The 57,110-nt window shown below is 64.1% G+C and carries 46 protein-coding genes and 4 tRNA genes (1 of these 50 running past the window's edge); 17 read left to right on the top strand and 33 right to left on the bottom strand.

Annotated elements, in window-relative coordinates:
- On the bottom strand, positions 1 to 946 hold the 5' portion of the coding sequence (locus AC1DXS_RS11295; RefSeq protein WP_477737600.1) for a LysR substrate-binding domain-containing protein. 26 nt of this gene lie to the left of the window's left edge; only the first 946 of its 972 coding nucleotides appear in the window; its start codon is at positions 944 to 946; its stop codon lies beyond the left edge, outside the window.
- Between the two features lie 135 nt (positions 947 to 1,081).
- Between AC1DXS_RS11295 and ilvD the strand changes: the two genes are divergently transcribed.
- Positions 1,082 to 2,782: a dihydroxy-acid dehydratase gene (gene ilvD, locus AC1DXS_RS11290; RefSeq protein WP_477737599.1), complete on the top strand. Its 1,701-nt coding sequence runs from the start codon at positions 1,082 to 1,084 to the stop codon at positions 2,780 to 2,782.
- Between the two features lie 143 nt (positions 2,783 to 2,925).
- On the opposite strand, the gene AC1DXS_RS11285 is transcribed toward ilvD, so the two are convergent.
- A complete protein-coding gene (locus tag AC1DXS_RS11285; RefSeq protein WP_477737598.1) occupies positions 2,926 to 3,174 on the bottom strand; it encodes a TIGR04438 family Trp-rich protein in 249 nt (82 codons plus the stop codon).
- Between the two features lie 127 nt (positions 3,175 to 3,301).
- On the opposite strand from AC1DXS_RS11285, the gene AC1DXS_RS11280 reads away from it, so the two are divergent.
- Positions 3,302 to 3,616, top strand: a complete 315-nt coding sequence (locus tag AC1DXS_RS11280) for a c-type cytochrome (RefSeq protein ID WP_477737597.1) — start codon at positions 3,302 to 3,304, stop codon at positions 3,614 to 3,616.
- Positions 3,617 to 3,677: 61 nt separating this feature from the next.
- Here the strand turns inward: AC1DXS_RS11280 and acs are convergent, their stop codons facing one another.
- Complete coding sequence (gene acs / locus AC1DXS_RS11275) at positions 3,678 to 5,675, bottom strand: acetate--CoA ligase (protein ID WP_477737596.1); 1,998 nt, start codon at positions 5,673 to 5,675, stop codon at positions 3,678 to 3,680.
- 149 nt (positions 5,676 to 5,824) lie between these two features.
- Between acs and AC1DXS_RS11270 the strand changes: the two genes are divergently transcribed.
- Positions 5,825 to 6,439, top strand: coding sequence for a YqhA family protein (locus tag AC1DXS_RS11270; protein WP_477737595.1), 615 nt, complete (start codon positions 5,825 to 5,827; stop codon positions 6,437 to 6,439).
- A 3-nt stretch (positions 6,440 to 6,442) separates the two neighbouring features.
- On the opposite strand, the gene nhaA is transcribed toward AC1DXS_RS11270, so the two are convergent.
- Both nhaA and fumC read right to left on the bottom strand, forming a co-directional pair.
- Entirely contained in the window at positions 6,443 to 7,636 is a 1,194-nt protein-coding gene (gene nhaA / locus AC1DXS_RS11265; protein ID WP_477737594.1) for a Na+/H+ antiporter NhaA, read from the bottom strand.
- A 59-nt stretch (positions 7,637 to 7,695) separates the two neighbouring features.
- Positions 7,696 to 9,087, bottom strand: coding sequence for a class II fumarate hydratase (fumC, locus tag AC1DXS_RS11260; protein ID WP_477737593.1), 1,392 nt, complete (start codon positions 9,085 to 9,087; stop codon positions 7,696 to 7,698).
- A 403-nt stretch (positions 9,088 to 9,490) separates the two neighbouring features.
- Here fumC and AC1DXS_RS11255 point away from each other — a divergent pair, with 403 nt between their 5' ends.
- A complete protein-coding gene (locus AC1DXS_RS11255) occupies positions 9,491 to 11,041 on the top strand; it encodes a fumarate hydratase (RefSeq protein ID WP_477737592.1) in 1,551 nt (516 codons plus the stop codon).
- The gene (gene murI, locus AC1DXS_RS11250; protein ID WP_477737591.1) at positions 11,038 to 11,835 is read left to right on the top strand and encodes a glutamate racemase; all 798 of its coding nucleotides are present in this window, start codon (positions 11,038 to 11,040) and stop codon (positions 11,833 to 11,835) included. Before AC1DXS_RS11255 ends, murI begins: the two co-directional genes overlap by 4 nt.
- Positions 11,836 to 11,877: 42 nt before the next feature.
- On the opposite strand, the gene AC1DXS_RS11245 is transcribed toward murI, so the two are convergent.
- Entirely contained in the window at positions 11,878 to 12,867 is a 990-nt protein-coding gene (locus AC1DXS_RS11245) for a Bug family tripartite tricarboxylate transporter substrate binding protein (protein WP_477737590.1), read from the bottom strand.
- Positions 12,868 to 13,113: 246 nt separating this feature from the next.
- Positions 13,114 to 14,010, bottom strand: a complete 897-nt coding sequence (locus AC1DXS_RS11240; protein ID WP_477737589.1) for a LysR substrate-binding domain-containing protein — start codon at positions 14,008 to 14,010, stop codon at positions 13,114 to 13,116.
- 144 nt (positions 14,011 to 14,154) lie between these two features.
- Between AC1DXS_RS11240 and AC1DXS_RS11235 the strand changes: the two genes are divergently transcribed.
- From AC1DXS_RS11235 to AC1DXS_RS11215, 5 genes are all read left to right on the top strand, one after another.
- Positions 14,155 to 14,745 carry a cysteine dioxygenase family protein gene (locus tag AC1DXS_RS11235; protein WP_477737588.1) on the top strand — a complete coding sequence of 197 codons (591 nt, stop codon included), beginning with the start codon at positions 14,155 to 14,157 and terminating at the stop codon, positions 14,743 to 14,745.
- Positions 14,746 to 14,803: 58 nt separating this feature from the next.
- Complete coding sequence (locus AC1DXS_RS11230) at positions 14,804 to 16,420, top strand: rhodanese-like domain-containing protein (RefSeq protein WP_477737587.1); 1,617 nt, start codon at positions 14,804 to 14,806, stop codon at positions 16,418 to 16,420.
- A 71-nt stretch (positions 16,421 to 16,491) separates the two neighbouring features.
- On the top strand, positions 16,492 to 17,487 hold the full coding sequence (locus AC1DXS_RS11225) for a Bug family tripartite tricarboxylate transporter substrate binding protein (protein ID WP_477737586.1): 996 nt from the start codon (positions 16,492 to 16,494) through the stop codon (positions 17,485 to 17,487).
- A gap of 26 nt (positions 17,488 to 17,513) precedes the next feature.
- A complete protein-coding gene (metC, locus tag AC1DXS_RS11220; RefSeq protein WP_477737585.1) occupies positions 17,514 to 18,719 on the top strand; it encodes a cystathionine beta-lyase in 1,206 nt (401 codons plus the stop codon).
- Between the two features lie 80 nt (positions 18,720 to 18,799).
- Complete coding sequence (locus AC1DXS_RS11215; protein WP_477737584.1) at positions 18,800 to 19,810, top strand: YeiH family protein; 1,011 nt, start codon at positions 18,800 to 18,802, stop codon at positions 19,808 to 19,810.
- A gap of 11 nt (positions 19,811 to 19,821) precedes the next feature.
- Here the strand turns inward: AC1DXS_RS11215 and oppF are convergent, their stop codons facing one another.
- The 5 genes from oppF to AC1DXS_RS11190 form a co-directional block, all read right to left on the bottom strand.
- The gene (gene oppF, locus AC1DXS_RS11210) at positions 19,822 to 20,820 is read right to left on the bottom strand and encodes a murein tripeptide/oligopeptide ABC transporter ATP binding protein OppF (RefSeq protein WP_477737583.1); all 999 of its coding nucleotides are present in this window, start codon (positions 20,818 to 20,820) and stop codon (positions 19,822 to 19,824) included.
- The gene (locus AC1DXS_RS11205; RefSeq protein ID WP_477737582.1) at positions 20,813 to 21,817 is read right to left on the bottom strand and encodes an oligopeptide/dipeptide ABC transporter ATP-binding protein; all 1,005 of its coding nucleotides are present in this window, start codon (positions 21,815 to 21,817) and stop codon (positions 20,813 to 20,815) included. The genes oppF and AC1DXS_RS11205 overlap by 8 nt, the downstream gene beginning before the upstream one ends.
- 8 nt (positions 21,818 to 21,825) lie before the next feature.
- Positions 21,826 to 22,755, bottom strand: a complete 930-nt coding sequence (locus AC1DXS_RS11200) for an ABC transporter permease subunit (RefSeq protein WP_477737581.1) — start codon at positions 22,753 to 22,755, stop codon at positions 21,826 to 21,828.
- An 11-nt stretch (positions 22,756 to 22,766) separates the two neighbouring features.
- The gene (oppB, locus tag AC1DXS_RS11195; RefSeq protein WP_477737580.1) at positions 22,767 to 23,687 is read right to left on the bottom strand and encodes an oligopeptide ABC transporter permease OppB; all 921 of its coding nucleotides are present in this window, start codon (positions 23,685 to 23,687) and stop codon (positions 22,767 to 22,769) included.
- Between the two features lie 160 nt (positions 23,688 to 23,847).
- The gene (locus tag AC1DXS_RS11190) at positions 23,848 to 25,461 is read right to left on the bottom strand and encodes a peptide ABC transporter substrate-binding protein (RefSeq protein ID WP_477737579.1); all 1,614 of its coding nucleotides are present in this window, start codon (positions 25,459 to 25,461) and stop codon (positions 23,848 to 23,850) included.
- A gap of 479 nt (positions 25,462 to 25,940) precedes the next feature.
- On the opposite strand from AC1DXS_RS11190, the gene AC1DXS_RS11185 reads away from it, so the two are divergent.
- The gene (locus tag AC1DXS_RS11185) at positions 25,941 to 26,564 is read left to right on the top strand and encodes an alternative oxidase (RefSeq protein ID WP_477737578.1); all 624 of its coding nucleotides are present in this window, start codon (positions 25,941 to 25,943) and stop codon (positions 26,562 to 26,564) included.
- A 36-nt stretch (positions 26,565 to 26,600) separates the two neighbouring features.
- On the opposite strand, the gene AC1DXS_RS11180 is transcribed toward AC1DXS_RS11185, so the two are convergent.
- The 3 genes from AC1DXS_RS11180 to AC1DXS_RS11170 are packed head-to-tail and all read right to left on the bottom strand — an operon-like array spanning position 26,601 to position 32,557.
- The gene (locus tag AC1DXS_RS11180; RefSeq protein ID WP_477737577.1) at positions 26,601 to 28,091 is read right to left on the bottom strand and encodes an efflux transporter outer membrane subunit; all 1,491 of its coding nucleotides are present in this window, start codon (positions 28,089 to 28,091) and stop codon (positions 26,601 to 26,603) included.
- Positions 28,084 to 31,263, bottom strand: coding sequence for an efflux RND transporter permease subunit (locus tag AC1DXS_RS11175; protein ID WP_477737576.1), 3,180 nt, complete (start codon positions 31,261 to 31,263; stop codon positions 28,084 to 28,086). The genes AC1DXS_RS11180 and AC1DXS_RS11175 overlap by 8 nt, the downstream gene beginning before the upstream one ends.
- 13 nt (positions 31,264 to 31,276) lie before the next feature.
- Entirely contained in the window at positions 31,277 to 32,557 is a 1,281-nt protein-coding gene (locus AC1DXS_RS11170; RefSeq protein ID WP_477737575.1) for an efflux RND transporter periplasmic adaptor subunit, read from the bottom strand.
- Between the two features lie 183 nt (positions 32,558 to 32,740).
- Between AC1DXS_RS11170 and AC1DXS_RS11165 the strand changes: the two genes are divergently transcribed.
- The gene (locus AC1DXS_RS11165; protein WP_477737574.1) at positions 32,741 to 33,424 is read left to right on the top strand and encodes a TetR family transcriptional regulator; all 684 of its coding nucleotides are present in this window, start codon (positions 32,741 to 32,743) and stop codon (positions 33,422 to 33,424) included.
- Here the strand turns inward: AC1DXS_RS11165 and AC1DXS_RS11160 are convergent.
- From AC1DXS_RS11160 to AC1DXS_RS11110, 11 genes are all read right to left on the bottom strand, one after another.
- On the bottom strand, positions 33,421 to 34,053 hold the full coding sequence (locus AC1DXS_RS11160; protein WP_477737573.1) for a DUF6806 family protein: 633 nt from the start codon (positions 34,051 to 34,053) through the stop codon (positions 33,421 to 33,423). The two genes, AC1DXS_RS11165 and AC1DXS_RS11160, sit on opposite strands and share 4 nt — an antisense overlap.
- A gap of 61 nt (positions 34,054 to 34,114) precedes the next feature.
- Positions 34,115 to 34,207, bottom strand: a tRNA-Leu gene (locus tag AC1DXS_RS11155).
- Positions 34,208 to 34,310: 103 nt separating this feature from the next.
- Positions 34,311 to 34,384: transfer RNA gene (locus AC1DXS_RS11150), tRNA-Cys, on the bottom strand.
- A 97-nt stretch (positions 34,385 to 34,481) separates the two neighbouring features.
- A tRNA-Gly gene (locus AC1DXS_RS11145) sits at positions 34,482 to 34,557 on the bottom strand.
- 70 nt (positions 34,558 to 34,627) lie between these two features.
- Positions 34,628 to 37,057 (bottom strand): endopeptidase La, encoded by a 2,430-nt coding sequence (gene lon, locus AC1DXS_RS11140; RefSeq protein ID WP_477737572.1) that lies wholly within the window; start codon positions 37,055 to 37,057, stop codon positions 34,628 to 34,630.
- A gap of 115 nt (positions 37,058 to 37,172) precedes the next feature.
- Complete coding sequence (clpX, locus tag AC1DXS_RS11135) at positions 37,173 to 38,438, bottom strand: ATP-dependent Clp protease ATP-binding subunit ClpX (RefSeq protein WP_477737571.1); 1,266 nt, start codon at positions 38,436 to 38,438, stop codon at positions 37,173 to 37,175.
- A gap of 160 nt (positions 38,439 to 38,598) precedes the next feature.
- On the bottom strand, positions 38,599 to 39,255 hold the full coding sequence (clpP, locus tag AC1DXS_RS11130) for an ATP-dependent Clp endopeptidase proteolytic subunit ClpP (protein WP_305790672.1): 657 nt from the start codon (positions 39,253 to 39,255) through the stop codon (positions 38,599 to 38,601).
- Between the two features lie 174 nt (positions 39,256 to 39,429).
- The gene (tig, locus tag AC1DXS_RS11125) at positions 39,430 to 40,740 is read right to left on the bottom strand and encodes a trigger factor (RefSeq protein WP_477737570.1); all 1,311 of its coding nucleotides are present in this window, start codon (positions 40,738 to 40,740) and stop codon (positions 39,430 to 39,432) included.
- A gap of 125 nt (positions 40,741 to 40,865) precedes the next feature.
- Positions 40,866 to 40,952, bottom strand: a tRNA-Leu gene (locus tag AC1DXS_RS11120).
- A gap of 117 nt (positions 40,953 to 41,069) precedes the next feature.
- Complete coding sequence (locus AC1DXS_RS11115; RefSeq protein WP_477737569.1) at positions 41,070 to 44,315, bottom strand: efflux RND transporter permease subunit; 3,246 nt, start codon at positions 44,313 to 44,315, stop codon at positions 41,070 to 41,072.
- 7 nt (positions 44,316 to 44,322) lie between these two features.
- Entirely contained in the window at positions 44,323 to 45,483 is a 1,161-nt protein-coding gene (locus AC1DXS_RS11110; RefSeq protein WP_477737568.1) for an efflux RND transporter periplasmic adaptor subunit, read from the bottom strand.
- A gap of 121 nt (positions 45,484 to 45,604) precedes the next feature.
- Here AC1DXS_RS11110 and hpnC point away from each other — a divergent pair, with 121 nt between their 5' ends.
- The 3 genes from hpnC to hpnE are packed head-to-tail and all read left to right on the top strand — an operon-like array spanning position 45,605 to position 48,633.
- On the top strand, positions 45,605 to 46,468 hold the full coding sequence (hpnC, locus tag AC1DXS_RS11105) for a squalene synthase HpnC (protein WP_477737567.1): 864 nt from the start codon (positions 45,605 to 45,607) through the stop codon (positions 46,466 to 46,468).
- Positions 46,469 to 46,509: 41 nt separating this feature from the next.
- On the top strand, positions 46,510 to 47,352 hold the full coding sequence (gene hpnD / locus AC1DXS_RS11100; RefSeq protein ID WP_477737566.1) for a presqualene diphosphate synthase HpnD: 843 nt from the start codon (positions 46,510 to 46,512) through the stop codon (positions 47,350 to 47,352).
- Positions 47,353 to 48,633, top strand: coding sequence for a hydroxysqualene dehydroxylase HpnE (gene hpnE, locus AC1DXS_RS11095; RefSeq protein WP_477737565.1), 1,281 nt, complete (start codon positions 47,353 to 47,355; stop codon positions 48,631 to 48,633).
- Between the two features lie 10 nt (positions 48,634 to 48,643).
- Here the strand turns inward: hpnE and AC1DXS_RS11090 are convergent, their stop codons facing one another.
- Both AC1DXS_RS11090 and AC1DXS_RS11085 read right to left on the bottom strand, forming a co-directional pair.
- Positions 48,644 to 49,276, bottom strand: coding sequence for a glutathione S-transferase family protein (locus tag AC1DXS_RS11090; RefSeq protein WP_477737564.1), 633 nt, complete (start codon positions 49,274 to 49,276; stop codon positions 48,644 to 48,646).
- 37 nt (positions 49,277 to 49,313) lie between these two features.
- Positions 49,314 to 50,009 (bottom strand): HAD family hydrolase, encoded by a 696-nt coding sequence (locus AC1DXS_RS11085; RefSeq protein ID WP_477737563.1) that lies wholly within the window; start codon positions 50,007 to 50,009, stop codon positions 49,314 to 49,316.
- 33 nt (positions 50,010 to 50,042) lie between these two features.
- Between AC1DXS_RS11085 and hemH the strand changes: the two genes are divergently transcribed.
- Complete coding sequence (hemH, locus tag AC1DXS_RS11080) at positions 50,043 to 51,185, top strand: ferrochelatase (protein WP_477737562.1); 1,143 nt, start codon at positions 50,043 to 50,045, stop codon at positions 51,183 to 51,185.
- 24 nt (positions 51,186 to 51,209) lie between these two features.
- On the opposite strand, the gene AC1DXS_RS11075 is transcribed toward hemH, so the two are convergent.
- The 5 genes from AC1DXS_RS11075 to AC1DXS_RS11055 form a co-directional block, all read right to left on the bottom strand.
- On the bottom strand, positions 51,210 to 52,187 hold the full coding sequence (locus tag AC1DXS_RS11075) for a Bug family tripartite tricarboxylate transporter substrate binding protein (RefSeq protein WP_477737561.1): 978 nt from the start codon (positions 52,185 to 52,187) through the stop codon (positions 51,210 to 51,212).
- Positions 52,188 to 52,336: 149 nt separating this feature from the next.
- Positions 52,337 to 53,362 carry a tripartite tricarboxylate transporter substrate binding protein gene (locus AC1DXS_RS11070; protein ID WP_477737560.1) on the bottom strand — a complete coding sequence of 342 codons (1,026 nt, stop codon included), beginning with the start codon at positions 53,360 to 53,362 and terminating at the stop codon, positions 52,337 to 52,339.
- 24 nt (positions 53,363 to 53,386) lie between these two features.
- On the bottom strand, positions 53,387 to 54,889 hold the full coding sequence (locus AC1DXS_RS11065; protein ID WP_477737559.1) for a tripartite tricarboxylate transporter permease: 1,503 nt from the start codon (positions 54,887 to 54,889) through the stop codon (positions 53,387 to 53,389).
- 1 nt (position 54,890) lies between these two features.
- Positions 54,891 to 55,415, bottom strand: coding sequence for a tripartite tricarboxylate transporter TctB family protein (locus tag AC1DXS_RS11060; protein WP_477737558.1), 525 nt, complete (start codon positions 55,413 to 55,415; stop codon positions 54,891 to 54,893).
- Positions 55,416 to 55,563: 148 nt separating this feature from the next.
- On the bottom strand, positions 55,564 to 56,523 hold the full coding sequence (locus AC1DXS_RS11055; RefSeq protein ID WP_477737557.1) for a Bug family tripartite tricarboxylate transporter substrate binding protein: 960 nt from the start codon (positions 56,521 to 56,523) through the stop codon (positions 55,564 to 55,566).
- A gap of 122 nt (positions 56,524 to 56,645) precedes the next feature.
- Between AC1DXS_RS11055 and AC1DXS_RS11050 the strand changes: the two genes are divergently transcribed.
- Positions 56,646 to 57,110, top strand: a 465-nt coding sequence (locus AC1DXS_RS11050; protein WP_477737643.1) for a response regulator transcription factor, incomplete at its 3' end; no start/stop codon positions are given.

The following is a 57,110-nucleotide window of genomic DNA, read 5'->3' as shown; positions in this document are numbered from 1 at the left end:
GCGCGAGCGCCGGGTTGGCGCTGGCGCCCGGCCACACCAGGCTGGTCTCACAGCCAGGCACCGTGACCGAAGCCCCTCGCGCGCCGCCACGCGCTGAAGGCTTGCCGGCAGGCAGGCTGCGGTACACCACGCCTGGCCGCTGAAATTGGCGCACGCTTTCGGGCACCCAGGCCACGCCGAGCCCCGCGGATACCAGGTTCACGATGGTCTGCATCTGAATCGCCTCCTGTGCAACTTGCGGCAGTTGCCCGGCAGCGTGGTACATCGCAAAAATCGCGTCGTAAAGCGAAGGCACGATGCGCCGGGGAAAAATCACCAGGGGTTGATCCAGCAAATCCAGGAGGGCAAGCGCCGCCTTGCTTGCCAGCGGATGCTGCTCGGGCAAAGCCACCACCAGTGGATCCTGGCTGATGCGCCGGCAGGCCAGGCCGGAGGGCGCAAAACCGGGTGAGTGCAACATAAAGCCCGCGTCGATCTCACCGCGCTCAAAGGCCTGCAGTTGCACGTCGCCTGTCGCCTCTATCAGCTCCAGTTGCACTTTGGGATACTGCTCACGAAAGGCGCGCACCCAGCGCGGCAACAACTCAAAACCCACTGTCGACACAAACGCCAGCCGCAGGCGCCCTGCTTCGCCGTCGGCGCTGGCCCGCGCATACGCCGGCAAAGCCTGGGCGCGCGCCAGCAGATCGCGCGCCTCGGCGACCAACGCCGCTCCCGCCACCGTCAGTTGCACGCTGCGCTTGGTGCGGTCAAACAGCCTGAGTCCCAGCAGCGATTCCAGTTGCGCAATGGCCTGCGTGAGTGGCGGCTGGGTCATGTTCAAACGCCGTGCAGCCCTGCCGAAGTGCAGCTCTTCGGCCACGGCCAGGAATTGGCGCCAGAGGCGCAACTCAATCAGGGGCGGCTTGCGCGAAGCCGCGCCTGCAGCGCTGAGGATATCCTTCATATGCAGTGCATATTAATACATCACAAATAATGGATTGGAAAGAATCAGTCAAAGCACGGATACTTTGCTCTTCCGATAACAGCGCCGGTCCCGCGTCCAGCAGGCCGAGGCAGCAACCCACCCACGAGACAGGCCATGAACACCAAAACCGTCAACATCGTCGCCAACCCCCGCAGCAAAAACATCACCGAGGGCAAATCGCGCGCGCCCAACCGCTCCATGTACTACGCCATGGGCTACGAGGCCGACGACTTCAAGAAACCCATGGTCGGCGTGGCCAACGGCCACAGCACCATCACCCCCTGCAACAGCGGCCTGCAAAAACTGGCCGACGCCGCGATTGCCGGTATCGAGGAAGCCGGCGGCAATGCCCAGGTCTTCGGCACGCCGACCATCTCCGACGGCATGGCCATGGGCACCGAAGGCATGAAGTACTCGCTGGTCAGCCGTGAGGTGATTTCTGACTGCATCGAAACCTGCGTGCAGGGCCAGTGGATGGACGGCGTGCTGGTGGTCGGCGGCTGCGACAAGAACATGCCGGGCGGCCTGATGGGCATGCTGCGCGCCAACGTGCCGGCGATCTACGTCTACGGCGGCACCATCCTGCCGGGCAGCTACAAGGGCAAAGACCTCAACATCGTCAGCGTGTTCGAAGCCGTGGGTGAAAACGCCGCCGGCCGCATGAGCGACGAAGACCTGCTGCAGATCGAGCGCCGCGCGATTCCCGGCACCGGCAGCTGCGGCGGCATGTACACGGCCAACACCATGTCCAGCGCTTTTGAGGCCCTGGGTATTTCGCTGCCCTACTCCAGCACCATGGCCAACCCGCACGACGAGAAGATGAACTCGGCCAAAGAATCGGCCAAGGTCCTGATCGAGGCCATCAAGAAAGACATCAAGCCGCGCGATATCGTCACCAAAAAGGCGATTGAGAACGCCGTCGCCGTGATCATGGCGACCGGCGGCTCCACCAACGCCGTGCTGCACTTCCTGGCCATCGCCCACACGGCTGGCGTCGAATGGACGATTGACGACTTCGAGCGCGTGCGCCAGCGCACGCCTGTGCTGTGCGACCTCAAGCCCTCGGGCAAATACCTCGCCGTGGACCTGCACCGCGCCGGCGGCATTCCCCAGGTCATGAAGACGCTGCTGGCCGCCGGCCTGCTGCATGGCGACTGCCTGACCATTTCCGGCCAGACCATCGCCGAGACGCTCAAGGACGTGCCCGCCGTGCCGCGCGCCGACCAGGACGTGATCCGCCCCATCGACAAGCCCATCTACGCGCAAGGCCACCTGGCCATCCTCAAGGGCAACCTCTCGCCCGAGGGCTGTGTCGCCAAGATCACCGGCCTGAAGAACCCGGTCATGACCGGCCCGGCGCGCGTGTTTGACGACGAACAATCGGCCCTGGCCGCGATTCTGGCCGGCAAAATCAAGGCCGGCGACGTGATGGTGCTGCGTTACCTCGGCCCCAAAGGCGGGCCCGGCATGCCTGAAATGCTGGCCCCCACCGGCGCGCTGATAGGCGCCGGGCTCGGCGAAAGCGTGGGCCTCATCACCGACGGGCGCTTCTCGGGCGGCACCTGGGGCATGGTGGTCGGCCACGTCGCGCCCGAAGCCGCGGCCGGCGGCAACATCGCCTTCATCCACGAAGGAGATTCCATTACCATCGACTCAAAGCAATTGCTGCTGCAGCTGAACATTGACGATGCCGAACTTGCCAAGCGCAAGGTCAGATGGAAAGCCCCGGCGCCGCGTTACACACGCGGCGTGCAAGCCAAGTTCGCCTTCAATGCCTCCAGCGCCAGCAAGGGCGCGGTGCTTGACGACTATTGATCGATTCGATTCCGGTCGCTGAAACAGCAAGAGCCCGTGAAGTTACACACTTCACGGGCTCTTTGCTTTGGGCCACCTCGCCTTTTGCGAAGTGCGGGTAAATTGGTGTCGTACGCGAATGAAGAACTTGCGGCGACTCAGGCCTACTTTTTCCTCTTTTTGGCCGAAAGCATGCCCATGGCGTCGCGCTGTTTGTCGATGCGGTCGTCCCTGCGCTTGGCCATCTTGTCGATTTCCCTGCGCTTGGTATAACCCGACGCGTCAGCCCAGGCCCACCAGGCAACGGCCATTGCAAAGGGAGACAGCACGATGAACCAACTCAAAGTTGCTACCGGCCCGATCTCGAGATATTTGAGGGCCAGGGCCACAATGCCAAGCAATAAAAAAAACATGAAACTTCTCCTGAATATGCCACCTGCGCCAAGGGGTATCCCCTTGAAACAAGGGTCAACCGGCACCACTACAATCACGTTGATTGACTGTAACCGAATCCACAACTTCCCCCCACGAGGACAATCCATGAAACGCATTCTTTCGGTAATCGCTTTTGTGACCGCGGGTTTTGCCGTGTCGACGCCAGCCCTGGCCGACCTGCAACTGGCCACCGCCAAGAACTGCATGGCTTGCCACGCCGTCGACAAGAAGCTCGTCGGCCCCTCCTACAAGGATGTCGCTGCCAAGTACGCCGGCCAGAAAGATGCCGCCGACAAGCTCGCCGCCAAGATCATCAAGGGTGGCTCCGGCGTCTGGGGCCCTGTGCCCATGCCCGCGAACGCACAGGTCAACCCTGAAGAAGCCAAGAAGCTGGCGGCCTGGGTCCTGGCAACCAAATAAGCGGCTCGCAAGCCCACAAAAAAGCCCGTCATCGACGGGCTTTTTTTATGTCAGTTTCACTTCACTGCTTTTCAGCCAGCTGATCGAGGATGGCGGGATTCTCAAGGGTAGAGGTGTCCTGCGTAATCGCCTCGCCCTTGGCGATGCCGCGCAGCAGGCGGCGCATGATCTTGCCGCTGCGTGTCTTGGGCAGGTTGTCGCCGAAGCGGATGTCCTTGGGTTTGGCGATGGGGCCGATTTCCTTGCCGACCCAGTCGCGCAACTCCTTGGCAATGGCCTTGGCTTCTTCGCCTGTGGGGCGCGCGCGCTTGAGCACCACAAAGGCCACGATGGCTTCGCCGGTCAGGTCGTCGGGGCGGCCCACCACGGCAGCTTCAGCCACCAGCGCCGAATGCGCCACCAGAGCCGACTCGATTTCCATGGTGCCCATGCGGTGGCCGGAGACGTTCAGCACGTCGTCGATGCGGCCGGTGATGCGGAAGTAGCCGTTGTCGGCATTGCGCACCGCGCCGTCGCCGGCCAGGTAGATCGTGCCGCCCATTTCTTCCGGGAAATAGCTTTTCTTGAAGCGCTCCGGGTCGTTCCAGATGGTGCGGATCATCGACGGCCAGGGGCGCTTGACGACCAGCATGCCGCCCGAGCCGTTGGGCAGGTCCTTGCCGGTTTCATCGACGATGGCGGTCATGATGCCGGGCAAGGGCAGCGTGCAGCTGCCGGGCACCAGCGGCGTGGCGCCAGGCAGCGGCGTGATCATGTGGCCGCCGGTTTCGGTTTGCCAGAAGGTGTCCACGATGGGGCAGCGCTCCCCGCCCACGTTTTTGTAGTACCACATCCAGGCCTCGGGATTGATGGGCTCGCCGACCGATCCCAGGATGCGCAGGCTGCTGAGGTCCGAGCGCGCCGGGTGCACTTTCTCGTCGCCCTCGGCGGCCTTGATCAGCGAACGGATCGCCGTGGGCGCGGTGTAGAAGATCGTGACTTTGTGCTTTTCGATCATCTGCCAGAAACGCCCGGCATTCGGGAAGGTGGGGATGCCTTCAAAGATGATCTGCGTCGCGCCGGCCGCCAGCGGGCCGTAAGCCACATAGGTGTGGCCGGTAATCCAGCCGATGTCGGCCGTGCACCAGAAGACGTCGGCGGGCTGGATGTCAAAGGTCCAGTCCATCGTGAGCTTGGCCCAGAGCAGATAGCCGCCGGTGCTGTGCTGCACGCCCTTGGGCTTGCCGGTCGAGCCCGAGGTGTAAAGAATGAAGAGCGGGTGCTCGGCGCCGACGAATTCGGGTTCGCACACCGGCGCCGCCTTGGCGGTGATCTCGTGCATCAGGCTGTCGCGCCCGGCCACCATGTTGCAGGCTGTGGCGGTGCGCTGGTAGACGATCACGTTCTTGATCGACTCGCAGCCGCCCATGGCGATGCCTTCATCGACGATGGCCTTGAGCGGCAGCTCCTTGCCGCCGCGCAGCTGGTAGTTGGCCGTGATGACGGCCACGGCGCCCGCGTCCTGGATGCGCTCCTGCAGGCTCTTGGCCGAGAAGCCGCCGAACACCACCGAATGCGTGGCGCCTATGCGCGCGCAAGCCTGCATGGCCACCACGCCCTCCACCGTCATCGGCATGTAGATGATGACGCGGTCGCCCTTCTTGATGCCCGCGCCCTTGAGCGCGCTGGCAAACTGGCTGACCTTGGCGTGCAGTTCCTTGTAGGTGACGTTGGTGACCTTGCCCTCGTCGCTTTCGAAAATGATGGCTTTCTTGTTTTCGACCGGCGTGCCCAGGTGGCGGTCCAGGCAGTTGTAGGAGGCGTTGAGCTCGCCGTCGGCAAACCATTTGTAGAAAGGCGCGGCGGACTCGTCCAGCGTCTTTGTAAAAGGCTTTTTCCAGCTGAGGTTTTCGCGCGCCAGGCGCGCCCAGAAGCCCTCAAAATCCTTTTCTGCTTCAGCGCACAAAGCCTGGTAGGCCGGCATGCCCGAAATGCGCGCCGCCTTCACGGTGGCAGCAGCAGGCGGAAAAATGCGGTTTTCAACCAGGGTCGATTCGATCGCGGAATTGGGGGCGCTCATTTGGCTGTGTCTCCTGTTTGTCACTGAATGCGTGGTACTGTTATCTGCCGCACTTACAAGCCACTGACTGGCTTGAAGCTTACAAAAGCTTGAATTCGGGGGTGCGGCCACCCTCTTACAATGCCGCAACCTTCCCAGCTTACGCCATCATGACTGAACCCACCCAGACCCCCGCCACCGGCAAAATTTCCCCGCTGCGCCCGCTGCCCAACCTGATTTTCGCCAGCCGCTGGCTGCAATTGCCGCTCTACCTGGGGCTGATCGCCGCGCAGGCGGTGTACGTCATGCATTTCCTGGTCGAGCTGTGGCACCTGATCGAAGCCGCCTTCGGCAGCCAGGCCGCCCTGCAGTCGCTGATCACGAGCATAGGCTACAAGACCGCCATACCCGTCGCGTCCCTCAACGAGACCGTCATCATGCTGGTGGTGCTGGCCCTGATCGACGTGGTCATGATCTCCAACCTGCTGATCATGGTCATCGTCGGCGGCTACGAAACCTTTGTGAGCCGCATGAACCTCGAAGGCCACCGCGACCAGCCGGAATGGCTGAGCCATGTGAACGCCTCGGTACTCAAGGTCAAGCTGGCCACGGCCATCATCGGCATCAGCTCCATCCACCTGCTGAAAACCTTTATCAACGCCGACAACTACACCGACAAGGTGCTGATCGCGCAGACGGTGATCCACATCACCTTCCTGCTGTCGGCCATTGCGATCGCCTATACCGACAAAATCATGTCGGGCATTGCCGCGCAAAAGCACTGAGCCTCAGGCCGGCGCTTTCGTTGCGCCTGCGCTGCGCACCAGCAGCAGCGCACCCAGCGCGCCGGACAGCAGCGAACCGCAGAGCACTCCCAGCTTGAGCTGCGTTTCATAGGCTGCACCCTGGCCGGCAAAAGCCAGCGCGCCTATGAAGAGGCTCATGGTAAAACCCACGCCGCAGAGCAGGCACACACCGAAGAACTGCCGCCAGCTGGCCCCTGCCGGCAGGCGCGCACCGGCAAAGCGGATCAGCAACCAGGACGCGCCGAACACGCCTATCGCCTTGCCCACCAGCAGGCCCAGCGTGATGCCCATGGGCACGCTTTGCAGCAAGGTCGCCGGCGTCACGCCCTGCAACGGCACGCCGGCGTTGACGAAAGCGAACATGGGCAGCACCGCAAACGCCACCCAGGGATGCAGCGCATGCTCGGCCGCCTTGAGCGGCGAGCCGCCCTTGCCGTCGGACAGCGGAATCGCCAGCGCGGTGACCACCCCGGCCAAGGTGGCGTGTATGCCCGACTTGTAGACAAACAGCCAGATCACCAGCCCCACCGCGACATAGGGCGATATCGCCATGACCTTCGCGCGGTTCAGGGCCAGCAGCACCAGCACGCCCGCGCCCGCGGCGGCCAGCGCCGGCAAGGAAAGCTTGTCGGTATAAAAGAAGGCAATGATGAGGATGGCGCCCAGGTCGTCAATGATGGCGACGGCCGTCAAAAACACCTTGAGCGAGGCCGGCACCCGGCTACCCAGCAGCACCAGAATGCCCAGCGCGAACGCGATGTCGGTCGCCGCCGGAATGGCCCAGCCGCGCAGCGCGACGGAATTACCGGCATTGATCGCCACATAGATGAGCGCCGGCGCCACCATGCCGCCCAGCGCTGCACCCACCGGCAGCAGGGCCTGGCTGCGCGAAGCCAGTTCGCCGTCCAGCAGTTCGCGCTTGATCTCCAGCCCCACCAGGAAAAAAAACACCGCCATCCACAGGTCGTTGACCCAGTGCAGCAGCGACTTGGACAGCAGCAGCGCTTCGGAGCCCAAGCGCAACTCGCCGGGCAACTCCACAAAGCGCATGTAGGCTTCGCTCCAAGGCGAGTTGCTGACGATCAGCGCCAGCACGGCCGCCAGCGCCAGCACCACGCCCGACAGCGACTGCGAGTTGATGAACTGGTTCAGTGTGCGGTGGACAAATTTGAGCATTGCCTATTGTCCCAGACACGCACGGCTCGGCGGTACCGAGTGTTCCGCCTGGACGGGGGTTAAACCATATTTCCAGGCACCACCCATTTATCAAACTGTTCTGCAGTGACATGGCCCGAGGCCAACGCCGCGTCGCGCAGGCTGCTGCCTTCCTTATGCGCTTTTTTAGCGATGAAGGCGGCCTTGTCGTAGCCGATGTGGGTGTTCAGCGCCGTCACCAGCATCAGTGATCGGTCCACCAGTTCGGTGATGCGTTCGCGGTTCGGCTCTATACCCACGGCGCAGTGGTCGTTGAAGCTCACCATGCCGTCGGCCAGCAAGCGCACGCTCTGCAGGAAGTTGTGCGCCACCATGGGGCGGAAGACATTGAGCTCGAAGTTACCCGAGGCGCCGCCGAAGTTGATGGCCACGTCGTTGCCGAACACCTGGGCCGCCAGCATCGTCACCGCTTCGCTTTGCGTCGGGTTGACCTTGCCCGGCATGATGGACGAGCCGGGCTCATTCTCGGGAATGCTGAGCTCGCCGATGCCGCTGCGCGGGCCGCTGGCCAGCCAGCGCACGTCGTTGGCGATTTTCATCATGCTGGCAGCCAGGGTTTTGAGCGCGCCGTGCGCATGCACCAGGCCGTCGACCGAGGCCAGCGCCTCGAACTTGTTGGGCGCCGTGACAAAAGGCAGGCCCGTGAGCGTGGCCAGCTCGGCCGCCACCTGCACGGCATAGCCCTTGGGCGCGTTCAGGCCGGTGCCGACGGCGGTGCCGCCCAAGGCCAGTTCGCACAGGTGCGGCAAGGCGGCGCGCACATGTTTTTCGCCATGGTCCAGCTGCGCGACATAGCCCGAAAACTCCTGGCCCAGCGTAAGGGGCGTGGCGTCCTGCAGGTGAGTGCGGCCAATCTTGACGATGCCGTCGAAATCTTTGGCCTTTTTCGCCAGCGTGGCGCGCAGCTTCGCGATGGCCGGCAGCAGCTTGTGAGTCAGCGCCTCCACCGCGGCCACATGCATGGCGGTCGGGAACACATCGTTGGACGACTGGCTGCGGTTCACGTCGTCGTTGGGGTGCACCAGGCGGCCTTCGCCGCGCTCGCCGCCCAGGATTTCACTGGCGCGGTTGGCCAGCACTTCATTGACATTCATATTGGTCTGCGTGCCCGAGCCGGTCTGCCAGACCACCAGGGGGAACTCGTCCGCGTGTTTGCCCGCGATCACCTCGTCGGCCGCCGCCACGATGGCATTTGTCTTTTTCTCGTCCTGCAAGCCCAACGCATGGTTGACCTTGGCGGAGGAACGCTTGACCTGGGCCAGCGCCTTGATGATCTCGCGCGGCTGCTGCTCGCCCGAGATGTCGAAGTTCTGCAGCGAACGCTGCGTCTGCGCGCCCCAGAGTTTGCCGGCCGGCACTTCGATGGGGCCAAAGGTATCGCGCTCGGTGCGCGTGCTGCTGCTTGTCGTCATGGAATATCCTGCGCTGTCAAAAAAAGGGGTAAGAACCTGTTCACGGTCTAAATGAGGCCGCGTTGGGATGCAATCGGGATGAGTGGGCCGACCGGTACCGCCGCATGGGCTCATGCCCATGCAAGGGCCCGGGTGGCTCAATCGCCCGATTTCACCCCAACCCGGAGGGCAAGTGCCTTCTCGGGCGGTCTGCGGCGTTGCGGCGCTAGCCCATAGGTGAACTATGGGCGTCGCACCGCGCCTTGCATCCCATCCCGAGAAGGTGCTTGCGCGGCCCCATTTAGACCGTGAACAGGTTCTAAGTATGACCGCAGACGAGAAGAATTCTCATCTGAGGGGTTTTGCGAAGACGGATAATTGCAAGGTTTGCCCGAAATCCCCAAAACGACGACCCCACCCCACCATGACCACGATCAAGCAAGCCGACCTCATCGAATCCGTAGCCGCCGCGTTGCAGTACATCAGCTACTACCACCCCACGGACTACATCGCCCACCTGGCGCGCGCCTATGAGCGCGAGCAAAGCCCGGCGGCCAAGGACGCGATCGCGCAGATCCTAACCAACAGCAAGATGAGCGCCACCGGCCAGCGCCCCATCTGCCAGGATACCGGCATCGTCAACGTGTTCCTCAAGGTCGGCATGGACGTGCGCTGGGAAGGCTTCACCGGCAGCCTTGACGACGCCATCAACGAAGGCGTGCGCCGCGGCTACAACCACCCCGACAACACCCTTCGCGCCTCGGTCGTCGCCGACCCGCAGTTCGAGCGCAAGAACACCAAGGACAACACGCCGGCCGTGATCTTCACCGAACTGGTGCCCGGCAACAAGGTCGACGTGACCGTCGCGGCCAAGGGCGGCGGCAGCGAAAACAAAAGCAAGATGGTGATGCTCAATCCCGGCGACTCGGTGGTCGATTGGGTGCTCAAGACTGTGCCCACCATGGGCGCCGGCTGGTGCCCGCCCGGCATGCTGGGCATAGGCATTGGCGGCACCGCAGAGAAAGCCGTGCTGATGGCCAAGGAAAGCCTGATGGACGACCTTGACATGTACGAGCTGCAGGCCAAATCGTCCTCGGGTACGGCGCTCACCAAAACCGAAGAGCTGCGCCTGGAACTGTTCGAGAAAGTCAACGCGCTGGGCATAGGTGCGCAAGGCCTGGGTGGCCTCACCACCGTGCTCGACATCAAGATCAAGATGTACCCCACGCACGCGGCCAGCAAGCCCGTGGCCATGATCCCCAATTGCGCCGCCACGCGCCACGCGCACTTTGTGATGGACGGCAGCGGCCCGGTCTACCTGGACCCGCCTTCGCTGGACCTGTGGCCCAACGTGAACTGGGCGCCCGACTACAACAAGAGCAAAAAGGTCGACCTCAACACGCTCACGCGGGAAGAAGTCGCCAGCTGGAAACCCGGCCAGACCCTGCTGCTGAGCGGCAAGATGCTGACCGGCCGCGACGCCGCGCACAAGCGTATCCAGGGCATGCTGGCCAAGGGAGAAAAGCTCCCGGTCGATTTCACCAACCGTGTCATTTACTACGTCGGCCCGGTCGATCCGGTGCGCGACGAAGCCGTGGGCCCCGCCGGCCCGACCACCGCCACCCGCATGGACGGCTTCACGGAAATGATGCTGGCTGAAACCGGCCTGATCTCCATGATCGGCAAGTCCGAGCGCGGCCCGGTCGCCATCGAGGCCATCAAGAAACACAAGAGCGCCTACCTGATGGCCGTCGGCGGCGCCGCCTACCTGGTCAGCAAGGCCATCAAGACCGCCAAGGTGATCGGCTTTGCCGACCTGGGCATGGAAGCGATTTACGAATTCGACGTGGTGGACATGCCGGTCACCGTCGCCGTCGATGCGGGCGGCACCAGCGCCCACATCACCGGCCCGGCCGAGTGGCAGAAAAAAATCGCCACCGGCGAATTCAAGAACATTCCCGTCGCTGCGGCGTGACGCAAAGCCAGGCTGGCGCCGACCGGCCGGTCGGCGTGTTCGACAGCGGCGTGGGCGGCCTCAGCATCCTCAAGGCGCTGCGAGCACAACTGCCTATAGAGTCCTTTGTCTATCTTGCCGATGCAGGCTTTGCGCCCTACGGTGAGCGCGGCGATGCTTTTGTGATTGAGCGCACTCGAGCGGTCGTGCGCAAACTGCGCGACGAACATGCCATCAAGGCGCTGGTGATCGCCTGCAACACCGCGACTGCGGCGGCAGTCCACCTTGTACGAACCGAACACCCCGACCTGCCGCTGGTCGGGGTGGAACCGGCACTCAAGCCGGCAGTCGCCTTGAGCAAGACACGGCGCATCGGCGTGATGGCAACGCGCGTCACGGTGACCAGCACCAAGCTGCGCGTATTGCATGACTCGCTCAAAGACCGGGCCGATTTCATCCTGCAGCCCTGCGATGGGCTGGCCGATGCGATACAGAACCATGATGTGGCCCGGGTCCGCGCGCTGTGCGAGCAATACACCCAGGCGATAGGCCCCTTCGGCGGCGGCGCAGGAGAAGTCGACACCCTGGTGCTGGGCTGTACGCACTACGCTTTTGCGTGGGACACATTGCAGGCCCTGGTGGGCCCGGATGTCGGCTTGATTGAAACCGGCGAGCCGGTGGCGCGGCAGACGCGCCGCCTGCTTGAGGCTGCCGGACAATTGCGGCCCGGCGATCTGCCCGGCCACACCACTTTGCTGACCACAGGCTCGCAGCAGGCGCTGCAAGCGGCAGCCCAGCGCTGGCTGGGCCTGTAGCGCCGGCGCTGTTGCCGGCGCTCACCGCCTTTCAGACGCCGCTTATTGCGGCTTCAGGCCGACGTTGCGCGCCAGGGTACGCCAGCGCTCGGATTCCGAACGCAGGAAGCTGCGCAGCTGGTCGCGCGAGGTACCCTTCATTTCCACACCCAGGGCGGACATCTTCTCGACCACCTTCAAGTCCGACATCGCGGACAGAAGTTCCAGGCGAAGGCGTTCAGTGACTTCGAGCGGCGTGGTCGCCGGTGCCACCAGCGCCCACCACTGGGCCACGTCCATGTTTTTCAGGCCCAGTTCCGTCATCGTCGGCAGCGAGCGCAGGATGGGAACATCGGAACGCTTGCGGCCCGTCACCGCCAGTGCCTTGACCTTGCCGGCAGCCATCAGGCTGGAGCCGGTCGCCAGAGTGGCGAAGTAAGAAGACACTTGGCCGGCGGCCAGGTCCACCATGGCCGGCGCGCCGCCGCGGTAGGGCACCATGTTGAACTTGACTTTGGTTTCCTGCGAAAACAGCTCGCCTACCAGGTGGCTGATGGAGCCCGTACCGCTGTTCGCCATGGCGGACGGCCCGCCCTTGGGGTTGGAAACGGATTTCAGAAAGCCCTTGAAGTCGGCGACTTCAGGGCCGGTGAACAGCACCATCGGCGAGGTGCCCACCAGTGTGACCGGCGTGAAATCGCGCAGGATGTCGTAGGGCAGGTTGGCGACAACCGCAGGCGCGTACACATGCGAGAGTTCGACGATCGCCAGGGTGTAACCATCGGGCGCCGACTTGGCGGCCTGGTCAATGCCGACGTGGCCGGCGCCGCCCGGCTTGTTGTCCACGATCACGGGCTGCTTCAAGCTGTCGCTCAGGCGCTGCGCCAGCACGCGGGTGATGGCATCGGTACTGCCGCCTGCCGCCCAGGGCACGATGATCTTGATGGGTTTGTCGGGATAGGCTGCCCAAGCAGGTGCGGCGCCGAGCGCCAGGGTGGCAGCGGAACCAGCAAGCAGCGTACGGCGCTTGATGGGGAATTTTGAAACGGACATTAACACTCACTCCTTGCATTGTTCTCATACACGTCCGATGACCCCGGCCATGCCGGGCATCATCAGCGTGAGGCAAGCGTACACCGTGCCGATGCAAGTCCCGCATTCGTTCGCGAGTTTGGTCGCTTCATGTGGCTTGCGTCCAACATTTGCTTACGGGTTCGTCGTTACGATCGCGCACGCTTGTTGTGCAAGTAAGTAAAAAGTAGAAGCTGTCGATTCATCCCAGGTTGAACATTGCCGCACTCACCCTGCCTTGCCTGCAGGTAGCGCTGGGTCCGCCGCGTTGCGAATCAAACCAAGGTTGGCCTTCAGCATGTCAAACACTTTGCGCGTGACCGGGTTGATGACATTCCTGCGAATGAACAGGTAGTAGTCAAGGTCGGGCAAGCGCGGCAGGCCGTCGTTCTCGCCGAGCACGCGCAGCTCGGGGCCCGCAGTTTCAATGCCGCGCGCGGTCACGCCGAGGCCGGCGCGAAGCGCGGCCTTGATGCCGATCAGGCTGGACGCGGTGTACTTGGGGGACCACGGGATGCCCGCCGCATCCAGTGCCTCGCGCGCCAGCCGGTGAAACACGCTGGGCCCGTCCACCAGGATCAGCGGCACCGGCTTGGCCCGGTCATGCACATAGCTGGCCGAACACAGCCACACCGTGGGCGATGTGCGCAGCACCACGCCTTCCAGGCCCGGGTCGTTGCGATTGGAAATGCTCATGTCGATTTCGCCGCGCTTGAGAGACTCCATCAGGAAGGGGCTGCGCCCCACGTGGATGTCGAGCTGCAGCAGCGGCGACACGCGCGCCACCTGCGCCAGCAGCGTGGGCAGCATGTTGTCGGCGACGTCGTGCGGCGCGCCTATGCGCAACACGCCCTCGAGGTTGCCCTGCTGCAGGCTGCGCAGCGCATCGTCATTGATGGCCAGCAGATGGCGCGCGTACTCGAGCAGCTTGTGCCCGTGCGAGGTGAGGCGCTTGCTGCGCCCGTGTTTTTCAAACAGCGGGTGGCCGATCTGGTCCTCCAGGCGCTGCATCTGCTGCGTCACCGCCGACTGCGTCTTCCCAAGTTGGACGGCGGCGCCGGCAAAGCTGTCGTGCTCGACGACGGCGACCAGCGACCTCAGCAACTCCAGATCAAGGGTTTTCATGCCGGGGTCTCCTCAGTACTGCGCTTGGCGGCTATTTTCATATTACAAATGCTAATGCGTTTATCTGGATTTCTGGGTTGTTTGAAAAATACGGCTTGACTATATTCGGAACATCAAACTGAAACCTTACTCAGGAAACGTCCCATGAATGCAGTAGCGACAGAACGCAGCCAGGTGGTTGGCGCCGCCATCCAAAACATTAAACTTATTGTTGGAAGCGGCGAAGCCAATCGCCAGTCCCTGGCCAAGGTGCTTGCCGTGCTGAACCAGCTGGCTGACCGCAAGGAACTGTGGAACGAGGCCGAATTCAACGCCCCTGTCAGCCCTGAACTGCAGGCGCGATACCTGATCGCCGAAGACGCGGACCAGAGCTTCGCGCTCTACCTCAACGTGATGCGCCCCGGCAAACGCATCGTGCCGCACAACCACACCACCTGGGCCTGCATCAGCGCCGTGGAAGGCACGGAGCTCAACCGCGTGTACGAGCGCCAGGATGACGGCTCCGTGCCGGGCAAGGCGCAGCTCAAGGAAGTCAGCTCCGTCGTGGTCGAGCCCGGCACGGGCATTGCACTGCTGCCGGAAGACATTCACTCGGTGGAGATTCCCGCAGGCCAGGTGATACGCCACCTGCACATGTACGGCCGCGCGCTCGAGACCCTGACCTCGCGCACCAGCTACGACATGGAAAAAGGCACGTACGAAACCATGGGCATTGGCGTGCAGACCCGCCGCTGAGCGCCCCCGGTATTTCACGCTCCTTCCCGAATCTCCCGAACCCACACACATTTATTCCATGACACGTTTTGTAGACGCGGCCACGCTCAAAGCCTGGCTGCACGACGGCGAAGAAATCGCCCTGTTCGATGTTCGCGAGCACGGCCAGTACGGCCAGTCGCATTTGTTTTACGGCATCCCCATGCCCTACAGCCGGCTCGAGCTGGACGCGCCGCGCCTGGCGCCGCGCAAGGGTGTGCGGCTGGTGGCCTATGACGACGACGGCAAGGGCGCAGCACCCCTGGCCGCGAGCCGCCTGGAAGCAATCGGCTATACCGACGTGCAGGTGCTGCAAGGCGGCACGGCCGGATGGAAGGCTGCCGGCTTCGCATTGTTTGCCGGCGTCAACGTGCCGTCCAAGACTTTCGGCGAGCTGGCCGAGCAGGTCTACCACACGCCCCGCGTCAGCGCGACCGAACTGGCGGCCATGATCGAACGCAAGGACGATGTGGTGGTGCTGGACGGGCGTCCGTTCTCGGAATTTCGCAAGATGAACATCCCGACGGCGATCAGTTGCCCCAACGGCGAACTCGCCCTGCGGATCCGCGACCTGGTCCCCAGCGAGAGCACCCACATCGTGATCAACTGCGCGGGCCGCACGCGCAGCATCATTGGCGCGCAGACGCTGATCAACCTGGGCGTGCGCAACCCCGTATCGGCGCTCGAAAACGGCACCCAGGGCTGGTACCTGGCCGACTTCAAACTTGAGCATGGCGGCACGCGGCGCTACCCTGAATCCGCCCAGCCCACCGGAACCGCTGACATGCGCGCAGCAGCCCAGGCACTGGCGCAGCGCTTCAATGTACCCGTCATCAATGCACAGACCGTTCGCGAATGGGCCGGCGATACGCGGCGCACGCTCTTTTTGTGCGACGTCCGCAGCCCCGAAGAATTCGCGCAAGGCAGCCTGCCGGGCGCGCAGCACACACCAGGCGGTCAGTTGATCCAGGCCACCGACCAGTATGTGGGCGTGCGCAAGGCACGCCTCGTGCTGTTCGACACCGACGGCATGCGCGCACTCACGGTGGCCAGCTGGCTGCGCCAGCTGGGCCACGATGCCAGCGTGCTGGAGCAAGGCCTGTCCAGCGGCCTGGCCTTGCCCGCGCCGGCGCCCGTGGCCTTGCCCGCGCCGGCGCCCGTGGCATTGCCCGCGCTGCCCGCCACCAGCGCACAGGTGTTGATGGACGGCCTGGCCGACGGCAGCGTTTGCGCCATAGACCTGCGCCCCAGCATGCAGTTCCGCCAGAAACACATCGCGGGCACGCGCTGGACGATTCGCCCGCGCCTGGCGCAGGCGCTGGCCGGTGAACACCGCCCGGTGGTGCTGATTGCCGACGAACCCGCGCTAGCAGCTTGCGCGGCCGTGGACCTGCAGGCACTGGGCCTGAAGGCCAGCCTGCTGGAAGGCGGCTTCGATGCCTGGCGCGCCGCCGGCCTGCCGCTGCAGGCATCGGAAAACATTCCGGCCGACAGCGACTGCATCGACTACCTGTTCTTCGTGCACGACCGGCACGATGGCAACAAGGAAGCAGCCCGCCAGTACCTGGCCTGGGAAGTCAACCTGATCGGGCAACTCGACGCACAGGAACTCCAGGCCTATCAACTGCCCGAAGCCGCTCCGCACGCCCACGCCTGAGTCCCCGCCGGCGCGGCCGGCGACCTCGCCCTTCCTTTCTATTGTTTGCTTCCCTTCATTCAGGAGCCCCCATGCTTGCCCAGCTGAAATTCACCGCCGCCTCTTTTTGCTGCGCCCTGCTCGCCGTGCACGGCGCCGCGTCCGCGCAACCCATGCCCCAGGTCGGCGGCTTCCCCAACCAGCCCATTAAATTCGTATCGCCCTTCCCCGCCGGCGGCGGCAATGACGCTACGACGCGTTTTGTGACCACCCGCCTGTCCGACATCACCGGCCAGACCGCGGTCGTCGACAACCGCGGCGGCGCCGGCGGCAACATCGGCGCCAAGGCCGTGGCCGACGCCAAACCCGATGGCTACACCGTGCTCACGGGCCAGGTCTCTCTGATGGCCGTGAACCCAACCCTCTACGCTTCGCCGGGCTTCGATCCGCTGAAGAACTTTGTGCCCATCACCCAGATCAACGCCGCGCCCCTGGTGCTGGTGGTGCCCAGCAATTCGTCCTTGAAGAGCTTTGCCGACCTGGCTGCGCAAACCAAGGCCCCCGGCGGGCGCGTCACCTATGCCACGCCCGGCAACGGCACGCTCTCGCACCTGGTCGGCGTGGTCCTGGAAAAAGACAGCGGCATCGGCATGACCCACGTGCCCTACAAAGGCGCTGCGCCCGCCATCACCGACCTGCTGGGCGGCCAGGTGGACGTGCTCATCACCTCCACCGCCTCGGTGTCCAGCTTCATCCAGAACGGCAAGATGCGCGCACTGGCCGTCACCAGCCCGCGCCGCATCGGCGTGTTCACCAAGGTGCCCACGCTGGAAGAGCTGGGCTACAAGAACACCACCTTTGAAGACTGGTACGGTTTCTTCGCACCGGCCGGCACGCCTCCTGAACGCGTGGCCTACCTGCACGACAGCATCGTGCGTTCCCTGAAGACGCCGGAAGTCAGCAAGCTGATCACCGACGGCGGCAGCGAAGTGGTCGGCAACACGTCGGCGGCTTTTGCCGCGCAGCTCAAGGCCGACATCGCCCGCTGGTCGCGCGTCGTCAAACTCTCGGGCGCCAAGCTAGACTGAGCCCTCATTCAACCAGGCTTTCCGACATGAGCAAACCATCTCCACAGGCCAAGCTGCCCAGCCCTTCCCCCCTGACCCGCCTGGTGCACGCCGGAAAGCAGCCGGCTTTTGAGGGTGGGCGACCGGTCAACCCGCCCGTGGTGCGCGCCAGCACCGTGCTGTTCGACAACACGGCGCATCAGCGCGAGATGCGCCAGCGGCGCGGCGAGGAACGCGTATTCACCTACGGCGCGCGCGGCAACCCGACCAACTACGCGCTGGAAGACATGGTCAGCGAGCTCGAAGGCGCTTACCGCACACGGCTTTTCCCGACAGGCCTGGCTGCCATCGCGATGACGCTGCTGGCTTACCTCAAGCCCGGCGACCATGTGCTGATGTCGGACAGCGTCTACGAGCCGGCGCGCAAGCTGGTCGAGTCCTTCCTCACGCCCTACAACATCCGCTGCACTTTTTTTGCGGCCGACGGCAGCGACGTGGAAGAGAAGTTCGAAGCCGGCACGCGCATGGTTTACACCGAATGCCCGGGCTCGCTCGTGTACGAGATGTGCGACCTGCCGCGCCTGGCCGCCATCGCCCATGCGCGGGGCGCCCTGCTGGTGGCCGACAACACCTGGGGATCCGGCTACCAGTACCGGCCACTGGCGCTGGGTGCCGACGTGTCCGTCATGGCCGCCACCAAATACCTGTCGGGCCATTCCGACGTCATGATGGGCACCGTCGCCACCACGCAAGCCGCCTGGCAGGCGCTCAATGAGCGCAGCGACGCCTTCGGCATGACGGTGAGCCCCGACGACGCATGGCTGGTGCTGCGCGGCACGCGCAGCATGGCGGCGCGCCTGGCCGTGCACGAAGCCGGCGCCCTGAAAGTAGCGGCCTGGCTGCAAGCGCGCAGCGAAGTGGCGACTGTGTTCTGCCCGGCCCTGCCCAGCGACCCCGGCCACGCCCTCTGGAAACGCGACTGCAAAGGCACCAACGGCCTGCTGTCTTTCGAGCTTCAGCCGCCATTCGATCAAGCCGCTGCCGAGCGACTGATCGACGGCCTGCGGTTGTTCGGCCTGGGCGCATCCTGGGGCGGTTACGAAAGCCTGGTCACGCTGGCCAACCTGCGCAATGCACGCAGCGTGACCGACTGGTCGGGCCGCGGCCAGATCATCCGGCTGCACATCGGGCTCGAAGACCCGGCCGACCTGCTGGCCGATTTGCAGCAGGGCTTTGCCGCGCTGCAAGCCTGACGACCGGGGCCTTTGAGCCCCACGCCTCTTCCGCGCCTTCGAGGCGTCCCTCCCTTCTTTTTTTACGAGGTTGCACGACCATGCTCAGCGCTGCGCGTCCCTGGCTTCTTCACGCCCGCAGCCTGTGGCCAGGCCTGGCTTTACCCCTGCTCATCATGCTGGGCGCGACCTTTCTCTCAGAGCACTACGGCGGCCCGCAACTGCTGTACGCACTGCTGTTCGGCCTGGCTTTTCACTTCCTCTACCAGGACGCGCGCTGCCGGCCCGGCATCGAGTTCTGCGCCAGGACGCTGCTGCGCATAGGCGTAGCCTTGCTGGGCGCGCGCATCACGCTGGCGCAAATCGGGCAACTGGGCATGGGGCCGCTAGCTACCGCGGTGATCGCCGTTGCCAGCGCCATCGCGCTGGGCGCCTGGCTGGCGCGCCGCCTGGGTTTAGGCACCGACTTCGGCCTGCTGTGCGGCGCGGCGGTGTCCATCTGCGGCGCATCGGCGGCCCTGGCCGTGGCGGCGGTCATGCCCAAAACGCAGGACAACGAACGCCACACGCTGCTGACCGTGGTCGGCGTCACCGGCCTGTCGACGCTGGCCATGGTGGTCTACCCGCTGCTGGCAAAAATTTTGCGGCTGGATGACAGCGGCGCCGGCATCTTCCTGGGTGGCACCATCCACGACGTGGCGCAGGTGGTGGGCGCGGGCCTGATGATGTCGCACGAAACCGGCGACGTCGCGGTGATCGTCAAGCTGTTCCGTGTCACTTTGCTGGTGCCCGTGGTCGCCGTTCTGGCCTGGTACTGGCGCAGGCGAAGCAGCACCGGCGATGCCGGCCCGCGCACGCCGCTGCTGCCCTTTTTCCTGGTCGGCTTCATGGCGCTGGTGCTGGCCAACAGCCTGGGCGTGGTCACGCCGCGGCTCAACGAAGCACTTGGCCAGGTCTCGCGTGTCTGCCTGGTGGTCGCCATCGCGGCCCTGGGTATCAAGACTTCCTTCGAAGAACTCGTCAAGCTGGGCTGGCGGCCCATGGCCCTGATGCTGATCGAGACCTTATGGCTGGTGGCTATTTTTGCGGTCTACCTGTGCCTTATCAGGTGAGCAAGCGCTGATCAGGCCAGCAAACAGGCCGCTTCCGTCTGCTCGCTGAGGCGACGCAGCGCCGGCACCTCCTCGGCGCAGCGCGCGATCGCCAGCGGGCAGCGCGTGCGGAACACACAGCCCGAAGGCGGCGCCATGGGTGACGGCAGGTCGCCCTGCAGCAACTGGATCACCTTCTTGCGCTCCAGCGCCGGGTCGGGAATCGGGATAGCCGACAGCAAGGCCTGGGTGTAGGGATGGCGCGGCGCGGCATACAGCGCTTTTTTGTACGCGACTTCCATCTCATGCCCGAGGTACATCACGAGAATGCGGTCGCTGATGTGTTTGACGACGGCCAGGTCGTGGGCGATGAAGATCAGCGCCAGGCCCATGGACTTTTGCAGCTCCTTGAGCAGGTTGATGATCTGCGCCTGGATGGAAACGTCGAGTGCCGACACCGGCTCGTCGCAGATGATGAGCTTGGGCTCCAGGATCAGGGCCCGCGCAATGCCTATGCGCTGACACTGGCCGCCCGAGAACTCGTGCGGGTAGCGGTTGATCTGCTGCGGCATCAGCTCGACGCGGCCCATCATGGCCTTGACGCGCTGCATCACTTCGGCCTCGGGCATGGCCGGGCGATGCGTACGCAACGGCTCGGCGATGATCTGCGCAATGGTCATGCGCGGGTCCAGCGAGGCCAGCGGATCCTGGAAGATCATCTGGATGTCCGCCCTGGCCGCCTGCCAGGCGTCGCTGGAGGCCGTGGTCATCTCCCGGCCCATCCAGGCAATGCTGCCGGCGGTGGCCGGGATCAGGTTCAGCACCGCGCGCGCCAGCGTCGATTTGCCGCAACCCGACTCGCCCACCACGCCCAGGGTTTCACCGGCGTGGATGTCGAAGGAAATGCCGTCCACCGCCTTGAGGATGCGGGCCGGCGACCAGGGCCAGGCGCCGCCCGCCTTGATCCGGAAGTAAACCTTGAGGTCGCGCACCGACAGGATGGGAGCGATCAGAGAACTCGCCTCATGCATGGGCAACCCCCTTCCCTGACAGTTCCGAGACGGCTTCCACAGAACGGTGGCAGGCCCTGAGCACGGCCGCATCGTGCGCGGCTGGCAGCAGCGCCGGAAGCACTTCGTGGCATTGCTCGCTGGCCAGTGTGCAGCGCTCGCTGAACGGGCAACCGCTGGGGAGCTTGGCCATATTGGGCGGCGCTCCGGGAATGGCGACCAACGCCTCGTCGTCCGCGTCCAGCCGTGGTATGGCACCCAGCAGCCCCACCGTATAAGGGTGCGAGGCGCGGTAAAAAATACTGTCGGCGCTGCCCTGCTCCATCACGCGCCCGCCGTAAAGCACCATCACCTCGTCACACAGACCCGCCACCACGCCCAGGTCGTGCGTGATCATGACGATCGCGGTGCCGAAGTCACGCTGCAGCTCGCGCAGCAAGGCGATGATCTGCGCCTGCACCGTGACGTCCAGCGCGGTCGTGGGCTCATCGGCGATCAGCACTTCGGGTTCGCACAGCAGAGCCATGGCGATCATTACGCGCTGGCGCATACCGCCCGAAAACTCATGCGGGTACAGGGTGATGCGGCCCGCCGCATCGGGAATCTTGACAGCATCCAGCAGTTGCACTGAACGGGCGCGCGCCGCCTTGCGGTCCAGGCCCTTGTGGAACTGCAGCACTTCGGTCATCTGCCGCTCCACCGTCAGGTAAGGGTTGAGCGAGGTCATGGGGTCCTGGAAGATCATGGCCACGCGGTTGCCGCGAATCTTGTTGAGCTCGGCCGGCTTCATGGCCAGCAGGTCGCGGCCCTGGTACAGGGCCTGGCCGGTGGCTTTGCCGTTACTCGCGAGCAAGCCCATCATGGCCAGCACGCTCTGGCTTTTGCCGGAGCCACTTTCGCCGACGATCCCCAGGGTCTGGCCCCGGTCCAGCGCAAAGTTGATGCCGTTGACGGCGTAGACCGGTCCGTCCTGGGTCTGGAATTGCACGCCAAGGTTGTTGACTTCAATCAGGCTCATGGTGCGGCTCAGCGTTCCTTGGGGTCCAGCGCGTCGCGCAGGCCGTCCCCGATGTAGTTGAAGCAGTAGAGGGTCAGCGACAGCAGGCAGGCCGGGAACAGCAGCATCCAGGATGAAACTTCCATGACGGATGCACCATCGTGGATCAGCACGCCCCAGCTTGTCATCGGCTCCTGGATGCCCAGACCCAGGAAGGACAGCACCGACTCGACCAGGATCACGGCCGGCACGGTGACCGTGGTGTAGATCACCACGATGCCCAGCAGGTTGGGCACGATGTGCTGGAAGATGATCCGCCGCGTCGGCACGCCCAGCGCGCGCGCCGCCTCAATGAACTCCCGCGAACGCAGCGACAAGGTCTGGCCGCGCACCACGCGCGCCATGTCCATCCAGGAGAACACCGTGATGGTGATCACCACCAGGTAAAAGGCGCGCCCCAAAATGGTCACCATCAGGATGGCGATCAGCAGATAGGGCACGGCGTACATCATGTCGACCACGCGCATCATGAAGGCATCCACCTTGCCGCCGATGAAGCCCGCCGTCGCGCCCCAGACGATTCCCAGGGTAACGGCCGACAGCGTTGCCAGAAAACCCACCATGAGCGACACGCGGCCGCCGACCAGGCTGCGCACCAGCAGGTCGCGGCCGGATTCGTCGGTGCCGAAAAAATGCGCGTTCTTGAGCGTGGGCGGCAGGCTCATGGCGTCCCAGTCTGCGGCGTCAAAGGCGTGCGGCAGAAGCCAGGGCCCGGCGATACAGCACAGCGTGATGAAAGCCAGCAGGCCGAGGCTGAACACCGCCGCCTTGTTGCGCAAAAAGCGCACGCGCGCATCGGCCCAGGGGCTGCGCCCCGCAATGTCGGCCGGCGCCGTTTGCAGGGCATTGCCCAGCGCCGCGGCCAGCCGGTCCTGTTTGTCTTTGTTCCTGAACAACATGGCGCTTCGCTTCAGTACCGGATCTTCGGGTCAAGCAAGGCATAAGCCAGGTCGACCAGCAGGTTCAGCGTCACGGCGATCACGGTCACCAGCACCACCAGGCCCAGCACCAGGGTGTAGTCGCGGTTGGCCGCGCCGTTGACGATCAGCTTGCCGATGCCCGGAAGCGAGAACACCGACTCGGTCACGATGGCCGAGGTGATCGAGGAAATCGCCAGCGGGCCCATGACGGACACCACTGGCAGCAGCGCGGGCTTGAGGGCGTGGCGCAGGATGATGGTGCGCGTGGGCAGGCCCTTGGCGCGCGCGGTGCGTATGAAGTTGCTGTGCAGCACCTCGATCAGGCTGCCGCGCATGACGCGCCCTATCGTGGCCACGTTGATGAGTATCAGCAGCAACATGGGCAGCACCATGAAGCGAGGCGAGAAATCATCCCAGCCCCCGGCCGGCGCGACCTTGAGCCAGACCGCGAACACCAGGATCAGCACCGGCCCGATCACGAAGGACGGAAACACATGGCCGGCATTGCCGAGCAGCATCACGAGGTAGTCGACGACGCTGTTCTGGCGCAGAGCGGCCATGGTGCCCAGAAAGACGCCGACAAACAGCGAGATGAGGATGGCGCCACCGCCTATCGCCGCGGAAACAGGCAGCGCCTTGGCCACCAGCTCGTTGACCGACCAGTCGGCATAACGGAAGGACGCACCCAGGTCGCCGTGCAGCAGGCTGTTGAGGTAGTACAGGTACTGCTGCCACAGCGGCAGGTCGAGGTGGTATTTGGCCTGCAGGTTGGCCAGCACGGCCGCGGAGACCTTGCGCTCGTCGTCGAAGGGGCCGCCCGGCGTGCCGTGCAGCAGGAGGTAGCAGACGGTGACCACGGCCAGCAAGGTTGGGATCGTTGCGAGGACACGCCTGAAGGTGTAGGACCACATGGAATATCTCCGGGCTAGTGGGGGCGCATGAATGCGCGGGCCGGGTACAGCTTAGCCCTGAACAGCCGGTATGGCATCAGAAAATTTAAGGTGCGGTGAAAACAGGTCGTACAGCAACCGGACAGCAGGCGCGCGCGGGCGCCTGCCCCGTTGCAGCTCATCAATGCTTGATGATGTACAGGTCCTTGCCGCGGTAGCGGTCCAGCGCGTTGGTGGTCGAATATCCGCCCACATAGGGTTTGACCAGGCGCGGCACGGTGTACTGCAGCAGCGGGATGATGGGGTAGTCTTCCATGATCATCTTCGCCGCCTGGGTCAGCAGGACCTTGCGCTTGGCCGGGTCCAGCTGCTGGTTGCCTTCGTCGATCAGCGCGGAGGCCTTGCGGTTGCAGCTGTTGTGGTAGTTCTGGTCGGAGTCGCACTGCACCAGGGTCAGCCAGGTGGTGGCGTCGTTGTAGTCGGCGATCCAGCCGTTGCGGGCCATCTGGTAGTCCTTGTCGGTGCGCTTTTTGATCAGCACCTTGAACTCCATGGCCTCGAGCTCCACGTCCAGTCCCAGCTTGGTCTTCCACTCGGAAGCCGCGAAGATAGCCATCTTCTTGTGATAGTCACTGGTGTTGTAAGAGAACTTGAGCTTGGTGCCCGCCGGAAGCGCAGCTTCTTTCAGCAGTTTTTTGGCCTCGGCCACGCGTTTGTCGGCGGGCCATTTGGCCCAGTCGTAGGTGGTCACATCTGCGCCCGAAGTGCCCTTGACGATCACCCCGTAGGCCGGGGTCTGCCCGTCGGCCGTGACGCGCTGCGCCAGGATGTCGCGGTCCAGCGCCATCGACAGCGCCTTGCGCACGCGGATGTCCTTGAGGGCCGGGTCCGCATTGTTCAGCGAGTAGTAGCGCAGGCCCAGCATGTCCGTGTTGCGGATCTCTTTGGGGTACTGCGCCTTGTACTTGTCGTAGGTGCCGGGGGGAAGCTGGTAGACCCAGTCGTTTTCCCCCGACTCATAGAGCTTGACGTCGGCATTGCCGTCCTCGACCGAGAGGTAGGTGACCTTGCTGAGCTGGACGTTCTTCGCATCCCAGTACGCCGGGTTCTTGACCAGGATGATCTTGCTGTTGACCTGCCAGTCCTTGAGCGAAAAGGCGCCGTTGTTCACCATGTTGGCGGGCCGTGTCCAGTCCTTGCCGAATTTTTCGATGGTGGCCTTGTGCAGGGGCGCGAGCTGGGGGTTGGACACGACCTCGGGCAAGAAGCTGACCGGGAAAGGCGTCTTGATTTCAAGCGTATAAGGATCGACGGCCTTGACGCCGAGTTCGGTCACGGGTTTCTTGCCTTCGATAATCTCTTTCGCATTGAGCAGGAAGACGCCGTAGGTGGAGGCGTATTTCGACGCGGTCGCGGGGTCGACGAAACGGCGCATGCTGTAGATGAAATCGTCGGCGGTCACGTTGTCGCCGTTGGACCATTTGGCGTTCTTGCGCAGCTTGAAGACCCAGGTTTGCGGGTCGACCTGTTTCCAGCTCTCCGCCACGCCGGGCACGATCTTGCCGTTGTTGTCCGCGGCGCACAGGCCTTCAAACATGTCGCGGATCACGTTGTTGGCCGGCACACCGGTCGCCAGCGCGGCGTCCAGGGTTTCAGGCTCGGAGCCGTTGTTGCGGACCAGCTCCTGGGTCTCATGCAGTTTCACGCCCGCGGGTACGTTGGCCGCGACGGCCAGGCCGCCAAAGGCCAGCAGCACGGCGCCGGCCAGGGTTTTCATCGTCCAGTTTGAGTTCATGCTTGTTTGCACTCCCGAATAAAAAAACAGGCGGGCTTATGGCCCGCCGTGGTGGATGGAGCGTCTCGCCTCCCGTGAAGGCGGCTTGACGTTTGGCCTGTCAGTGGGCGGGAATATACCGCCGCCCCTGATGCCGCCCCGTAGGGAGTAACCCTTCAGCAATTACCGTGCCTTGTCGCTCAGGTGACCTGAGGGAGCTGTAGCAACTTGCGGGGATACATTCCGCACACTTGCTCACAATTGCGAACCCGGTCCAAACGCCTGCGTGGCCCATGCTGGGAACCCCTTGCATGGCATCGCAGGCATGACATGGATTTGCATACGAAAAAAGTGCTAGATGCACTTTTTCGGATATTCGTGCTTCAATGAAATTCCGCCCCCGAACCGCGGCCGGTTTGCGCTGCTCCATTTAAAGCGGCTGACTTTACGGGTCCAGTACCCCCCAACTGCAATTCGCAACCGTTCGAGGAGAAGCGTTCATGTCCTCAGCCGCATCGTTTCAGGTGCACCATGCGCCGTCGGATTTCTCGGACTGGTTTGCCTGGCGTGCGACCCGATTTTTGCGTTTTCTGGCCGACACCTTTTTTGCCGGCCGCTACGGCAACCGCGCCGTGGTGCTGGAAACCGTGGCCGCCGTACCCGGCATGGTAGGCGGCGCGCTGGTCCACCTGAAGTCCCTGCGCAGCATGAAGGGTGACGAGGGCTGGATACGCATCCTGCTGGACGAGGCGGAGAACGAGCGCATGCACCTGATGACCTTCATCCAGATCGCCAGGCCCAGCCAGCTGGAGCGCTGGATGGTGATGCTCGCGCAGGGGATTTTCTACAACCTGTTCTTCCTGCTGTACCTGCTGTCTTCGCGCACGGCGCACAGGCTGGTCGGCTACTTTGAGGAAGAGGCCGTTTACAGCTACACCGAATACCTTGCGGGCATAGACGACGGGCACTACGAGAACGTGGCCGCGCCGCAGATCGCCATCGATTACTGGAAGCTGGCCCCCGATGCACGCCTGCGCGATGTGGTGCTGGCGGTTCGTGATGACGAAGCCGGCCACCGCGACGTCAACCACGATTTCTCGAACCAGCTCAAGGCCCGGGCTTGAGCCTGCCGGCCGGCGCCACCGCCATCACCCGGCGGCTCAGCGGCTCAGCTGGGTGTCGGCCTTCAGGCTCAGGGCTTCTTCAGGGGGTGGCTCCTTCCAGCCACCGCCCAGCGTCTTGTACAGCGTGACTTGGCTTTGCAGCTGGGCCAGGCGGGTTTGCACCACGGCTTGGCGCGCGGTGAACAGCGCGCGCTGGGCGTCCAGCTGGTCCAGGTAGCTGGCAATCCCGTTCTGGTAGCGCAGGTCGGCCAGCTTGAAGCGCGTGGCTTCGGCGTTGGCCTGGGCCTGCTGGGCGCGCAGCTGCTCACCCAGGGTGGCACGGCCGGCCAGGGCATCGGCCACTTCGCGGAAAGCCGTCTGGATGGATTTTTCGTACTGGGCGATGGCGATGTCGCGCCCGGCGTTGGCTGAATCAAGGCCGGCGCGGTTGCGGCCCGCATCAAACAGCGGCAGGATCAGCTGCGGCGCCATGGTCCAGCCGTAAGAGCCGCTCTTGAACAGGCCGTTCAGGTGCGAACTGGCGCTGCCGGCGCTGGCCGTCAATGAGATGCGCGGAAAGAAAGCCGCGCGCGCCGCGCCTATGTCGGCATTGGCTGACAGCAGTTGCTGCTCGGCCTGGCGCACGTCGGGGCGGCGGGTCAGCAAATCGGAAGGCAAGCCGGGTGGCACATCAATCATCAGGGGCGCATCGGCCAGGCCTTTACCGGCCGGCAGTGCCACTGCCAGCTCACCGGTGAGTGGTTGCCCAATCAACAGGGTCAGGGCGTTTTGGTCCAGCGCGCGCTGGCGCACCTGCTGGGCCAGGGAAACGCGGGCCGCCTCGGTCAGCGACTCGGCCTGGCGGAAGTCCAGTTCGGAGCTGACGCCGTTGTCAAAACGCAGCTTGCTGAGCTTGAAGGATTCCTCCCGCGTGGCCAGCGTCTGCTGCGTGATCGCCAGCAGTTCCTCGTCGGCCAGCAGGCTCAGGTAGGTGTTGGCCACCGCGGCGATCAGGCTGATCTGGGTCGTCTTGCGCCCTTCTTCCGTCGCCAGGTACTGCGCCAGCGCCGACTCCTTGAGGGCGGCGACGCGGCCGAAGAAGTCCAGCTCGTAGGAGGTCATGATCAAACCACCGGTGTAGGAGCTGGTAATGCTGCCGTTGCCGTTGGCATTGGGCTGGCGCGAGCCGGTGATGCCGGCATTGATGGTCGGGAACTGGTCGGCGCGCCGTATCCGGTACTGCGCGCGCGCCTGCTCGATGTTGAGCACGGCGATGCGCAGGTCGCGGTTGTTGCGCAGCGCCGCGTCGATCAGTTTGCGCAGTTGCGGGTCGCTAAAGAAGGTCTGCCACTCGATGTCGGCTGCGGCCGGGGTGTTGGGGGCAGGTTGCGTCTGCGCGGACTCGGCGATCCAGCCCGAGGCGGTGGGATATTGGTCGGCCACCGGGGCGGCCGGCCGCTCGTACTTCGGGATCATGGAGCAGCCGGCGAGCAGCGCTGCCGCGCCCAGCGCCAGAAGCTGCGGGAACCTGGATGGGGATTTACTCATGGGCCTTACCTTCATTTCCTTCCTCTCCGGTGATGCCTGCCGCTTTGGCATGCTCGGAATACATCCTGTTTTGCCGTTCGCTGCCCTTGAACAGGCCGCGCACCACCACGAAGAACACGGGGACAAAAATCACCGCCAGGGCCGTGCCGGTGATCATGCCGCCTATCACGCCGGTACCGATGGCGCGCTGGCTCGCCGAGCCCGCGCCTGAGGCGATCACCAGGGGCACCACACCCAGGCCGAAAGCCAGCGAGGTCATGACGATGGGGCGGAAACGCAGGTGGGCCGCCGCCAGTGCGGACTCGATGACGCCCCTGCCCTGAGCCTGCAGGTCCTTGGCGAACTCGATGATCAGAATCGCGTTCTTCGCCGACAGGCCGATGATGGTGATGAGGCCGACCTGGAAGTAGACGTCATTCGCGTAGCCGCGGAACAGCGTGGCCAGCAGCACGCCGATGACGCCCAGCGGCACGACCAGAATCACAGCCAACGGAATGCTCCAGCTCTCATACAGCGCGGCCAGGCACAGGAACACCGCCAGAATCGCGAAGCCATAGAGCAAGGTGGCTTGCGAGCCTGCGAGTTTTTCCTCGCGCGACTGGCCCGTCCATTCAAAGCCGAAGCCTTGGGGCAGTTGGGCCGCGAGCTTTTCCATTTCGGCCATGGCGGCGCCGGTGCTGTAGCCCGGCGCGGCACTGCCGCCTATGCGCATCGCGGGGTAGCCGTTGTAGCGCACCGTCTGCATCGCGCCGGTGATCCAGCGCGTGGTGGCAAACGCCGACAGCGGCACGGGCTGCCCCTTGCTGTTGCTGGCGTTAAGCCTGAGCAGGTGGTCGGGCTGCATGCGCGACGGCGCATCGGCCTGCACCACCACACGCTGCAGGCGGCCCTGGTTCGGGAAGTCATTCACATAGCTCGAACCCAGCGAGGTCGACAGCACCGAGTTGATCGAGTCAAAGCTCACGCCCAGCGCGTTGGCCTTGTCGCGGTCGATGTCGATCTGCAGCTGCGGAGCATCTTCCAGGCCATCAGGACGGACCTGGGCGAGGACCGGACTCTTGGAAGCCATGCCCAGCAACTGGTTGCGCGCATTGACCAGCGCTTGGTGGCCTGCACCGCCACGATCCTGCAACCGGAAGCTGAAGCCCGAAGCTGTGCCCAATTCAGGAATAGGCGGCGGGCTCAGCGGATAGATGAAGGCGTCGCGCACACCCATGAGCGCACCGAAGGCGCGGCCTGCTACGGCGCTGGCCGAATGCTGCTCACCGTCGCGCTCTTTCCAGTCCTTGAGCGTCACAAAGGCGAGTGCCGCGTTCTGCCCCTGGCCCGAGAAGCTGAAGCCCAGCACGCCGACCATGCTTTCAACTTCAGGCTGCTTGAGCATGAAACCTTCGACGGTCTGCATCACCGACAGCGTGCGCTCATAGGTGGCACCCGGCGGCAGTTGCACGTTGACCAGCAGGTTGCCCTGGTCTTCATTGGGCAGGAAGGAGGTCGGCAGGCGCAGGTAGACCACCGCGACCGCGCCAATGATGGCCACGTAGATGATGAGGTAGCGCGCCGCGCGCTTGAGGATGCGCGCGACAACGCCTTCATAGCTCTTGGCGGTGCGCGAGAAGCCGCGGTTGAACCAGCCGAAGAAGCCGGTCTTGGCGTGATGGTGCCCGGCCTCGACGGGCTTGAGCAGCGTGGCGCACAAGGCCGGCGTGAGCGACAGGGCCATGAAGGCCGAGAAGGCGATGGACGACACCATCACCGCCGAGAACTGGCGGTAGATGTTGCCGGTCGAACCCGCGAAAAAGGCCAGCGGCACGAACACCGAGATCAGCACCACGGTCACGCCGATGATGGCGCCCGAAATCTGCTGCATGGCCTTGCGTGTGGCCTCCAGCGGCGGCAGGCCTTCTTCGGTCATGATGCGTTCGACGTTCTCGACCACGACGATCGCATCATCCACCACGATACCGATGACCAGCACCATGCCAAACATGGTCAGCACGTTGATCGAAAAGCCGAGCGCCAGCAAGGTGGCAAAAGTACCCAGCAGCGCGATAGGCACCACGATGGTCGGGATGATGGTGTAACGCCAGTTCTGCAGGAACAGGAACATCACCAGGAACACCAGCGCCACGGCTTCGAACAAAGTTTCAGCCACTTGCGAGATCGAGATCTTGACGAAGCGCGAGCTGTCGTAGGGGATGCTCCACTTCATGCCTTGCGGGAAGAAGCGCTCGAGCTCGGTCATCTTGGCGCGCACGGCCTGGGCCGAAGCCAGGGCATTGCCGCTGGGTGCGAGCTGCACACCGATACCGATGGCCTGCTTGCCGTTCAGGCGCGCCGAGGTCGCGTAGGACTGGCCGCCCAGTTCGATGCGCGCAACGTCTTTCAGGCGCACCGACGAACCGTCGGTGTTGGCGCGCAGCACGATGTTGCCGAACTGCTCGACGTTGCCGAGCTGGCCGTTGACCACCACGGTGGCCGCGATACCCTGCCCCGCCACGTTGGGACGGTCGCCTATGCTGCCGGCTGACACCTGGGCGTTCTGCGCACGGATCGCGGTGTTGACGTCGTTGGCCGAGAGGCTGACGCCCTGGAGCTTGGCCGGGTCCAGCCAGATGCGCATGGCGCGCTCGCTGCCGAACAGCTGGGCCTGGCCTATGCCTTTGACGCGCTGCAGCTCGGGCACGATGTTGCGCGACGCATAGTCGCCCAGCGCGATGGGGTCATGCGCGGGGTTGTCGGACGAGAGCATGGTGAACAACAGGAAGTTGGAGCGCGACTTGTCGACGCGCACGCCTTGCTGCGTCACCGCGGCGGGCAGGCGCGGCGAGGCGCGCGACAGCCGGTTTTGCACGTCCACCTGGGCCAGCTCGGCGTTGGTGCCGGGCTCAAAACTCAGCGTGATGCTGCCGGTGCCGTCGGCCTGTGCGACCGACTCCATGTAGATGAGGCCGGGCGAACCGTTCATTTCGCGCTCGATCACCGACAGCACGCTGTCTTCCAGCGTCTGGGCCGAAGCGCCCGGGTAAGCGGTGCTGACGACGATGGCGGGCGGTGCCACGGGCGGGTACTGGGCGATCGGCAGCTGCGTGATCGCCACGCCGCCCACCACCAGGATGAACAGGGCGATCACCCAGGCAAAGATCGGCCTGTCAATGAAAAACTTGGACATGTGCTGGGGCTCCTTACTTCGCTGCCGCGGAAGCGGCGGAAGCGGCGGGTGTCGCGGCGGATGCTGCCGATGCCGGCGCCCCCGGAGCGGATGCCGCGCCGGCGGCGGGCTTGGCGCCGGGCGCCTGCCACGGCACGGGCTTGACCGTGGCGCCGGGCTGCAGTTTCTGGAAGCCGTCGACCATGACCTGCTCGCCGGTCTTCAGGCCGTCCAGCACCACCCACTGGTTGCCCTGGGCCGAGCCGATCTTGATGGGGCGCGGGCTGACTTTGCCGTCGGCCCCCACCACCATGACCGAGTCACCCTGCGCGGTGCGCGTGACGGCCTGCTGCGGCAGGGTGATGGCATTGCTGACCTGCGCCTGCTCCAGGCGCACGCGTACATAAAGGCCCGGCAGCAGCTGGCCACCCGGGTTGGGGACCTCGGCGCGCAGAGTCACCTGCCCGGTCGTGGCGTCCACCGTCAGGTCGGAAAACAGCAGGCGGCCGGGACGCGCGTATTCAGTACCGTCTTCAAGCACGATGCGCACACTGGCGGCTTCGGCGCCGCTGGCGCGCTTGAACTGGCCGCTGTCCATCGCGGCGCGCAACTTCATGATCTCGGGCGCCGATTGCGTGAAGTTCACGTACATGGGGTTGATTTGCTGGATCACCGCGAGTTGTGTGGCCTCGCCCTGCCCCACCAATGCGCCCTCGGTCACCAGCGCGCGACCAATGCGGCCCGAGATGGGCGCCGTCACTGAGGCGTAGCCCAGGTTGATGCTGGCGGTCTGCACGCTGGCCTTGCCCACAGCCACGTCGGCTTCGGCCTGTTTCTGCGCGGCCACGGCATTGGCGTATTCCTGCTTGCTGACGGCATTGGCCTCCACCAACGGCTTGTAGCGTTCGGCCAGCGCGGCGGCTTGCGCAAGGTTGGCTTCGGCGCGAGCCTGGCTGGCCTTGGCGCTGGCGGCTGCGGCGGCATAAGGCGCCGCATCGATGCTGAACAGCTGCTGGCCTGCCTTGACGTCGCTACCTTCACGGAACAGCCGCTTTTGCAGGATGCCCGCGGCACGCGCCCGGACTTCCGCTACGCGCGATGCCTCCAGGCGGCCGGGCAGCTCGGTGATCAGGCCCACATCGCCCTGGGTCACCGTCACCACACCGACTTCCGCGGGAGGCGGCGCACCACCGGGAGCACCGGAGCCTTTGCCGCATCCGGCAAGAAGCAAAGCCAATGCAGCGGCTGCGGCAAGAGGCTGGTATTTCAGAAATGAGGGGAGTACAAATGAATGGGCAACGCGAGACTTGGGCATGCTATTCCTCGGATTTTTTGGGAAAAAAGCGCAAAGCAGAAGGCGTAGACGGCACGAAGCGCGGACCTCCGCTGGCCGAAAACGAAAAGAATAAGGGTTTTTGCGAGTGTTATAGTTTACATACATTTGTGAATGTATAACAACAATCCAGAAATTTACATTGGATTCACCTCGGAGGCAGTCATGGCCCGTCGAACAAAAGAAGAGGCTTTAGCCACTCGCCACAAGCTGCTGGATGCGGCGGAGCACCTGTTTCAGGCGCAGGGGGTATCGCGCACCAGCCTGCAGGACATTGCCAGGCGTGCCGGCGCCACTCGCGGCGCGGTTTACTGGCATTTCAAGGACAAGGCAGATTTGTTCAACGCGATGATGGAGCGCGTCACGCTGCCCATGGAAGAGTCCTTTCACCATGAAAACGAAGCACAGGAATCCCCGAGCGAAACCGGCCTCAACGCGATAGACCGGATACGACTGTCCACCGTCAATGCCCTGCGGCACATCGTGACCGACACGCAGACCCGCCGGGTCTTTGAGGTCGCGACCCAGAAGGTGGAGTACGTGGAGGAACTGCAGGCCGTCCGGCTGCGCCACCTCACGGTGCGCAACGGCTTTGTGGAACGCATCCAGCAAAGCATGGAAACCGCCGCGAGCCAGATGAAGCTCAGCTTGCCGGTGCCTGCGTCAGTGGGTGCGCAGGGCCTTCATGCCCTGATCGATGGGCTGATACAGAACTGGCTGTTGGATCCGCAGGCTTTTGACCTGCTGGAGGTTGGCAAATGCGCGGTTGACGTGTATTTGCGTGGTTTGGGCTTTCCCGGAGAGCCGCAGAGCGCCATAGCCCCCTGCGGCGTGCCCGGGCCCGTCTAGTGCAGATGCCGGGGCTTGCGCCCGCCGCCATGGCCTGAGCCGCCCTGCGGCCCGCCCATTCCGCGTGGCGGCTTGCCGAGCTGCATGGAGTTGACCAGGGCGTCAAAACGCTGCTCGAACAACCTGTCGACTGCCGCGACGACTTCGCCGAGTTCGGATCCGTCGAAGTGGCGCTCCATCAGGCCAATCATGTCCTGCACCAGCAAGTCGCGCTGGACCTGCATGATGGCGGCCGGGGTCGGACCGACAAAGTACATCGCAAAGTCGTCACGCGCCTCTTCGTCCTCGTCGCCCTCTTCCTCGTCGAAGTCGGAATCGTAGAAGGTCACTTCAATCGGGGCGCCCGCTTCGGCGAGGTCGTTGAGCCCCATGCACATCTCGTCGAGCGCCTGGCGGAAATCCTCATCACCCGGCACGGTCCAGCACATCTGCAACAGGTGCTTGTGCACGTCAAAGCGGATGCCCGGTTCTTCCTCGTAGGCGCTCGCGGCGGCTGCGGCCAGGGATTTGGAGCCCGTGTACTTCCACAGCGGTTTCAGGGCCTCCTGCAGCTGCTCAAAAGTAACTTCCACACGCAAAGGCACTTCGCCGTGCACGTGGATCTCAAAAGGTGTGTTGTAACGGGACATGATGGAATTTATCTTACCCAGTTTTCGAAGGCGCGCCCGGCGCATGGGTGCCATTGTGGTGTGGTGCCTGAGACCGGAATCGAACCGGTACGCCCGCTATTCACGAAGCGGCGGATTTTAAGTCCGCTGTGTCTACCTATTTCACCACTCAGGCTCAAACGCTTTGTTCAAGGCGCCGTGCAACCATGCAGCACAGCGCCTTGCAAGCTATTGTCAAACAAAAAAGCCCCATGGCTGGGGCTGATTGCGGGGCTTGATGGAGGCGCGGCCCGGAGTCGAACCGGGCTAGCCGGATTTGCAATCCGGTACATAACCGCTTTGTTACCGCGCCGTATTCTTTCTGCCACCGGCTTCGGCACTATGGCCTCGCCGATTATTCATAAACCCCAATGAAAAAGGACAGCATTTTGAAGTGCTGCCCTTTAAATTGGAGCGGGAGAAGAGTCTCGAACTCTCGACCTCAACCTTGGCAAGGTTGCGCTCTACCAACTGAGCTACTCCCGCGATAACAGCCTCAAATTATAGCGTAGTTTTTCGGCTTTTCCAAACTGTCCGAAAAAACTTTGCGAAAGACTTAATGTTTGACCGTGCCCGCGGCTTCCGCCGGCGCAGCCGCCGGGGCCGATGCAGCGACAGCGGCTTCTTCGTCGGTCAGGGGAACGGGCTGGCGCTCAAGCGCGACCTGCAGCACCTGGTCTATCCATTTCACCGGCACGATCTCCAGGCCGCTTTTGACGTTGTCGGGAATCTCCTGCAGGTCCTTGGCGTTTTCTTCAGGGATCAAGACGGTCTTGATGCCACCGCGCAAAGCCGCCAGCAATTTTTCCTTGAGGCCGCCGATCGCGGTGACTTCGCCGCGCAGCGTGATTTCGCCCGTCATGGCCACATCGCCGCGCACAGGAATGCCGGTCAATGCCGAGACAAAAGCCGTCGTCATCGCAGCGCCGGCGCTCGGGCCGTCCTTGGGCGTCGCGCCGTCGGGCACGTGGATGTGGATGTCGCGCTTTTCGAACATTTCATCCTTGATACCCAGCATCTTGGCGCGGCTACGCACCACGGTGCGCGCGGCCTCCACAGATTCCTTCATCACGTCGCCGAGCGAACCCGTGCGCGTGATCACGCCTTTGCCGGGCATGATGGCGGCCTCGATGGTCAGCAGGTCGCCGCCGACTTCGGTCCATGCCAGGCCCACGACCTGGCCGACCTGGTTTTGCTGCTCAGCACGGCCGTAGTTGTACTTGCGCACGCCCAGGAACTCGTTGAGGTTGTCCGGCGTGACGACGACCTTGGGCTCCATCTTCTTGAGCTGGATGGCCTTGATGACCTTGCGGCAGATCTTGGAAAGTTCGCGCTCCAGCGAACGCACGCCGGCTTCGCGCGTGTAGTAGCGCACGATGTCGCGCACCGCCTGCTCCTGCACTTCAAGCTCGCCTTCCTTCACGCCGTTGTTCTTGACCTGCTTGGGCAGCAGGTAACGCATGGCGATGCTGGTTTTTTCGTCCTCGGTATAGCCGGACAGGCGGATGACTTCCATGCGGTCCAGCAGGGCCGGCGGAATATTCATCGAGTTCGAGGTAGCCACGAACATCACGTCGCTCAGGTCGAAGTCGACCTCCACGTAGTGGTCGCCGAAGGTGTGGTTCTGTTCCGGGTCCAGCACTTCCAGCAAGGCGCTGGAAGGATCACCGCGGAAATCGGTGCCCAGCTTGTCGATTTCGTCGAGCAGGAACAGCGGGTTGCGCGTCCCGGCCTTGGTCAGGCTTTGCAGCACCTTGCCCGGCAAAGCGCCGATGTAGGTGCGGCGATGGCCCCGGATCTCCGCCTCGTCGCGCATGCCGCCCAGGGCCATGCGTACATACTTGCGGCCGGTTGCCTTGGCGATCGACTGGCCCAGCGAGGTCTTGCCCACGCCGGGAGGGCCCACGAGGCACAGGATGGGCGCCTTGAGCTTGTCCACGCGCTGCTGTACCGCGAGGTATTCAACGATGCGGTCCTTGACTTTCTCAAGCCCGTAGTGGTCTTCGTTGAGTACGTTCTCGGCGTTGCCCAGGTCGTGCTTGATCTTGGTCTTCTTGCTCCAGGGCAGGCCGGTCAGCACGTCGATGTAGGTGCGCACCACGGTCGCCTCGGCGGACATGGGCGACATCAGCTTGAGCTTCTTGAGCTCGCTCTCGGCCTTCTTGCGGGCTTCCTGTGGCATCTTGGCTGACTTGATCTTCTTCTCGATCTCTTCGATGTCGGCGCCCTCTTCGCCTTCGCCCAGTTCCTTCTGGATGGCCTTGACCTGCTCGTTGAGGTAGAAGTCGCGCTGGTTCTTTTCCATCTGGCGCTTTACGCGGCCGCGGATTTTCTTGTCGACATTGAGGATGTCGACTTCGCGCTCGAGCTGCTCGTAGAGGTTTTCAAGCCGCGCCTTGACGTTGGCCAGGTCCAGGATGACCTGCTTGGCGTCAAGCTTGAGCGGCAGGTGTGCGGCGATCGTGTCGGCCAGGCGGCCGGCGTCGTCAATGCTGGAGATCGAGGTCAGGATCTCGGGCGGGATTTTTTTGTTCAGTTTGACGTAGTGGTCGAACTGCTGCATCACGGCGCGGCGCAAGGCCTCGATTTCGCTGGTCTTGTCGCCGGCGATCACGGCGACCGTCTCGACCGGCGTGACGTTGGCGGTGAAATGCTGTTCGCCCTCTTCAATCTTGTTGACGCTGGCGCGCTGCTGGCCCTCCACCAGCACCTTCACGGTGCCGTCGGGCAGCTTGAGCAGTTGCAGGATGGTGGCCACGCAGCCGACTTCGAACATGTCCTCGACCGAGGGCTCGTCCTTGGCGGCGGCTTTTTGCGCCACGAGCATGATGCGGCGCTCGGCCTCCATGGCCGACTCCAGCGCCTTGATGCTCTTGGGACGGCCCACGAAGAGCGGGATCACCATGTGCGGAAAGACCACCACATCCCGCAAGGGCAGGAGGGGCAGGTCGATGGGGGTGGAAGGCAATGAAGTTTGTCCGGACATATAAACCTTAAACGTTGGCCGTGGCAGCCAGTTGCATGGCCCGGCGAAACACAATCAACCCAGACATGGGGCGCGAGAGGCGCTTTTCAAGCATTCCTGCCAGCCTTTGTGGTGCTCAGGCTTTCTTGGCCGTTTCCCGGTACACCAACAAGGGGGCTTTGTTTTCTTCGATTGTGGACTCGTCCACGACAACCTTGTCGACATTGCTGGCATTGGGCAGGTCGAACATGGTGTCGATCAGCGACTGCTCCAGGATGGAACGCAGGCCGCGCGCGCCAGTCTTGCGGGCCAGGGCCTTGCGCGCGATAGCCTTGAGTGCTGAAGGGCGAATCTCGAGGTCGACACCTTCCATGGACAGCAGCTTGCTGAACTGCTTGACGACGGCGTTTTTCGGCTCGGTCAGGATTTGCACCAGCGCGTCTTCGCTGAGCTCGGCCAGCGTGGCAACCACCGGCATGCGGCCGACCAGCTCGGGGATCAGGCCGAACTTGATCAGGTCTTCCGGCTCGACTTCCTTGAAGGCTTCGGTCAGGGTGCGAGACTGCTTGCTTTTGACGGTTGCGCCAAAGCCCATGCCCGAAGCTTCCGTGCGGTTTTCGATGACCTTTTCAAGGCCGGCGAAAGCGCCGCCGCAGATAAACAGGATGTTGGTGGTGTCCACCTGCAGAAAATCCTGGTTCGGATGCTTGCGGCCACCCTGAGGCGGCACCGAGGCCATGGTGCCTTCAATCAGCTTGAGCAACGCCTGCTGCACGCCCTCGCCAGACACGTCGCGGGTGATGGATGGGTTATCGGACTTGCGCGAGATCTTGTCAATTTCGTCGATATAGACGATGCCCTGCTGGGCCCGTTCGACCTCGTAGTTGCAGCTCTGCAGCAACTTCTGGATGATGTTTTCGACGTCCTCGCCCACATAGCCGGCTTCGGTCAGCGTGGTGGCGTCGGCCATCACGAAGGGCACGTTGAGCGTGCGCGCCAGCGTCTGGGCCAACAGCGTTTTGCCCGAGCCGGTGGGGCCGATCAGCAAGATGTTGCTCTTGGTCAGCTCCACGTCGTCTTTTTTGGCCTTTTCCTTGTGGCGCAACCGCTTGTAGTGGTTGTAGACGGCCACCGCCAGCGTGCGCTTGGCCGGCTCCTGGCCGATCACATAACCATCGAGCGTGCTCTTGATTTCCAGGGGAGTAGGCAGGTCGGTTCGGGTCTCGCGGACATCATCGCCGGCGGGAAGTTCGTCGCGAATGATCTCGTTGCAGAGATCGATGCATTCGTCGCAAATGAATACCGAGGGGCCAGCGATCAGTTTTTTGACTTCGTGCTGACTTTTACCGCAAAAAGAGCAGTGCAAAGTCTTTTCGCTGGAGGAGCCTTTTTTCTCGGCCATTGGTGGGGATGCCTTTAAGGTGCCTGGAGGGAACTGTTACCTAATGATAACCAATAAAAAAACGGCGTTTCTGTTACAGAAAACGCCGTTGCTGGGGAGCAACTTGCCGGGGTCGGGGGCCGTTTTAGCCGGCCTTGCCGTCCGGATTGCCCGGATGACTTTAAGGCCGCTTGGCGATAACCTGGTCGACGAGTCCGTATTCCTTGGCCTCATCCGCGAACATGAAGTAGTCCCGTTCGGTATCGCGTTCGATCTTTTCAACCGGCTGACCGCAGTTGGCCGCCATGATTCGGTTGAGCTGGTCGCGCGTCTTGAGGATGTCGCGGGCGTGGATTTCGATATCCGTCGCCTGGCCCTGGGCGCCGCCCGAGGGTTGGTGAATCATCACGCGCGAATTCGGCAGCGAAAAGCGCTTGCCCTTGGTGCCCGCCGACAGCAGGAAAGCGCCCATGCTGGCCGCCATGCCCACGCAGAGCGTGGAAACGTCGGGCTTGATGAACTGCATGGTGTCGTAGATCGCCATGCCGGCCGTGACGGAGCCGCCGGGCGAGTTGATATAGAAGGAAATGTCCTTGTCCGGGTTTTCGCTTTCCAGGAACAGGAGCTGGGCCACCACCAGGTTGGCGGTCTGGTCGTTGACCGGGCCCACCAGGAAGATCACGCGCTCCTTGAGCAGGCGTGAATAAATGTCGTAGGAGCGCTCGCCGCGGCCGGACTGCTCGATGACCATGGGCACCATGCCCAGGCCTTGCGCATCCTGGGCGCCGGCTTGCGGGCCGGTATAGGCGCCGCCGTAAATACTGTTTCGGACCATCATGTTTTCTCCAGAGATGTTTGTACTGTACCCAAAAATTCCACCAGGGAACTCGGCGAGGGGTGGTAGGCCGGCAGCGGGCTCGTGGGCGCCCAATGCCGTAGCTCAAAGAAATTGGGGCCTGTGCCGCAAAGCACAAGCCCCAATGTCAGGAAAGCCAGGAAAGACGCTGAAGAATCAGTTCTGACCCATCAGGTCGTCGAAGGAGATGGCTTTTTCGGTAACCTTGGCCTTGCCCAGCACGAAGTCGGTGACGTTGTTTTCGATCACAACTGCCTCGACTTCAGCCATGCGGCGGTTGTCGCTCAGGTACCAACGCACCACGTCTTGCGGCTTCTCGTAGCTGGCGGCCAGCTCTTCGATGTGGGCCTTGAGTTGATCAGGCTTGGCCTGCAGGTCGTTGCTGCGCACCAGTTCGGCCACCACCAGGCCCAGGCGTACGCGCTTTTCGGCTTGGGGGCGGAAGATTTCTTCGGGAATCGGGGCCTTGTCGGCGTCCTTGATGCCGCGCTGCTTCAGGTCGGCGCGGGCGCCTTCGATCATGCGGTCCAGTTCAGCCTGCACGCTGGACTTGGGCAGGTCGAGTTCGGCGTTGGCGACCAGCGCGTCCATCACGGCGTTCTTGTTGCGGGCCAGCAGGCGGAACTTGACTTCGCGCTCAAGGTTTTTCTTGATGTCGGCGCGCAGGCCTTCAACCGTCGCGTCGGCGATGCCCAGGGACTTGGCCAAAGCTTCGTTGACTTCAGGCAGGTGGGCGGCTTCGATCTTCTTGACGGTCACGAGGAAGTCGGCCTGCTTGCCGGCCACGTCCTTGCCGTGGTAGTCGGCCGGGAAGTTCAGCGGGAAAGTCTTGCTTTCGCCGGTCTTCATGCCGCGCACGGCATCTTCGAATTCCTTGAGCATCTGGCCGTCGCCGATCAGGAACTGGTAGTCCTCGGCCTTGCCGCCGGCAAAGGGTTCGCCGTCGATCTTGCCTTCAAAGTCGATGGTGGCACGGTCGCCGTCCTGCGCGGGCGCGTCGGCTGCGCGCTGGGCGAAGGTGCGGCGCTGCTTGCGCAGGATGTCCAGGGTTTTGTCGATGGCCGCGTCGCTGACTTCGGCGCTGACTTTTTCGACCTGGGCGTTCGACAGGTCGGCGATCTTGACTTCGGGATAGACCTCAAACACCGCGTCGAACACGAGTTCGCCTTCAGGGGCGCCCTCTTTTTCGCTGATGCGGGGCTGGCCGGCGACGCGCAGCTTGGCTTCGTTGGCGGCCACGGCGAAGGCTTCACCGACCTTGTCGTTCATGACTTCGTAGTGCACCGAGTAGCCGTAGCGCTGGGCCACGACGTTCATGGGGACCTTGCCGGGACGGAAGCCGTCCATCTTGACCGTGCGGGCCAGGCGCTTGAGGCGGGTGTCAACTTCCGACTGGATGGTGTTGACGGGCAGCGTGAGCGTCATCTTGCGCTCGAGCTTTTCAAGGGTTTCAACAGTCACGGCCATGATGGTCTTCCTAAGATCGAAATAAGATCAAAAATAATCAAAACAGGTTTGCACCTGACGTGTCGCGGGTTTTCCGCAACGCCTGAGCGCATGGGCGCAAAAATTGCCGCCCGCAAGCCTCAGGGTGGTGCGCGGGGGGGGACTCGAACCCCCACACCATTGCTGGCGTCAGGACCTAAACCTGGTGCGTCTACCAATTTCGCCACCCGCGCGCCGGAAATAAAAACGGGAATCCGAAAAACCTCCGAATCCCCGCTTGAAATCGGTCAACTCTCTATTTTAGCCGGAACGCGCCCGGTTTTTGCGCCAGGGCGATCCGCCTCAGAGAATCAGGCCGGCAATGGCGTTTCAACCGCTTGTGGCTTGGCGTGCTGTCCATCTTCGCGTTTGACCCTGAACCATGCGGCATACATCGCCGGCAAGGCCAACAAAGTCAGCACCGTCGCCACGATCAGGCCGCCCATGATGGCGACCGCCATCGGCCCCCAGAACACGCTGCGCGACAGCGGGATCATGGCCAGCACGGCCGCGGCGGCCGTCAGCACGATGGGCCTGAGCCGGCGCACGGCCGATTCGACAATCGCGTCCCAGGTCGGAACGCCGCGGGAGCGGTCCTGCTCGATCTGGTCGATCAGGATCACCGAGTTGCGGATGATCATGCCGAACAGCGCGATCACGCCCAGCAGCGCGACGAAGCCGAAGGGCCGGTTCAGCACCAGCAGCGCCCCGGCCACCCCCGCGATACCCATGAAGCCCGTCACAAAGGCGAGGATAGACCGGCTGAAGCTGTGCAGTTGCAGCATCAGCAGGGTGAGCACGATAAACAGCGCGACCGGCAGCCCCGCAACGATGGACGAGGAGCCCTTGCTGCTTTCCTCCACCGCGCCGGCCACCTGGATCCGGTAGCCCGCCATGCCCTTGTCCAGCCACTTCGCTTCCAGCGCCTTGAGCTTGGGCATCAGTTCCTGGGTGACGGTGGCGCCCTGCATGCCTTCGACGATGTCGCTCTGCACCGTGATGGCGTAGTCGCGGTTTTCGCGCCACATCACGCCGGGCTCCCAGGTGAACACCGGCTTGGCGATCTGCGTGAGCGGAATCGCTTTGCCCGACGCCGTGGGCAGGTAGGCGTTGCCGATGTCGGTGATCGCGTTGCGCTCATCCAGCGGCTGGCGCAGCACGATGTCGATCAGCTTGTCGCCTTCGCGGAACTGGCCCACGGTCGTGCCGGCCAGGATGGTGCGCGAGGACTGGGCAATCGACTGGCTGGTCACGCCCAGCGCGCGCGCCTTGGCCTGGTCCACCTCAAGGCGCAGCACCTTCACCGACTCGTTCCAGTTGTCGTTCACGCCTCGCGTGTTGGCGCTTTCGCGCATCACCGCCTTGACCTCGTCGGCGCGCTCGCGCAATACCAGCGGGTCTATGCCCACCACGCGGAACTGCACCGGGTAAGGCACGGGCGGGCCGTTGGGCAGCAGCTTGACGCGGCCGCGCACTTCGGGGAATTCGGTAGCCAGCAGGGCCGGCAGCTTGATGCGCAGCGACTCGCGCACCTTCAGGTCCTTGGGCAGCACGATCATCTGCGAGACGTTGGTCTGCGGGAAAACCTGGTCCAGCGGCAGGTAAAAACGCGGAACGCCCGAGCCCACCCAGGTGCTGACCGAGCTCACGCCCTCTTCCCGCATCAGGCGCTGCTCCACGCGTTTGGCGGTGGCCTCGTTGGCGGCAAAAGAGGTGCCTTCGGGGAACCAGATATCGACCATGATCTCGGGCCGGCTGGAGTCGGGGAAGAACTGCTGCTGCACCTTGCCCATGCCCACGATACCCAGCACGAAGATCAGCACCGTGGCGCCTATGGTGAGCCAACGGTGCTCCACGCACCAGTCCACTGTCTTGCGGAAGTTGCTGTAGAACGGGCTGTCGAACATCTCGTGCGGGCTGTCCTGGCCGGCCGCCACTTCCTGCACGTGCGGCGGCACTTTGAGCAGCAGCGTGCCCAGGTAGGGCACGAAATACACCGAGACGATCCAGCTCAGCACCAGCGCAACCACCGTCACCGCGAAAATCGCGAAGGTGTATTCACCGGTGGTGGACTTGGCCAGGCCGATAGGCAAAAAGCCCGTGGCGGTGATCAGCGTGCCCGTCAGCATGGGCATGGCGGTGATCTCATAGGCAAAGGTGGCGGCGCGCACCTTGTCGTAGCCCTCCTCCATCTTGCGCACCATCATCTCCACGGCAATGATGGCATCGTCCACCAGCAGGCCCAGCGCGATGATCAGCGAGCCCAGCGAAATCTTGTGCAGGCCTATGCCGTAGTACCACATGGCCAGGAAGGTCAAACTCAGCACCAGTGGAATAGTGATGCCCACCACCAGGCCGGGCCGCATGTCGATGTAATAGCGCTTCCACAGCGGCAACTGGCCGGGGCCGTTGTGTTGCCGCTTGTGAAAACCCAGGCTGATGAAGCTCACCGCGAGCACAATCACCACGGCCTCGATCAGCACGCGCACAAATTCGTTGACCGAGGTGGCCACCGCCTTGGGCTGGTTTTGCACGTTCACCAGCTTGACGCCGGCCGGCAGGGTTTTGTCGATGCGCGCCGACAGCGCCGTGAGCGACTTGCCCAGCGCGATGATGTCGCCGCCCTTGGCCATGGAGACACCCAGCGCGATCACTTCCTTGCCCTGGTGGTGCACCTTGACGGAAGGCGGATCCACATAGCCGCGCTTGATTTCGGCAATGTCGCCCAGCTGCAGCTGGCCGCCCGAGCTGCCGCGTATCGGCATGGCGCGCAGCTGCTCTATCACTTCAAACTGGCCCGCCACGCGCACTTGCACCACGTCCAGCGGCGTCTGCACCGCCCCTGCCGCTTCCACGGCGTTTTGCTGGCCGAGCTGGGCCAGCACCTGGTTCAGGTCCAGTCCCAGCTGCGCCAGGCGTTTCTGCGAGATCTCGATGAAGACTTTTTCGTCCTGCACGCCGAAAAGCTCGACCTTGCTTACGTCCGGCACGCGCAGCAGCTGTTGGCGCACGTCGTCGGCAAAAGTCTTGACTTCAGCATAGTTGAAGCCGTCGGATTCCAGCGCGTAGATCACACCGTAGACGTCGCCAAACTCGTCGTTGAAGAACGGTCCCTGGATGCCGGCCGGCAATGTGCCGCGCATGTCGCCGATTTTCTTGCGCACCGAATACCAGACGTTGGCGACCTCGGCCGGCTTGGAGGAATCCTTGATCTGGAAAATGATTTGCGACTCGCCGGGTTTGGAATAGCTGCGAATGCGGTCGGAGTACGGCGCTTCCTGCAGCGTGCGTTCGAGCTTGTCGGTGACCTGCTCGGCCACCTGCTGCGCCGTGGCGCCCGGCCAGTAGGTGCGCACCACCATGGCGCGAAAGGTGAAAGGCGGGTCCTCGTCCTGCCCGAGCTGGAAGTAGGACGCAAAGCCCAGGATCATCAGCACCAGCAACAGGTAGCGCGTGAGCGCCGGATGATCCAGCGCCCATTTTGAAAGGTTGAAGCGGGTCGAGGGTGAAGCGAGTTCGCCGGCGGGGCCCTTGCCGTCGTGGGAGTCTTGCGTCATGGCCGCCTCACTTCGCACCGGAGGCGGCGGATGCGGGTGCCGCGGCTGCCGCCATGGCATTCGGGCTGGTCTGTGCCGGCGTGGCGCCGGCCAGGGCCACACTGGGCTGGTAGAAGGTGACCTTCTGGCCCGGCGACAGCACGTGCACGCCGGCGCTCACCACCAGCATGCCGGCCTGCAGGCCCGAGGCCACGACCACATCGTTGCCGTCGGCCGTGGCGACCTGAATGATTTGCGGCTTGACCGTCATGCTGGCCTTGTCGACCACCCACACCGCCGTGGCTTTGCCTTCCTGGCGCAGCGCCGTGGTCGGCAGCTTGATCACCGGCACGCCGACGGCGCTGCCCGATTCCGGCACCACATACACCGTGGCGCCCAGCGGCGGCGGTTCCTTGGCATCGATCGAAACCTTGACGGTATAGGTGCGCGTGACCGGGTCGCTGCTGGCGGCCACTTCGCGGACCTTGCCGGCCATTTCGGTGTTTTGCGCCCAGGCGCGTATCGTCACTGCCGAGCCGGCCTTGATGCCGGCCACCTTGTCTTCGGGCACAGAGAACACCACGTCGCGCACGCCGTCGGCCGCGATGCGCACCACAGGCGCGCCGGCCGCCACGACCTGGCCGGGCTCGGCCTCGATCGCCGTCACGACACCCGACACATCGGCGACCAGCGCCGCGTAATTGGCCTGGTTGCCCTGCACCGCGAACTGCGACTGCGCCTGCTCGAGCTGCGCCTGCGCCGCCTTGAGCGTGGTTTCGCGGCGCTCGAGTTCGGCGCCGCTGATGAAGTTCTGCTCCTTGAGTTCCTTGTAGCGCTTGAAGTCGGCAGCGGCCAGGTCGCGGTTGGTGGTGGCCGCAGCCACCTGGGCGCGGGCCGAATCGGCGGCCAGCCTGAAATCCTGCGGATCCAGCTGGGCCAGTACCTGCCCGGCCTTGACGCGCTGGCCCAGCTCGGCCTGGCGTTTGATGATCTTGCCGCCTACCCGGAAACCCAGCCTGGACTCGACCTGGGCTTTGACCTCGCCCGCATATTCATGGCTGGACGAAAACGCGTTGGTCCCCACGGTGACCACCTTGACGGCGCGAACCGGCTCTTCAGGTGGGGCGGGCTTGGAACAGGCGGCCAGCAACACGGCAGCGCCCACCACGGAGAAAACGGTTTTATTCATGGTCGGATTGGTTGTAAAAACTCGGACGGCATGCAGCCAGGGAAGCTTAGGAAACTCACTACTGACTGACCGGTTAGTAATCTAGGGTAAATGCGAATACTTGTCAAGCGACAATCGCCGCATGACCCCAGGCCTCCAACAGCCCAGCGCTCCCGTTCCCCTGCAGGGGGTGTCGCATTACGAAAATTTTCCCGTCGCCTCGCTGCTGTGCCCGCCGCGGCTGCGCCCGCCCATCGCGGCGATTTACTGGTTTGCCCGCACGGCCGACGACATCGCCGATGAGGGCGTTGCCTCGCCGCAGGCCCGCCTGGACGACCTGGCCGCCTACCGCGCCGACCTGATGGCGACCGCCACCGGCCTGCCGCCCTCGCCGCGCTGGGCGCCGGTCTTCGAGCAATTGCGCCCACAACTGGCCCGGTTTGAACTCCCCGTGAATCTGCTGGCCGACCTGCTGAGCGCCTTTGAGCAGGACGCGGTCAAGCAGCGCTATGCCGACGAAGCTGAACTGCTGGACTACTGCAAGCGCTCGGCCAACCCCGTAGGCCGGCTGCTGCTGCATCTCTACGGCCTGCGGGAAGATGCCTCACTGCGGATGAGCGACGACATCTGCACGGCGCTGCAGCTGATCAATTTTTGGCAGGACCTCGGCGTGGACATCCCGCGCGGCCGCATCTACCTGCCCGCCGACTCCTGGGCCCGCCATGGCGTCGATGAAGCGCAGCTGTTGGCGCTGCGCGTCAACCCCTCCACCACGGGGTTGATTGCCGACCATGTGCGCTCCGCCCGCGCCATGATGCTGAGGGGTGCCCCCCTGTGCAAAAAGATTCCCGGGCGCGGCGGCTGGGAGCTGCGCCTGGTGGTGCAAGGCGGCCTGCGCATCCTCGACAAGATAGAAACGCAGGGCTTCAACACCTTGCAGCAGCGCCCCAGGCTCAAGCCCTGGGACTTGCTGGTGATGGGCTGGCGTGCCTTGTTCATGCGCTGATCCTGTCAATGTCTGCAGGCATCCCATGTGACAATTGCCGCATGACGCCTGAGCAGTATGTCCAGCAGAAAGCCGCCGCATCCGGCAGCAGTTTTTATTACGCCTTCCTGTTTTTGCCCAAAGAACGGCGCGCCGCCATCACGGCCTTTTATGCGTTTTGCCGCGAGATCGACGATGTGGTCGATGAAGTCACAGACCCCGGCGTGGCCCGCACCAAGCTGGCCTGGTGGCAAAGCGAAGTCCTGAAGTCCTATGCCGGCGAGCCGACGCATCCGGTGATGAAAGCGCTGATGCCGCTGGCCGCCACCTACCGCATCGAGGCCCGCCACCTGCAAGCCGTGATTGAGGGCTGCCAGATGGACCTGGAACAAAACCGCTACCTCGATTTCCCCGGCCTCAAGCAGTACTGCCATCTGGTGGCCGGCATCGTGGGTGAAGTGGCGGCGAGGATTTTCGGCCAGGCCGATGAAGCTACTACGGCCTACGCCCACAAGCTCGGCCTGGCATTCCAGCTCACCAACATCATTCGCGACGTAGGCGAAGACGCCATGCGCGGCCGCATCTACCTGCCTGTCAACGAGCTGCAGCAGTTCGACGTGAAGGCGCACGAGATTCTCAAGCGCCAGTATTCCGACCGCTTCAGCGCGCTCATGAAATTCCAGACCGAGCGCGCCCTCGCGCTTTACGACGAAGCGCTGGCCATGCTGCCCGAAACCGACCGCCGCGCGCAAAAACCCGGCCTCATGATGGCCAGCATCTACCGCACGCTGCTGCGCGAAATCGCACGCGACGGCTACCAGGTGCTGCACCAGCGTGTCAGCCTCACGCCTCTTCGAAAATTCTGGCTGGCCTGGAAAACACAAGCCTTCGGGCGAGTTGTATAGATGAGAGTCGCCGTCATAGGGGCGGGCTGGGCTGGCTGTGCCGCTGCCATCGAAGCCTCGCGCCTGGGCTACCAGGCCACGCTGTTTGAAACCACCCGCATCGCGGGCGGGCGCGCGCGCCGTGTGGGAGCTACCGTGCGGGGTGAGCCGGTCGCGCTGGACAACGGCCAGCACATCCTGATAGGCGCGTATGCCGAAACGCTGCGCCTGATGAAGGACCTGGGTGTGGACGCCGATGCCGTGTTGCTCCGGATGCCGCTGACCTTGCAGTTTCCCGACGGCGGCGGCCTGAAACTACCGCAGTTGCCCGCCCCGCTTGATGCGCTGGCCGGCATCGTCATGGCGCGCGAGTGGCCGCTGGGCGACAAGCTCTCCATGCTCAAGGTTGCGATCGGCTGGCAGCTCAAGAAATTCCAGTGCGCACCCGGTGAGTCGGTCGCGGACCTCTGCCGGGGTCTGGCACCCGGCGCCATGGCCGCCTTGATCGAACCCCTGTGCGTCTCGGCGCTCAACACACCCGCCGAACGCGCCAGCGGCCAGGTGTTCCTGCGCGTGATGCGCGACGCGCTGTTTTCAGAAACCGGCGGCTCCAACTTGCTGCTGCCTCGCACCGACCTCAGCGCCCTGCTGCCCGACGCGGCACTGGCCTGGCTCACCGCGCAGGGCAATGCGCCGCAACTGGGCGCGCGCGTGCAGGCCATCGCGCCTCTCGGCTCGGGCTGGGTCGTGAGCACCGAGACCAGCGCGGCCTTCGACTGCGTGGTGCTGGCCTGCCCGCCGCAGGAGGCCGCGCGGCTGGTAGAGGGCAGCGGCGTCGCCGCGGAGGAATGGCTGGCGCGGGCGCACGGCCTGCAGCACGAGGCCTTGACGACCGTCTATGCCTGGGCTTCGGATGCGCGCCTGCCGCTGCCCATGCTGGCCTTGCCCTCGAATGCTGCGGAGCCGGCCCAATTCGTGTTTGATCGCGGGCAACTGGGCGGCCCGGCCGGGCTGCTGGCCTTTGTGATCAGCGCCAGCACCGGCGACAGCGCCACGCTGACCGCACAGGTTCTGGCGCAGGCGAAATCGCAACTCTGGCATCTGGGGCTGGGCGCCATGCAGGCCGTGCAGACCATTGTGGAAAAACGCGCCACCTTCGCCTGCACACCTGGCTTGTTGCGCCCCGGCGCCGAGGTCGCGCCTGGCCTGTATGCCTGCGGCGACTACATCGCCGGGCCCTACCCCGCCACGCTGGAAGGCGCTGTGCGCTCAGGGCTGGAGGCCGCCCGGCATCTTCATTGAGCGAGCGCGCTCAAGCGCTCTTGGCCATCAACCGCACCGTGCGGTACGCCGGCCGCGACAGGCAGCGCTGCAGCCATTCATCGACGCGAGGGCATTCGGCCATCAGGTTCGCCGCGCCTTGCACCCAGGCCAGCACCGAGGCCACACAGATGTCGGCCGCGGTGAAACGCTCGCCGGCCAGGTAGGGGCGTGACTGCAAGTGTTTGTCCAGAACGCGCAGCGGCACCAGCAGGTGGCGCTCGGCATCATCGGCGAGCTGGGGCTTGCGGCGATCGGCCGGCATCAAAATGCGGTGCATCAAAAACGCCAGCGCATCCTTCTCGCATTCGGTGACCACCCAGAAGCTCCAGCGCAGGATCTCGGCTTGCTCGGCATGGTCTTGCGCGGCCAGCAAAGGTACGCCGGGCGCCTTGAAACGCTCGGCCAGGTACAGCACACAGGCCATGGACTCCCAGACCAGCACACCGTCGTCGTCCACCACGGGAATGCGGCCGTTCGGGTTGATGGCCAGGAATTCCGGCGTGCGTGTGGCGCCGCCCGTGAAAGGCAGCGGGATGTGTTCATGGGCCAGGCCCATCTCGTGGACCAGCCACAACGGGCGTGCCGCGCGCGAAGCCGCTGTTCCGTAGATTTTGAGCGTCATGAAAGCCCCTTGCGAAAAGCGCTGACGCCCAGCGGCATCAACGCGGGAACAAATCGCACAACTCGGTCAGCGTAGCCACCGTCTCATGCGGCACAGCCGGATGCGCCCACAACTGGTCGGAGCGATTGACCCACACCGTCTGCATGCCGCAATTGAGCGCGCCCAGCACGTCCAGTGTGGCATCGTCACCCACATGCAGCACCTCGCCAGGCTGCACCTCGACAGCGCCGGCGGCCGCGTGAAAGATGCGCGGGTCGGGCTTGCCCACACCGAACTGCTGGGCGCTGATGCTGGCCTTGAAATAACCGTCTATGCCTATGCGCCTGATGTCGGCATTGCCGTTGGACACTGCCACCAGCGGATAGCGGTCCGATAAAAACTCGAGCGCCAGCACCGCGTCCTCAAACAGCGTGACCCTGTTGCGCTCGGCAAAAAAGACATCAAAGGCGGGCTCGGCCAGCAGGGGATCTTCACGTGAACGGTACAGAGCCAGCCGTATCGCTTCGCGGCGTATGGCGCTGAGGTTGTACTTGAGCTCGGGCCGCGAGCGCGTCACGTGCTCGCGGATTTCATGCCGCGTGGCGGGATTGGAAAACAGCGCCGCGGTCATGGGCGCATGCTGGCTCAGCCAGTCGTCCAATGCTTTCTCGGCCCTTTCGATGGCGGGCCAGATCGGCCACAAGGTGTCATCGAGGTCTAGCGTGATGGCTTTGATGGTGGTCAGGTCAAGCATAGGAAAAGACTAAGGGATAGGCGAGAATAACCCATGTTTTTTCGCCCCCGCTTTGCTCCCGAACCTCTCTTCTCCCACGGCGCACCGCCTGTCGGACCAGCCCCTTCTTCAGCCACTGCCACCACCGCCGTCCTGCTTTGTAACCTGGGCACACCCGACGAAGCCACCGCGCCGGCGCTTCGCCGCTACCTCGCCGAATTCCTGGGCGACCCGCGCGTGGTCGAGATCCCCAAGCCGCTTTGGTGGCTGATCCTGCACGGCGTCATTCTGCGCGTGCGGCCCAAAAAGTCGGCCGCCAAGTACGCCGGCATCTGGATGAAGGAAGGCTCGCCGCTGCGGGTCTGGACACAAAAGCAGGCCATCATGCTGCAAGGGTACCTGGCGGTGCGCGGCAGTTCCGTCGAAGTGCGCTACGCCATGCGTTACGGCAACCCGTCCATCGCCTCACAGTTGAGCCAGCTCAAGGCGGACGGCATTGAGCGCGTGCTCATACTGCCGGCCTACCCGCAGTACAGCGGCACCACCACCGCCAGCGTGTTTGACGCGGTCTACCAATGGGCGGCGCGCATACGCCGCATCCCCGAACTCCGCTTCGTCAACCACTACCATGACCATGGCGGCTACATCAAGGCACTGGCTGCCCGCGTGCGCGAGCACTGGCGCACGCAGGGCCGCGGCGAACAGCTGGTCATGAGCTTTCACGGCGTGCCCGAACGCACGCTGGCGCTGGGCGACCCCTACCACTGCGAATGCCACAAGACGGCGCGCCTGCTGGCCGCCCAATTGGGACTGGAGCCCGCGCAGTACAAGGTCACCTTCCAGTCGCGCTTCGGCAAGGCCAAATGGCTGGAGCCCTACACCGAACCCACGCTGGTGGCCATGGCCCAGGCCGGCGTCAAGCGGGTCGACCTGATCTGCCCGGGCTTTACCGGCGACTGCCTGGAAACCCTGGAAGAGATCAACATGGAGGCGCGCGAAGCTTTCCTGCATGCGGGCGGCAAGGAGTTCAACTACATCCCGTGCCTCAACGACAGCCATGAATGGATTGCCGGGCTTGCCGAAATCGCGCAGCAGCACCTGGCGGGTTGGCCGGTGCAACAGGCCGACCCCGCAGAGACGGCCAAGGCCATGGCTGCTTCACGCGAAAGGGCCTTGGCCCTCGGCGCGAAAAAATAAGGCTGCGCCCGCCCCAAGCCTTGCTCAAGCCTTGAGCTTGAGCAATTGCACCATCAGTTGCGTGGTCTTCACGTCGAAGTCGATGAAGTTGCCGAGATCCGGCCCCGACATCCACGACTGCTCCCAATAGCTTTCCTTGAGCGTCTTCTTCCAGAGCTCATAGGCCAGTGAAGCCTTCACAGCCTCCACCATCTCGGCCTGGCGCGCGGCCGGCACGGCAGCGCCGGTGAACACGGCGCGCCAGTTGGTGAGGTCAACGTCCAGGCCCTGCTCGCGCACCGACTTGACGCCGTAAGCGGCTTTTTTGGAAGAGACACCGAGGGCGCGCAGCTTGCCGCTGGCCAGCTCCGCCCTGAAGGTGCCGTAGCTCGAAACGCCGGCCGCCGCCTTGCCGCCCATCACCGCATCGACCAGCTCGAAGTTGCGCGCAAACGGCAGGTAGACCGCGTCTTCCGGCTTGGCGCCGGCGGCCTTGGCCAGCAGGCCCGCGAACACATGGTCGGCGCCGCCGACCGCGCCTATGGCCATGGAGGTCTGTTTGGCGTTGCTGCGCAGGCGCTCCACCAGTTCGTTGATGGTCTTGAGCGGCGATGCGGCCGCCACCACGACCACCGGGTAATCGCTGGTCAGGCGCGCAATCGGCTTGACCTTGCTGAGGTCAACGGCCGGTTTTTGCAACGCCAGCGCGCCGACGAGGTTGCTGTCGCCCATGAACAAGGCGTTGGGGTCGGCGTTGTACTTCTGCACATACCAGGCCAGGCCCGCGGTGCCGCTGCCGCCTTCCTTGTTCTCGTACTCGATCTCGTCAGTCAGGCCCTGGCCCACCAAGGCATCGCCGAGGGCGCGGCCGGCTTCATCGAGGGCGGTGCGGGACATGGCGGGAATGACGATGCGCAGCTTGGGCGCCAGCTTGCCCTTGGGCGCGGACTGGGCCCAAAGCGGTGCGGTCACCCCGAGGCCGGCGAGTGCGCCCAGAACCGTGCGTCGTTGGATCGTCAGCATGTGGTTTACCTCCCAAGGCCATGGTAGATGGAGTTTCCAGGGCAATGGCTAGGTGTTTGATCCAGTACCCGGTCCCTTGCGTCTGAGCACTTTTCATGCCACACGCGAGGGCACAGGCACCCGGGCATTGCGCCCGGGGGGCGCGCAGTTCAGGCCTTGAGCTTGAGCAAATGCACCATGACCCGCGAGGTGGTCAGGTCGAAATCGATAAAACTCGCGAGGCTGGGACCTGAAAGCAACGAAGACTCCCAGTGGTTCTGCTTCAGCGTTTTTTGCCAGGACTCATGGCCGGTGGCGGCCTTCACGGCCTCCAGCATTTCGGCCTGGCGGGCCTCGGCCACGTTCTGGCCGGTGAACACGCCGCGCCAGTTGGCCATGTCCACGTCCACGCCCTGCTCGCGAATGGAGGGGATGCCGAATACCGTGCGCTTGGACGACACACCGATGGCGCGCAACTTGCCGCTGGCCAACTCGTCGGCAAATTCACTGTAGCCCGAAATGCCGGCTGTCGCCTTGCCGCCCAGCACGGCCTGCACGACTTCGGCGCCGCCCGCAAAGGGCAGGTACACCAGTTCTTCGGGTTTGCTGCCGGCCGCGCGGGTGAACACACCGGCAAACACGTGGTCCACACCGCCGGCGGAACCGCCCGCGATGGGAACGTCCTTGGGATTGGCGCGCATGCGCCCGGCCAGGTCGGCAATCGTGCGCACCGGCGAGTTGGCGGCGACCACCACCACAAGGTAGTCGCTGGTCAATCGCGCGATGGGGCGGATGCGGGTCATGTCGACGGCGGGTTTTTGCAGGGCCACCGCGCCCACCATCACCATGCCGCCCATCAGCAGGGTGTTGGCGTCGCCGCTGTATTTCTCGGCGTAGTACGCGAGGCCTATGGTGCCGCCCTTGCCGCCCTTGTTTTCATACTCGATCTCATCCGTCGCGCCCGCGCCCACCAGCGCCGTACCGAGGGCGCGGCCGGTCTGGTCCCAGCCGCCGCCGGCATTGGCAGGGATCACGATGCGCAGCTTGGGCGCCAGCTTGACCACCCTGGCTTTGGGCTGTGCGGCCGCCGGCGGCTTGGCCGCCGTCTGCGCCCATGCGGGGATGGCCCCGCCCCATGTCGCCAATCCCAGCCCGGCGAGTCCTCCCAGGGCGGCGCGTCGTTTGATGGTCAGCATGTCGTCTCCTTTGTCGTTGGAACCTCAGCTTGCAGTTTTGCTCCTTGTCCAGTATTTGGCAAGGCGGGGAAGTACCAGGACCGCCACCACGATCACGACCAGCGTGATCGACATGGGGCGCTGGAAGAACACCATGGCGCTGCCCTCGCCTATCGACACGGCGTTGCGCAGTTGCGCTTCCGCCAGAGGGCCCAGGATCATGCCGACCACCACGGGCGCGGTGGGGAAGTCGTACCGGCGCATCAGCACGCCCAGCAATCCAATAGCGTACAGCAGGAATAAGTCAAACGCGCTCTGGCGCATGCCGTAGGCACCCACCGTCGCGAAGATCAGGATGCCGGCGTAGAGCTGCGGCTTGGGGATTTTCAGCAGCTTGACCCACAGGCCCACCATGGGCAGGTTGAGCACCAGCAGCATGACATTGCCGATGTACAGCGAGGCGATCAGCGCCCACACCAGCGCAGCGGAGGTGGTGAACAGCTGCGGGCCTGGCTGGATGCCGTAGTTCTGGAAAGCGCCCAGCAGGATGGCCGTGGTGTTCGAGGTCGGGATGCCCAGCGTGAGCAGCGGGATCAGCGCCGCCGTCACCGTGGCGTTGTTGGCTGCCTCGGGGCCGGCCACGCCTTCGATCGCGCCCTTGCCGCCGAACTCGGCCCTGATTTCGGGGCTCGCCAGTTTCTTTTCCGTGGCGTAGCTCAGGAAGGTCGGTATCTCGGTGCCGCCGGCCGGAATGCAGCCGAAAGGCGTGCCGATCGCGGTGCCGCGCAGCCAGGCGGGAATCGAACGCTTCCAGTCGGCCTTGGTCATGTGCACGCGGCTGAGCTTGTTCTGGTCTTCCACCGTTTTGCCCTCATAGAGCACGGCATAAAGCACTTCCGCGACCGCAAACAGGCCGACGGCCACCAGCACGATTTCAATGCCGTCGAGCAGTTCCGGGATGCCGCCGGTGTAGCGGCCCTGGCCCGAGATCTGGTCCAGGCCGACGCAGCCGGCGGCCAGGCCGACCAGCAGCGCCGTCATGCCGCGCAAGGTGCTCTTGCCCAGCACGGCGCTCACCGTGGTGAAGGCCAGCAGCATCAGCAGGAAATACTCGGGCGGGCCCAGCTTGACGGCGAATTCCGCCACAAAGGGGGCGAACAGCGTGACGATGACGGTGGCGATCGTGCCCGCCACAAACGAGCCTATCGCCGCCGTGGCCAGCGCGGCGCCGGCGCGTCCGCTCTTGGCCATCTTGTTGCCCTCCATGGCCGTGACCATGCTGGCGGTTTCGCCGGGCGTGTTCAGCAGGATGGAGGTGGTAGAGCCGCCGTACATCGCGCCGTAGTAGATGCCCGAGAAGAAAATCATCGAGGCGGTGATGTCGACCTTGGCGGTGATGGGCAGCAGCATGGCCACCGCCACCGCCGGGCCTATGCCGGGCAGCACGCCCACGGCCGTGCCCAGGGCGCAGCCCACCAGGCACCAGATCAGGTTGACCGGCGTGATCGCCGTGGCGAAACCCGCCATCAGGGCATTGAAGATGTCCATGTCAGATCCACCCCGTGTTCGTCAGGCCCGGCAGGTTGATCGCCAGGAATTTGGTGAACATCCAGAACACCGGCGCGGAGATCAGCAGACCCACCACAAAATCGGTGACCCAGGTGCGCGGCGCATTGACACCCGCCTGGCCGCTTGCGCGGCGCAGGCCTTGCACCGCCAGCAGGTAGCACAGCGTGCAGCTCAGGATGAAGCCAATGGTGGTGATCAGCGCCGCATTGAGCAGCAGCCCCGCCGAGACCCAGACAAAACCGGGCCAGTAAGCTTGCGTGGCGCCGGAGGGAGGATCCAGTTCGCGAAAACCGCCGCTGCGCGCTTCCCAGATGATCCAGGCGCCGCAGACCGTGAGGCCGACGGAGACCAGCCAGGGCAGGAAGTTGGGGCCGACACCGCCGTAGCCGGCCTCGGACGAGATGCTGATCGCGCCGAAGGCCAGCGCCAGGCCGGTCAGCAGCACGCCGGCGCCGACCAGGGTTTGCGGCCAGACGGCTGAGGGATCCGAAGTTGTTGTTGTCATCGTTATAGTTCCCGAAAGACGTGGGACGGACGTGGACAGTCTGGCGGCACGCCGCCCTTTCGTCAAATTTTCATCAAATCTGAACCCGGGACGGCGTGGCGCCCTTGCACACTCACATGCCTGCTTGCACGCGCGAAGGCGTGAAGCGTCAGACCATGCCGGACTTGACCATGGTGGCGCGCAGGGCGGCGAAGTCGTCGTCGACGAACTTGGCGAAAGCATCGCCCGACAGCACGGCAGGCGTCCAGTCGTTCTTCTTGACGGCCTCGGCCCAGGCCGGGGACTTCAGTGCCGCCAGCACCAGGTCGGTCAGCGCCTTGCGCTGCTCGGCGGTGATGCCGGGGGCGCCGTAAACGCCGCGCCAGTTGCCGATTTCGACGTCTATGCCCTGCTCCTTGAGCGTGGGAACGTCCACACCGGGCAGGCGCTTGCCGGAGGTCACGGCGATGGCGCGCATCTTGCCGGCCTTGATGTACTCGGCGAACTCGCTGTAGCCGCTGCCGCCCACCGTGACGTTGCCGCCCAGGATGGCCGCCGTGGCCTCACCGCCGCCGCGGAAGGCGACATAGTTGATCTTGGAAGGATCGGCACCGACCTTTTGCGCGATCATGGCCGCGGCGATGTGCTCGGTGGAGCCGCGCGAACCGCCGCCCCACTTCACGCTGCCGGGGTCCTTCTTGAGCTGGTCGACCACGTCCTTCATGGTCTTGAAGGGCGAATTGGCGGGCAGCACGAACACGTTGTATTCGCTTGAGAGGCGCGCGATCGGCGTGGCCTGCGACAGGCTCACCGGCGGCTTGCCGGTGATCAGGCCGCCCAGCATCACGGCGCCCATCACCATCAGCGCGTTGGGGTCGCCCTTGGAGCCGTTGACGAACTGGGCCAGGCCCAACGCGCCGGCGGCGCCACCCTTGTTGTCGTAGGTGACGGTGTCGGCCACTTTGGAGTCGGTCATGGCCTTGCCCAGGGCGCGGCCCGTGGTGTCCCAGCCGCCGCCCGGGTTGGCGGGAATCAACATCTTGATGTTGGAAGCTGCGGAGGCCGACAGCGGCAAGGCACCGGTTGCGGCCAGGGCCGCCAGGGATTTCAGAAAGGTATCGCGACGCATGTGAATGTCTCCTTTGGATGGGCGCCCGAGGCGCCCGGATGGCTGATAACCCGCCTATCATGCACCCCCTGGCTGTCAAACGGCTGTCCGGCATCACTGGGGAAAGTGCTAATGTCCTGCCCATGATGCCCACGGTGATGTCCACGGTCAAACTGCTGCTGGTGGAGGATGACGCCTCCATGCAGGCGGCGCTGCAGCGCGCGCTGGGCCGGCGCGGCATGGAGGTTGTCGGCTGCACCGACGGGCGGCAGGCCCTGGCGCAGTGGAAGGCCACGCAGCCTGACGTGGTGGTGCTGGACCTGACCCTGCCCGGCCTGGACGGCCTGCAGGTGCTGGCGCAGGCGCGCGGCCAGGGCCTGACAACCCCCGTGCTGATCCTCACGGCCCGCGGCACCGTGGGCGACCGCATCGTCGGCCTGAACACCGGCGCCGACGACTACCTGCCCAAACCCTTCGACCTGGACGAACTCGAGGCGCGGCTGCGCGCCCTGAGCCGCCGGCGCCCCGCTGCCGGCTCCGAGCCCATCCCCGCATCGCAGTTCGTGGGCCACCTGCGTTACGACAAGGAGAGCGGCGCCATCTACCAC

The sequence above is a fragment of the Polaromonas sp. P3_B1 genome, from assembly GCF_056402935.1.
This window is presented reverse-complemented; position numbering and strand designations above follow the sequence as displayed.

Bases quoted from the DNA above. Each gene is read 5' to 3' on its own strand.
- ilvD (WP_477737599.1), top strand. From the start codon at position 1,082: ATGAACACCAAAACCGTCAACATCGTCGCCAACCCCCGCAGCAAAAAC.
- AC1DXS_RS11285 (WP_477737598.1), bottom strand. From the start codon at position 3,174: ATGTTTTTTTTATTGCTTGGCATTGTGGCCCTGGCCCTCAAATATCTC.
- AC1DXS_RS11280 (WP_477737597.1), top strand. From the start codon at position 3,302: ATGAAACGCATTCTTTCGGTAATCGCTTTTGTGACCGCGGGTTTTGCC.
- acs (WP_477737596.1), bottom strand. From the start codon at position 5,675: ATGAGCGCCCCCAATTCCGCGATCGAATCGACCCTGGTTGAAAACCGC.
- AC1DXS_RS11270 (WP_477737595.1), top strand. From the start codon at position 5,825: ATGACTGAACCCACCCAGACCCCCGCCACCGGCAAAATTTCCCCGCTG.
- nhaA (WP_477737594.1), bottom strand. From the start codon at position 7,636: ATGCTCAAATTTGTCCACCGCACACTGAACCAGTTCATCAACTCGCAG.
- fumC (WP_477737593.1), bottom strand. From the start codon at position 9,087: ATGACGACAAGCAGCAGCACGCGCACCGAGCGCGATACCTTTGGCCCC.
- AC1DXS_RS11255 (WP_477737592.1), top strand. From the start codon at position 9,491: ATGACCACGATCAAGCAAGCCGACCTCATCGAATCCGTAGCCGCCGCG.
- AC1DXS_RS11245 (WP_477737590.1), bottom strand. From the start codon at position 12,867: ATGTCCGTTTCAAAATTCCCCATCAAGCGCCGTACGCTGCTTGCTGGT.
- AC1DXS_RS11240 (WP_477737589.1), bottom strand. From the start codon at position 14,010: ATGAAAACCCTTGATCTGGAGTTGCTGAGGTCGCTGGTCGCCGTCGTC.
- AC1DXS_RS11235 (WP_477737588.1), top strand. From the start codon at position 14,155: ATGAATGCAGTAGCGACAGAACGCAGCCAGGTGGTTGGCGCCGCCATC.
- AC1DXS_RS11230 (WP_477737587.1), top strand. From the start codon at position 14,804: ATGACACGTTTTGTAGACGCGGCCACGCTCAAAGCCTGGCTGCACGAC.
- AC1DXS_RS11225 (WP_477737586.1), top strand. From the start codon at position 16,492: ATGCTTGCCCAGCTGAAATTCACCGCCGCCTCTTTTTGCTGCGCCCTG.
- metC (WP_477737585.1), top strand. From the start codon at position 17,514: ATGAGCAAACCATCTCCACAGGCCAAGCTGCCCAGCCCTTCCCCCCTG.
- AC1DXS_RS11215 (WP_477737584.1), top strand. From the start codon at position 18,800: ATGCTCAGCGCTGCGCGTCCCTGGCTTCTTCACGCCCGCAGCCTGTGG.
- oppF (WP_477737583.1), bottom strand. From the start codon at position 20,820: ATGCATGAGGCGAGTTCTCTGATCGCTCCCATCCTGTCGGTGCGCGAC.
- AC1DXS_RS11205 (WP_477737582.1), bottom strand. From the start codon at position 21,817: ATGAGCCTGATTGAAGTCAACAACCTTGGCGTGCAATTCCAGACCCAG.
- AC1DXS_RS11200 (WP_477737581.1), bottom strand. From the start codon at position 22,755: ATGTTGTTCAGGAACAAAGACAAACAGGACCGGCTGGCCGCGGCGCTG.
- oppB (WP_477737580.1), bottom strand. From the start codon at position 23,687: ATGTGGTCCTACACCTTCAGGCGTGTCCTCGCAACGATCCCAACCTTG.
- AC1DXS_RS11190 (WP_477737579.1), bottom strand. From the start codon at position 25,461: ATGAACTCAAACTGGACGATGAAAACCCTGGCCGGCGCCGTGCTGCTG.
- AC1DXS_RS11185 (WP_477737578.1), top strand. From the start codon at position 25,941: ATGTCCTCAGCCGCATCGTTTCAGGTGCACCATGCGCCGTCGGATTTC.
- AC1DXS_RS11180 (WP_477737577.1), bottom strand. From the start codon at position 28,091: ATGAGTAAATCCCCATCCAGGTTCCCGCAGCTTCTGGCGCTGGGCGCG.
- AC1DXS_RS11175 (WP_477737576.1), bottom strand. From the start codon at position 31,263: ATGTCCAAGTTTTTCATTGACAGGCCGATCTTTGCCTGGGTGATCGCC.
- AC1DXS_RS11170 (WP_477737575.1), bottom strand. From the start codon at position 32,557: ATGCCCAAGTCTCGCGTTGCCCATTCATTTGTACTCCCCTCATTTCTG.
- AC1DXS_RS11165 (WP_477737574.1), top strand. From the start codon at position 32,741: ATGGCCCGTCGAACAAAAGAAGAGGCTTTAGCCACTCGCCACAAGCTG.
- AC1DXS_RS11160 (WP_477737573.1), bottom strand. From the start codon at position 34,053: ATGTCCCGTTACAACACACCTTTTGAGATCCACGTGCACGGCGAAGTG.
- lon (WP_477737572.1), bottom strand. From the start codon at position 37,057: ATGTCCGGACAAACTTCATTGCCTTCCACCCCCATCGACCTGCCCCTC.
- clpX (WP_477737571.1), bottom strand. From the start codon at position 38,438: ATGGCCGAGAAAAAAGGCTCCTCCAGCGAAAAGACTTTGCACTGCTCT.
- clpP (WP_305790672.1), bottom strand. From the start codon at position 39,255: ATGATGGTCCGAAACAGTATTTACGGCGGCGCCTATACCGGCCCGCAA.
- tig (WP_477737570.1), bottom strand. From the start codon at position 40,740: ATGGCCGTGACTGTTGAAACCCTTGAAAAGCTCGAGCGCAAGATGACG.
- AC1DXS_RS11115 (WP_477737569.1), bottom strand. From the start codon at position 44,315: ATGACGCAAGACTCCCACGACGGCAAGGGCCCCGCCGGCGAACTCGCT.
- AC1DXS_RS11110 (WP_477737568.1), bottom strand. From the start codon at position 45,483: ATGAATAAAACCGTTTTCTCCGTGGTGGGCGCTGCCGTGTTGCTGGCC.
- hpnC (WP_477737567.1), top strand. From the start codon at position 45,605: ATGACCCCAGGCCTCCAACAGCCCAGCGCTCCCGTTCCCCTGCAGGGG.
- hpnD (WP_477737566.1), top strand. From the start codon at position 46,510: ATGACGCCTGAGCAGTATGTCCAGCAGAAAGCCGCCGCATCCGGCAGC.
- hpnE (WP_477737565.1), top strand. From the start codon at position 47,353: ATGAGAGTCGCCGTCATAGGGGCGGGCTGGGCTGGCTGTGCCGCTGCC.
- AC1DXS_RS11090 (WP_477737564.1), bottom strand. From the start codon at position 49,276: ATGACGCTCAAAATCTACGGAACAGCGGCTTCGCGCGCGGCACGCCCG.
- AC1DXS_RS11085 (WP_477737563.1), bottom strand. From the start codon at position 50,009: ATGCTTGACCTGACCACCATCAAAGCCATCACGCTAGACCTCGATGAC.
- hemH (WP_477737562.1), top strand. From the start codon at position 50,043: ATGTTTTTTCGCCCCCGCTTTGCTCCCGAACCTCTCTTCTCCCACGGC.
- AC1DXS_RS11075 (WP_477737561.1), bottom strand. From the start codon at position 52,187: ATGCTGACGATCCAACGACGCACGGTTCTGGGCGCACTCGCCGGCCTC.
- AC1DXS_RS11070 (WP_477737560.1), bottom strand. From the start codon at position 53,362: ATGCTGACCATCAAACGACGCGCCGCCCTGGGAGGACTCGCCGGGCTG.
- AC1DXS_RS11065 (WP_477737559.1), bottom strand. From the start codon at position 54,889: ATGGACATCTTCAATGCCCTGATGGCGGGTTTCGCCACGGCGATCACG.
- AC1DXS_RS11060 (WP_477737558.1), bottom strand. From the start codon at position 55,415: ATGACAACAACAACTTCGGATCCCTCAGCCGTCTGGCCGCAAACCCTG.
- AC1DXS_RS11055 (WP_477737557.1), bottom strand. From the start codon at position 56,523: ATGCGTCGCGATACCTTTCTGAAATCCCTGGCGGCCCTGGCCGCAACC.